This window comes from Pseudoxanthomonas sp. UTMC 1351 (assembly GCF_040948865.1).
Classification (GTDB): Bacteria; Pseudomonadota; Gammaproteobacteria; order Xanthomonadales; family Xanthomonadaceae; genus Pseudoxanthomonas_A.
The window spans coordinates 1-57,671 of record NZ_JAVGJT010000021.1; the positions used below are offsets into that span (position 1 = coordinate 1).

Consider the following 57,671-nt stretch of genomic DNA (forward strand, 5'->3'; position numbering starts at 1 on the left):
GACCCATCCTACCGAGGCTATCAACGCTTACCGCCAAATATGCTGCCCAAAATGCCACGCAAGATCTGACGGCCCAGTTGATTGCCGACGGTGCGTGCGGTTTGCTTGGCCATGGTTTCCACGATGCCCTGGCGGCGCTTGGTGCCGAACACCGCGTCTTTCACGGTCTGGCCGAATCCGCCTGCGTCAGGGTCATCCTGCTCGGTTTTCGCCGCCGGTGCGCCTGCCGCCTGCAAAGCGCTGTCGGCGCGCTTGGCCAACATTTCCGACGCCGATTCCCGATCAACCGCCATGTCGTACTTCACGCCTACCGGGCTGCCGGCGCGCACTTGAGCGCGTTCGGCTTCGGTAATGGCACCCATGCGGCAGCGTGGCGGCGAAACCATGGTCTGCTGCACGGGCGCGGGAATGCCTTTGTCCTGCAACGTCGAGATCAGCGCCTCGCCAGTGCCCAGCTGCGAAATGGCCTTCGCGACGTCAAGCTTGGGATTCGGTACGAAGGTTTCGGCTGCCGTTTTCACTGCTTTCTGATCGCGCGGCGTGAACGCGCGCAGCGCGTGCTGCACTCGATTACCTAACTGGCCCAGGATGTTGGACGGTACGTCATCGGGGAATTGCGAACAGAAGTACACCCCCACGCCCTTGGAACGGATCAGGCGTACCACCTGTTCGATACGCTGCTGCAGCGACGCCGGCGCATCGTCGAACAACAGGTGCGCTTCGTCGAATACGAACACCAGCTTGGGCTTTTCCAGATCGCCCACTTCCGGCAGGGTTTCGAATAGCTCCGACAGCAGCCAGAGCAGGAAGCTGGAATACAGACGCGGCTTGAGGATCAGCTGGTCGGCGGCCAGGATGCCAATGACACCGCGGCCGTCAGGTGTCGTACGCATCAGGTCGGCCAATTCCAGCGCCGGTTCGCCGAAGAAGGCTTCGCCGCCATCCTGCGACAGACGCAACAGCGCGCGCTGAATGGCGCCCACCGACTGCACGCTGACCAGACCGTAGCTGGTGGAAATGTCCTTGCGTTCGGCGGCCACCAGATTAAGCAGCGCCCGCAGATCTTCCAGGTCCAGCAGCAACAGACCTCGGTCGTCGGCCAGCTTGAATACGATATCCAGTACGCCGGACTGAGTGTCGTTCAGTTCCAGGATGCGCGAGATCAGGGTAGGGCCCATCTCGCTGACGGTGGTACGCACCGGGTGGCCCAACTTGCCGTACAAGTCCCAGAACACCACGGGGTTGGCGCCGGGCGCGTAATCACCAATGCCGATGTCCTTCGCGCGCTGCAGCACTTTTTCGCTGCCGTCGCCGGCGGTGGCCAGTCCGGCCACGTCGCCCTTCACGTCGGCCATGAACACCGGCACGCCCATGCGCGAGAAGCCTTCGGCTACCGTCATCAGCGTCACGGTTTTGCCGGTGCCGGTAGCGCCGGCGACCAAGCCGTGGCGATTGCCGAACTTCGGCTGCAGAAACACGGGAATGTCGTCGGTGACGCCTTTGCCGAGCAGAATCGGATCCATGATGCTTCCCTTGAAGTGATCGGGAGATTCTAGCCGCTGAACTTGTCTGGCGGCGCGCGGTCTCTCTTTCACCTCCGACCTTGCCCGCAACGGGACGGTAGGGCTACCCTCCCACCTCACGTTATCGATCTTGAAGTGATGCCTTCCCCATACGCTTTCGTTCGTCTGTGGCCCGCGCTGGCCATTCTTGCATTGCTGCTGATGGCGCCTTCGGCGCTGGCGCAGCGTGTTTCCGCCCGCGATAAAGCCGCCGTCGAAGCGCTCAACGCACGCATGGCCGCCGCAGAAAAGCGCTATCGCGATGGACTGGTGCTGATCGCGAACAACGATCTCAAGGGCGCCGCCGAAAGCGATGCGGCATTGGAGGATATGGAAGACGTCATGGATGCATGCATCCAGCAGCGCGGCTGCCAGGTGCATACGTTGCTGACCGCCTACAAGCGTTTGCTGAAGGAAAATGCCGACGCCGAATCGCCCGCATCCGAAGAAACCACCGATACGGATATCGGAGAGGAGAGCGACCATAGCGTCGCCCCGGCGACCAACATCCCGGAAGCGGCGCGCGCGGCGGGATTGTTGAACGATCAACGCCATGCCTTTGACAAGATGGTCCAGTACAACCCGGCGGTACAGGCCGGCATTCGCCGCTGGTTGACCGATATGCGCGGCGCGCTGATCACCAGCTATGAGAACTATCAGAACATGCGGGCGGAGATGTACCCGAGCTGGGAGAGCCACCGGCTTCCGGAAGCGTTGCTGTTCGGCATCATGGCCAAGGAGTCCAACGGACGCGTGCACGCCACCTCGCGCGCGGGCGCGGCGGGGCCAATGCAGTTCATGCATGCCACCGGCCGCCGGTTTGGCTTGGGTCCGGATGGCAGCGGTTTCGACACGCGTTACGACCCTTATGCTTCTGGTGAGGCAAGCGCGGCCTACATCAACGAGCGGATGCGCGAGTTGAACAACAACATCGAACTGGCGTTGGCGGCTTACAACGGTGGTGAAGGACGCGCCGGGCGCGTGTATCGGCAGAACCCGGGCCTCGGATTCTGGAACGACGTGGTCTACAGCCAGTTCCCAGGCGAAACGCGTGACTACGTGCCGATGGTGATCGCAGCGGCGTGGCTGTTCCTGCACCCCAAGCAGTATGGATTGGAGTTCCCCAAGGTCACGGTGCAGCCGGCGCCACTGAAGCTGGCCAAGGACAGCTCCATCTACGAGTTGACCATCTGCCTGGGCAACGGCGGCACGCGCGAAGGATTCATGCGGGCGCTTCGCAACCTCAACCCCCGTTATGAGGCTGAAACCTGGATTCCCGCCGGCACAACGTTGAAGGCCAATACCAAGATCGTCGGGCTCTACAACCGTTACTGCATAAGCGGGCCGCGCGCCGACCTGGCACGCACGCTGGTCACCGCCGATCCCACTGCCGCAATCATCCGGTCATTGGGCGGCAACGTCGCCGTCGGCGACGTGACGCCGGTGGAAGGGGTTCCGACCACGGTCGCGACCGGCCAACCGAAACCGGCTGTCCCCAAGGCCAAACAGGCGCGTGAATACCGCATTGCCAAGGGCGACACCTTGGGCCGCGTTTCGCAACGCTACCGGTGCGATCTGAAGCGGCTTGCCCGTGCCAACGGCATCAAAAGCCCCCGCTACAACGTGCTGCCAGGCCAGATGATCAGGTTGGAGAGCTGCAAGAAGTGAAGTGGGGTCGTCAACCTGTAGCGTGCGCTGTGCGCACGATCGCTCTGCTAGATGAGTCGCGCCAATGCCTGGCCAAGCTTAACTGGCGATTCCGCGCGCAACTCCGGGGCCAATTCAGCTACGCCAGGTGGCAGCAAAATGATTACCGTCGATCCGTAGTTGAATCTAGCCATCTCATCAAAACGATCCAGCACCACATTCCCGCCCCGGTAGTCCTTCACAGTGATGGCATCGCCATAGCGGGGAATTTCCACGCCGCTCCAGACGGTTTCCACGCCGGACACCAGCAGCGCGCCTACCATCACCGATGCCATGGGGCCGAAGTCGGTGTCGAAGTGGCAGACCAGGCGTTCGTTGCGGGCGAACAGACGCGGCACGCTGGCGACGGCATCGGTACCCACGCTGAAAAGCCGGCCGGGTACGTGCACTGTTTCGCGCAGCGTGCCTTTCCAAGGCATGTGCACGCGGTGGTAGTCGCGCGGTGACAGATACACGGTGGCGAACAGGCCGTTGTGGAATGGCTCGGCGGCTTGTTCGTCGCCCAGCAGCTCGGCTGCGGTGAACGACTGTCCCTTGGCCTGGAAGATGCGTCCGTTTTCGATGGGGCCGCATTGGCTGATCCGGCCATCGGCCGGCATTAGCAACGCGCGCGGATCCGGGTCCGGTGTTCGCGCGCCGGTTTTGAGTGCGCGGGTGAAGAACGCATTGAACGTCGGATAGGCGGTCGGATCGGATTCCGCCGCTTCCGACAGGTCCACGCCGAACTTGCGCACGACCGTATCGATCAGCCACTGCTTTAGACCTGGTGACGGCGAATACGCCAAACGGCGTGCCAGGGAAGACACCCAACGATGCGGCAGCACATAAGTCAGGGAAGTAACCAGACTCATCGCACGGCCGCCTCGGTCAGCATCTGCAGGTCGGTGGCGATCGCCTGCGGTTTGAACGGAGGACGGATCAATCCGGTCAGCCGGCCCTGCGGGTCCAGCACCGCGATAGCCGACGAATGATCCATGCTGTAGTCGTCCGGGTTTTCGGCAAAGCCTTTGCCGGGTACTTTCATGAAGACGAAGCCCAGCGACTTCGCGAACTGCTCCAGCGCCGGTACATCCGCCGTCGCCGCCAGCGTGTCCGGGTGGAAAGCATGCGCGTATTCGCCGATGCGGGTGGGGGTATCGCGTTCCGGGTCCACCGACACGAACAGCACGCGCGGCCGGGTGGAGTCGGGCAGCGACTTCCACTGGTTTTGCGCCTGCGCCAGCTCCGCGAGCGTGGTGGGGCAGACATCCGGACAGAACGTGAAACCCAGGAACACCAGCGTCCAATGGCCATTCAACTCGCCGGAAGCCAGCTGGGTGCCGTCCGATTGGCGCAACGAGAACGGCGGCAGCGTACGCGATTGCGGAAACAGGGTGACGACCTGAGTCTGCGGCCATTGCGACGACACCGAAACTGGGCCGAAGAACTTCTGAGCGGCGAGTAGGCCGAGGCCCGCGGCCAATGCCAACAGCAGGATTAGGCCGATTTTCTTGTTGAACATGGGCAGTGAGTCTCGAAAAGAGCCGTTCCGGCCCGGTCCTCGGGCGGAAGAAGCGGCAACCCCGCCATGATACCGGCCGGGCACGGGAGGCGTGGCGCCGTGTTCGGAGCAGACCGCACCGGCGCGGCGCACTCCGAATGCGGCGACACGCCCTATAATCGGGTGCCCCAACGACGGGCCGCACCCCCGAAGCCTTGCCATGACTGCCGAAGCAGCCGCAGAACTGCACACCATCATCGATCTGATCCGCTACGGCGCCAGCCGTTTCAATGCCGCAGGACTGACCTTCGGGCACAGCTACGACAACGCTCTGGACGAATCCACCCATCTGGTGCTGCATACCCTGCACCTGCCGCCGGATATCGGCCCGGCTTATGGCCAGGCACGGGTGACGTCATCGGAAAAAGCACAGGTGCTGGCGTTGTTTCAGCGCCGCCTGGACGAACGCGTGCCCGTCGCCTACCTGACCGGCGAGGCCTGGTTCGCGGGTTTGAGTTTCAAGAGCGATTCGCGCGCGCTAGTGCCGCGCTCGCCGATCGCCGAATTGATCGAAGCCGGTTTCGAGCCATGGCTGGGCGGGCGTGAGGTGAACCACGCCCTGGATCTGTGCACGGGTTCGGGCTGCATCGCCATCGCCATGGGCCACTACCACCCCGATTGGCAGGTTGACGGTGCGGACATTAGCGACGACGCGTTGGCGCTGGCTGCCGAAAACAAGGCACGCCTGCACGCCGACAATGTCCAACTGATCAAATCCGACCTGTTCTCCGGGTTGACCGGCAAGCACTACGAACTGATCGTCACCAATCCGCCCTATGTCACCAACGCCGAGACCGACGCGCTGCCGAAGGAATACTCCTTCGAGCCCGATCTGGGTCTGCGTGCCGGCGATGATGGGCTGGACTTGGTGCTCAAGATCCTGCGAGACGCACCGCTGCACCTGAGCCAGGAAGGCCTGCTGATCTGCGAAGTGGGCGAATCCGAACGCGCCCTGGTCAAGCTGCTGCCTGACGTCGAGTTCGCGTGGATCGAGTTCAAAGTAGGTCAGATGGGCATTTTCGCGGTGGAATGCGCCGAGCTGATCCACCACAACGCGCGCATCCGCGAACTGGCCGACGCGCGAAAATGAAACGCGCCACCCAACCGGGCTTTTCCCCGGTCTGAATCGCCGAGCTTGCTTGGCGGGTCCTCTCCGGGTTACACCGGAGCAGCGGAGCAAGCTCCGCTCTACGCGAGAAGCGATCTTGAGCAGCAACACCTTCGGAAAACTACTGTCGGTCACTACCTTCGGCGAATCCCACGGGCCGGCCATCGGCTGCGTGGTCGATGGCTGCCCGCCGGGACTGGAGATTGCGCCGGAAGAATTCCGCCACGATCTGGAGCGCCGCGCCACCGGCAAGAGCCGGCACACCTCGGCCCGCCGTGAGGCGGACGAGGTGGAAATCCTAAGCGGCGTCTATGAAGGCCGCACCACCGGTACGCCCATCGCGCTGCTGATCCGCAACACCGATGCGCGCAGCAAGGATTACAGCAATATCGCCCAGCAGTTCCGCCCGGGACATGCCGATTACACCTATTGGCAGAAATACGGCATTCGCGACCCACGCGGCGGCGGGCGCTCTTCCGCGCGCGAAACCACCATGCGAGTGGCCGCCGGGGTAATCGCCAAGAAGTGGCTGGCGCAGCGCTACGGCGTGACCGTGCGCGGATACCTGTCGCAGTTGGGCGAAGTCCTGCCCCAGGGTTTCGATTGGAATGCGGTCGAAGACAACCCGTTCTTCTGGCCTTGCGCAGAACAGGTGCCTGAGCTGGAAAGCTATATGGACTCGCTGCGCAAGTCTGGCGATTCGGTTGGCGCGCGTGTCAATGTCGTAGCAGATGGCGTGCCGGCGGGCTGGGGCGAGCCGATCTACGGCAAGCTGGACGGCGACCTGGCCGCTGCGCTGATGAGCATCAATGCAGTCAAGGGTGTGGAGATCGGCGATGGCTTCGCCGCTGTCGCGCAGAAGGGCACCGAACACCGCGATGAAATAACGCCGCAAGGATTCTTGTCCAATCACGCCGGCGGCATCCTGGGCGGCATCGCGACGGGGCAACAGGTCACCGCTTCCATTGCGTTGAAGCCGACTTCCAGCTTGCGCCTGCCGGGCCGCACGGTGGATGTCGCGGGCGAAGCCGTGGAGGTGATCACCACCGGCCGCCACGACCCTTGCGTCGGCATCCGCGCCACGCCCATCGCGGAAGCGATGATGGCATTGGTGCTGATGGACCAAGCGCTGCGTCATCGCGCGCAATGCGGCGATGTCGGTGAGGTTCCTCCGATGATTCCCGCCGACGCCCAGCCCGGATCCTTCGGTGGCTGAACCGCGCCGCCGCGTCTGGGTGTCGCAGCCACTGTTCGACGACATCGTCGGACGGCTGGCGGTGCATTTCGATGTGGCCGCTCCCGCCCGGGTGATGGAGTACACGCCGGTACAGATCGCCGACGCTTTGCGCCAAGCGGACGGCGTGCTGGCAACCTTGAACGAGCGCATCGGCGTCGAAGAAATTGCTGGCGCTGCACGGCTCCGCGCCATCGCCAACGTCGGCGTCGGCTACAACAACCTCGATGTCGCCGCACTGACGCAGGCCGGCATCCTGGCGACGAATACGCCGGACGTGCTGACCGAAACCACTGCCGACTTCGGCTTCGCGCTGCTGATGGCCACCGCCCGCCGAATTACGGAATCGGAACGCTGGTTGCGCGAGGGCCGCTGGACGCAATGGTCGTTCGATTCCATGCTGGGCGCGGATCTGCACGGCAGTACGTTGGGCATCCTGGGCATGGGCAGGATCGGGCAGGGCATCGCACGCCGTGCCGTGGGTTTCGACATGCGCGTGCTGTATCACAATCGCAGCCGCCTGCCCGTGGACACCGAGCAAGCCTGCCGCGCTGAGTACGTCGATCTGGATCGCCTGCTCGCGCAGTCCGATCATCTGTTGCTGGTGCTGCCGTATTCGCCGCAAAGCCACCACATCATCGACGCGGCGGCGCTGGCGAAGATGAAGCCGACAGCCACCCTGGTGAACATCGCCCGCGGCGGTTTGATCGACGAGCTGGCCTTGGCACAGGCCTTGGCGGGCGGACGCTTGGCTGCCGCCGGCCTGGACGTGTTCGAAGGCGAGCCCGCCGTGCGGCCGGAATTGTTGGCCCTGCGCAACGTGGTGCTGACGCCCCATATCGCCAGCGGCAGTCTGGCGACCCGCCGTGCGATGGTGTCGCTGGCGGTAGACAATCTGATCGCGGCTTTGGGCGAAGGCCCCGCTGCGGGAAATCCACCCAACCTCATCAACGGCGATGCGCTGCGTGCGGCCGGCCTGACCGGCAACACCGGTGGCGGCGCCCGTAAAACTGCGATTAAACGTTAGGGAACCCCGGCCATGCCGGTCGGTTCCCCGAACACAGCCCCGCATTCCGTCCGCTATTCCCTTACCTCTAATTCGCGAAAACAACCCAAATGAGTAATCAGAACCGTCGTTTCAAGGTCGCTGTCGTCGGAGCCACCGGCGCAGTCGGCGAAACCATGCTGAACATCCTGGCCGAGCGCCAGTTCCCCGTCTCCGAACTGGTCGCCCTGGCGTCCGAGCGTTCGGCTGGCAGCACCGTCGATTTCGGCGGGCAGAAGATTGATGTGCAGGACTTGGCCACGTTCGACCCGACCGGCGTCGACATCGCACTGTTCTCCGCTGGCGGCAGCGTATCCAAGGAATATGGCCCCAAGTTCGCCGCAGCAGGCGCGGTGGTCATCGATAACTCCTCGGCGTTCCGCTATGACGACGACGTGCCGCTGGTGGTCAGCGAAGTGAATCCGGAACAGGTACAGAACCGTCCGCGCGGCATTATCGCCAACCCCAACTGCTCCACCATGCAGATGCTGGTGGCGTTGGCGCCGATCCACCGCAAGGTCGGCATCGAACGCATCAACGTGGCAACCTACCAGTCGGTTTCCGGTGCGGGCCGTTCCGCGCTGGAAGAGCTCGGACGGCAGACGGGCGCCCTGTTGAACTTCCAGGATCCGGATCCGCAGCGTTTCCCGGTGCAGATCGCCTTCAATCTGATCCCGCACATCGACGACTTCATGGACAACGGCTACACCAAGGAAGAAATGAAGCTGGTGTGGGAAACCCGCAAGATCCTGGGCGACGACAGCATCCAGGTGAACCCCACCGCGGTGCGCGTGCCGGTGTTCTACGGGCATTCGGAAGCAGTCAACATCGAGACCAAGGTCAAGATCACGCCGGAAGAAGCGCGCCAACTGCTGGAATCGGCGCCGGGCGTGGAAGTGGTGGACGACCGCAAAGCCGGTGGCTACCCGACGCCGGTCACCCATGCGTCCGGCACCGATCCGGTGTACGTGGGTCGTATTCGCGATGATCTCTCGCATCCGCGCGGTCTCAATCTGTGGATCGTCTCGGACAACATCCGCAAGGGCGCGGCGCTGAATGCCGTGCAGTTGGCGGAATTGGTGGCGAAAAACGGTTAAGCCGTTATATTCGTGGCCGGGATAGGACGGGGAGAGGCTGTGTCGGGTTCGGCAAGACATCGATCGGCGTATTGGATCGGACTGGCGTTGGCGCTGTGCAGCAGCGCCGCGATGGCCCTGGGCCTGGGCGAGATCCGGGTCAAGTCGCAGCCAGGGCAGCCGCTGCTGGCCGAAATCCCGGTCATCTCCAACGAGCCCGGTGAACTGGAACAGCTCAGTGCGCGTCTGGCCTCGCCCGTTACTTTCGAGCGGGTGGGGCTGCCGCGTCCGCAGGGACTCGTCAACGAACTGGATTTCGCGGTCGCCCTGGATGATGCCGGGCGACCGATCATCCGGGTCACCAGCCGGGTGCCGGTCGACGTGGCGGCGGTCAATTTCCTGATCGAAGTCGACTGGGGACAAGGACGGCTGGTACGCGAATACTCGGCGCTGGTCAGTACTCCCGGCACATTGGCCGCCGCGGGACAGCCGCCCATCGATGCACCGGTGGCGGCGCCCAGCGATTTGATCGTCCGTACGCCGGAATCGCCGGTGACGGAGCTGCCTCCCGAACCTGCTGTGTTAGAGGCACCGCCGCAACCGGTTGCCGTAGCTACCGTTCCACAGGCGCCGGCCGCTCCAGTGGCGCCGACACCGTCATTCGACGCTGACAGCGCGATGGCGCCGGTACGCCGCGGCCAGACGCTGTCGCAGATCGCCGCACCTCTGGCCGCACAGCAAGGCTATACGCTGGATCAGACGATGGTGGCGCTGCTGCGGGCCAATCCCGAAGCCTTCATCAACGGCAATATCAACCTGCTGAAGCAAGGGGCCGTGCTGCGGCTACCGCAGCCGACTGAAGTGGCGCAACTACAGGAGGCCGAAGCGGCGGCGCTGGTACGAAGCCAGATCGCCGAGTGGCGGCAGGCGCGCCGGCCGATTCCGCAACCGGCGGCGGTCGCAGATACAGTACAGCGGCCGACGTCTACATCCTCCGCTCCGCAAGTGGGGGAGGCGCGACTGGAAATCGCGCCGCCCGCGGCGAGTGCGGCGAATACACCAGGAACACAGTCCGGCATCAGTGCCGGCGGCGAGGGCGACATGCTGGCGAACGAGCAACTGCAGCAGACCAGGGAAGATCTGGCCGCGCGCGAATCCGAACTACAGGAACTGCGCGCACAGGTGGCGGAACTGGAAAAGCTGAAGCAGCAGCAGGAGCAGTTGTTGGCGATGAAGGACAGCGATCTGGCCGCGGCGCAACAGCGGCTGGCGCAGTCGCAGGGCGATGCCGGCGTGCCAGTGTGGATGTGGGCCGGTCTGGGTCTGCTGCTGATCGGTGCATTGGCTTGGGGCTGGTCGCAGCGCCGTAAGCGGGTGATGCCGGTCGTCACGTCACGCGCGCCGATTTTCGACAGCGCTGCGCTGGCGGCGGCTATGCCGACCGCCACGGCAGCGGCACCGGTGCAAGAACCCGACGTACAGGAAGATCTTTACGAAGCAACCGAAACTGCGGTGACACCTGCCGTGGAAGAGACGCCCGCATTCGCGCACAAATCGGTGCAATCGACAGCCAAACCCGCCTGGCACTCCGGTGATAGCGCGACAACCGTCGCACCGTTGAATCCGGCCCCGGCAGGGCGTGAGAGGCTGGAGCTGGCGGTGGCCTATCTGGACCTGGGCGATGTCGCGACCGCGCGCGACCTGTTGAACGAAGTGGCCGTGGGTGGCGACGACCGCGCGCGTGATGAAGCTTTGCAGCTGTTGCGCGAGATTGGCTGACAGTAGCGTGAGGTTCTGATGCGCTACGCGCTGGGCGTCGAATACGACGGCGGCGAGTTCCTGGGCTGGCAACGGTTGAGCAAGCCCGGTAAGCCGGATGTGAGCACCGTGCAAGCCGCATTGGAGAGTGCGCTGTCGTTCGTGGCCAGTGAACCGGTCGCCACCGTTTGCGCCGGCCGCACCGACGCTGGCGTGCACGCACAATGCCAGGTCGTGCATTTCGATAGCGACGCAGCGCGTAGCCCCCGCAACTGGGCCTTGGGCGTTACGTCGCAACTGCCGCCTTCGATCAGCGTGCTTTGGTGCCAGCCGATGCCGGAGGATTTCCACGCCCGTTTTTCCGCGCGCGCGCGCCGCTATCGGTACACCATCCTGAATCGCGCCGTGCGTCCTGCGTTGGGGCGGCAGTATCTGAGCTGGCAGCGGTTGCCATTGGGTGCGGAGGCGATGCATCGTGCTGCGCAAGCACTGCTTGGCGAAAACGACTTCAGCGCCTTCCGTACCGTGCATTGCCAGGCACCACATCCCAATCGTGATTTGCAGTCGATCTCGGTGCGCCGCGAAGGTGAACAGGTGATCGTCGAGGTACAAGCCAACGCCTTCCTGCATCACATGGTGCGCAACATCGTCGGCTCGCTGCTGCTGGTAGGGCGAGGCGAACAACCAGAAGGATGGATCGCCGAACTACTGGCCGGCCGCGACCGCACCGTGGCTGGCCCGACGGCGCCGCCGGATGGGCTGGTCTTCGTCAGTCCGCTGTATCCGGCGCACTGGGGATTGCCCGGTGAGGTGACGCTGGACAAGGCGCACCCGCTGTACGATGAGCCGAAGGCACGCCCTTTGCGCGTTGAGGCGAGGAGTGAGTTCGCTTCGGCTTCGGCTGGATCTCCCCCTTTGAAAAAGGGGGACTAAGGGGGATTTGCTGTTGCTCTTGTTTTGAAAAGGCAGAGCAACAGCAAATCCCCCGTAGCCCCCTTTACAACGGGGGCGAAAGCCGCATGCTTTCCCGTTTCCCGTTTCCCGTTTCCCGTTTCCCGTTTCCCGTTTCCCTGGCTCCCATGTCCCAAACCCGCATCAAATTCTGTGGCCTCACCCGTGCCGAAGACGTCCGTCTTGCGGTGGAGTTGGGTGTGGACTACGTGGGCTTGGTGTTCGCGCCGCAGAGCCCGCGACGGTTGCTGCTGGGGCAGGCAAAAATGCTGCGTGACCTGGTGCCGGAAGAGATCGCACTGGTCGCGCTGGTGATGGACAACAAAGCTGCTGAGATCGACACGATCATCAAAGACATTCAGCCGGACATCCTGCAATTCCACGGCGCCGAGGATGATGCGTTCTGTGCTGCTTTCGGTCGGCCATTCTTCAAAGCCATTGCGATGGGCGGAAATTCCGAAGGCGCATTTGCCGCCATCGCGCGATATCCCTCCGCCAGCGGCCTGCTGTTCGATGGGCACGCGGCGGGAGAGCAGGGTGGCAGTGGTCAGCGCTTCGATTGGAAACAGTTGCCTTCGGCGTTGGACAAACCTTATTTGCTGGCCGGTGGGCTGTCCGCCGACAACGTCGCGGTGGCCATACGCACAGCGCACCCGTGGGGCGTGGATGTATCCAGCGGCATCGAATCCTCGCCGGGCGCAAAGGACGCGGAAAAAATGCGCCGCTTCGTTGAGGCCGTCCGGCATGCGGATCATCCGCAATCATCGTAGCGTGCGCTACGACGTAGCTGCCAGCTCCACGCGCAACCACTCAGCCAACTCGGCCACACGTGTGTCGGTACTGCGCTGCGGTGCGCACAGCACCCAGATGCCTGTGGTGCGGGTAAAACCCCACGGCGCGGCCAGGCGGCCGGACGCGATGTCCTCACTCACCAGCGGTTGCGGGGCGATCGCGACCCCCATGCCGGCAACAGCGGCTTCCAGCAAATAGTAGAGATGATCGAAACCGGTGCCGAACCGCAGCGCCGCCGGATCCAGGCCGTTGTGTGTCGCCCAATTGGGCCAGGCCTGCGGACGTGAGGCGGTATGCAGCAGCGTTTCGCCTGGCAGTACCGAAGCCGGTTGGCGTTGCAGCGCCGCGTATCCCGCATAGCGTGGACTGACCACTGGGCCGATGTATTCCGGCGCCAGTTCGTGCACCTGCCATTGCGCCGGCCACGGCCGCTCCCCCAGCAGCAGCGCCGCATCCAATCCGGGCAGGTCTGCGTCGAATTCGCCTTCGTGCGCCGACAGATGCAGTTTCACCGAAGGCAGCTCCCGTCCCATCCGTTCCAGTCGCGGAATCACCCAGCGCGCCAGTATGCTGCCCGGGCAGCCCAGCACCAGCGCGGTGGGGCCGGCGTCGCGGCGCAGTTCACCATAGGTTTCCTGCAGCCGCGCGAAAGCGGCGCCAGCCGCGTCGCGCAAGCGGGCGCCAGTGACCGTCAACACTAAGCCGCGGCCCTGACGGGTGAACAACGGCCGTCCCAGATCGTTCTCCAGCGCCCGGATTTGGCGACTCACCGCACCATGGGTGACATGCAGTTCATCGGCCGCCCGGCTCACGCTTTCCAGGCGGGCGGCGGCCTCAAACGCACGCAGGGCGTTGAGCGAAGGCAGTTGGCGGCTCATCGATATGTGAGTTTTTCTGAGATGACTGGTCCGATTTTATAGCTTTTTGGCGCAGTCTCCGTGCGCTAAAGTGCAATCCCGGGTGCCGATCACCATGCCCCGATAGACACCCGAATAAATCCGGAACCGCCGATGACCGCCGCCAAGATCGAAGATTTTCACGCCTACCCGGACGCCAACGGCCATTTCGGCCGCTACGGCGGACGTTTCGTCGCCGAGACCCTGATCGGTCCGCTGCAGGAACTGTCGGCCGCCTATGACGCGGCCCGGGTCGATCCCACCTTCATCGCGGAGTTCGACCGTGACCTCAAGCACTACGTCGGACGACCCAGCCCCATCTACGAAGCCGAACGGCTATCGCGCGAAGTCGGCGGTGCTCGCATCCTGCTCAAGCGCGAAGATCTGAACCACACCGGCGCGCACAAGATCAACAACACCATAGGCCAGGCGTTGCTGGCCAGTCGCATGGGCAAGCAGCGGATCATCGCCGAAACCGGCGCCGGCCAGCACGGCGTTGCGTCGGCTACGGTGGCCGCGCGCCTGGGGTTGGAATGCGTGGTCTACATGGGCGCCACCGACATCGAGCGGCAGAAGATCAACGTCTATCGGATGAAGCTGCTCGGCGCGACCGTGGTGCCGGTTACCAGCGGTTCGCAAACGTTGAAGGATGCGCTGAACGAAGCCATGCGCGACTGGGTCACGAATGTCCACGACACCTTCTACATCATCGGTACGGTGGCCGGTCCCGATCCGTATCCGCGCATGGTGCGCGACTTCAATGCCATCGTCGGCCGCGAAGCGCGCGCGCAAATGCTGGAAGACTACGGTCGCCTGCCGGATGTCATCACCGCCTGCGTCGGCGGCGGCAGTAATGCCATCGGGCTATTCCATGCCTTCCTCAACGATCCTGGAGTAAAGATCGTCGGCGCCGAAGCCGCGGGCGACGGCATTGGCAGCGGACGCCACGCCGCTTCGATCGCGGCGGGCCGGCCCGGCGTATTGCACGGCAACCGCACCTATGTCCTCTGCGACGACGACGGCCAGATCATCGAAACCCATTCGGTCTCCGCCGGTTTGGACTATCCGGGCGTAGGTCCGGAGCATGCCTTCCTCAGCGACGCCGGCCGTGCACAGTACGTGGGTGTGACCGACGACGAAGCGCTGTCCGCGTTCCACACCTTGGCGCGTACCGAAGGCATCCTGGCGGCGTTGGAATCCAGTCATGCAGTGGCGCAGGCCATCAAGCTGGCGCGCGATCTACCGAAAGATGCGCTGGTGCTATGCAACTTGTCGGGGCGTGGCGATAAGGACGTGCATACCATCGCCGCGCGCGATGGGATCGATCTGTAAGTGGAAGAAGCGGGAACGGGGAACTGCGAACGGGGAATGAAACCGATCCGCGCCCTATCCGATTCTCGTGCTCTTTCATTCCCTGTTCCCCGGTCCCTGTTCCCGCTTTACGGATAAACGCCATGACCCGCCTCAAACAAAAATTCGCCGATCTCAAAGCGGCCGGCCGCAAAGCCCTGATTCCTTTCGTCACCGCGGGCGATCCGTCGTTGGAGTCCACCGTGCCGGTGATGCATGCGCTGGTGGATGCCGGTGCCGACGTGATCGAACTGGGCGTGCCGTTCTCCGATCCCATGGCGGACGGTCCGACCATCCAGCGCAGTTCCGAACGCGCGCTGGCGCGGGGCGCCGGGCTGCGCTATGTGCTGGAGGCGGTGGAGGTATTCAGGCAGCAGGACGACACCACGCCCATCGTGCTGATGGGTTATTTGAACCCGGTGGAAATCCAGGGCAGCGAGCATTTCGCCGCCGAAGCGATAAAGGCAGGCGTGGATGGCGTGCTGCTGGTCGACTTACCGCCAGAGGAAGCGGCCGAAACCCGCGACATCTTCAATCGGCACGGTCTGGACCTGATCGCATTGGCCTCACCGACCACCACCGCCGAGCGCCTGTCGATGCTGTGCGATCAGGCGCAGGGCTACCTCTATTACGTCAGCTTCGCCGGGGTCACGGGCGCATCGGACCGGCTGGACACCGTCGCAGCCAGCGACCGCTTGCGCCAACTGCGTGCGCTTTCGAAAGTTCCGGTGGCCGCTGGCTTCGGTATCAAGGACGCTGCCAGCGCGCGTGCCATGGCGGCTGATGCCGACGGCGTGGTGGTGGGCAGCGCCTTGGTCGCGGCGTTGGCGGAGGCTAAGGGTGCGGAAGACGCGGCGTCCCGCGCTGCAGCATTCCTGGCCCCTCTGAGGGAAGCGCTGGACGCCTGACCTGCCTCAACGGCGACTGAGCTAAACTGATGTGCTCTACGGCCCAACCTGAACGGGACCACCGACACGCATGAGCTGGCTCAGCAAATTAATGCCTTCGGGCATACGCACCGAAGGCGGTAGCGGCAAAGGAAAACGCAGCGTTCCTGAAGGACTCTGGGAAAAATGCGACCGTTGCGGTGCCGTTCTCTACCGACCGGAACTGGAAGAAAACCTGGAGGTCTGCCCCAAATGCAACTTCCATATGGCGATCCGCGCCCGTGCACGGCTGGCGTCGTTGTTCGACCCGGGCACCACCCAGGAAATCGGTGGTGAACTGGGGCCGGTCGACATCCTGAAGTTCAAGGATCAGAAAAAGTACTCCGAGCGCATCAAGGCGGCGCAGAAAGCCACCGGCGAACGCGATGCGCTGATTACCCTGCAAGGCAAGCTGAAGGGCAATGCGCTGGTCGCCAGCGCCTTCGATTTCGCCTACATGGGCGGGTCGATGGGATCGGTCGTGGGCGAGCGCTTTTCCCTGGGCGCGGAAAAAGCGCTCGAGATCGGCTCGCCGTTCGTTAGTTTCTCCGCCAGCGGCGGTGCACGTATGCAGGAGAGCCTGTTCTCGCTGATGCAGATGGCCAAGACGTCTGCCGCGCTGGGCAAGCTGCGTGAGGCGGGCCTGCCGTACATCTCGGTGCTGACGCATCCCACGACCGGTGGCGTATCGGCGTCCTTCGCCATGCTGGGCGACATCAATATCGCCGAGCCCGAGGCGCTGATCGGCTTTGCCGGCCCGCGCGTGATCGAGCAGACCGTGCGCGAAACCTTGCCGGAAGGCTTCCAGCGTTCGGAGTTCCTGCTGGAACACGGCGCCATCGATCAGATCTGCGACCGCCGCGAAATGCGCGACCGTTTGGCTGATCTTTTGGCGTTGATGATGCGACAGCCGAAACCGGAGGAGAGTCTGGAGGTGACCGCATGATTAGGAATACAAAAGCGGGAACAGGGAACGGGGAAAAGGGAATGACAGCAGCTGCACCCTGGAGTATCCCTGGACGTAGCCGTGCAATATTTTTCATTCCCCGTTCCCTGTTCCCCGTTCCCGCTTTTTCCGGACACCAACCATGAGCCGCAAATACTTCGGCACCGACGGCATTCGCGGCCGTGTCGGCCAAGGTCCCATTTCCGCTGACTTCGTGCTGCGGCTGGGCAATGCACTGGGGCGCGTGCTGATCGAGCGCAATGGCGGTCATCGGCCGACCGTAGTGATCGGCAAGGACACCCGCATTTCCGGCTATATGTTCGAAGCGGCCTTGGAAGCCGGACTGGTTGCCGCCGGGACCGACGTGCAGTTGCTGGGGCCGATGCCGACACCGGCGGTGGCATTCCTGACGCGCACCCTGGGCGCCGATGCCGGTATCGTGATCAGCGCTTCGCACAATCCGCATTACGACAACGGAATCAAGTTCTTCTCCGCCGAAGGCGAGAAACTCGACGACGCCACCGAAACCGCCATCGAAACGGCGCTGGATGCCGATTTCACAACGGCGGAATCGGAGAAGCTGGGCAAGGCGATCCGCGCCCGCGACGCCGTCGGTCGCTATATCGAGTTTTGCAAGGCCAGCGTGCCGCGTGGTTTCGACCTGCGCGGGCTGAAGATCGTGCTGGATTGCGCGCATGGCGCCAACTACCACATCGCACCGCTGATGTTCCGGGAGCTGGGGGCTGAGGTGATCGCCATCGGCGCTGAGCCGGACGGCTTGAACATCAACGCAGGTGTTGGTTCGATGCATATCGACAATCTGTCCCGGCAGGTACGCGAAGCTGGCGCCGACCTGGGCATTGCTTTCGACGGCGACGGCGATCGCGTATTGATGGCGGACGATGCGGGCAACCCAGTCGATGGTGACGATCTGATCTATGTCCTGGCCAAGAACTGGCAGGCCAGCGGACGGTTGCGCGGGGCTGTGGTGGGCACGTTGATGACCAACTACGGCTTGGAACGCGCGCTGGCGGAACTCGGCATCGCCTTCGTACGCGCCAAGGTTGGCGACCGCTATGTGCATCAGGCTTTGGTCGAAGGGCAGGGCGTGCTGGGCGGTGAGGCTTCCGGACATTTGCTATGCCTGGACCGCGCTACCACCGGCGACGCCATCGTCAGTGCGCTGCAGGTATTGGAGGCGCTGAAACGCAGCAAGCAATCGCTGAGGCAGGCGCTGGCCGGCCTGGCCAAGGTGCCGCAGAAGACCATCAACGTGCGCCTGACCAATGGTGCCAAACCGGTCGAAGCCCCTGGCGTGCAGGCTGCACTGTCCGACGCGCAAGCGGCCGTGGCCGGCCGTGGCCGCGCGTTCCTGCGTCCGTCCGGCACTGAGCCGGTGGTGCGGGTCACCGTGGAAGCCGACGACGACGCGCTGATGCAGGCGACGCTGGAAAAGCTGGCGGACGCGGTGCGTGCCGCGAGTTGAACGTTTGCAAACGCACGCCAGCTCGCCAGCCTAATCATCATTCTTCTTCTCTCATCCGGCGCTTCGCGCCACCTTCTCCCGACGGGAGAAGGAAACAAAGCTCATAGAGTTCACGCATGACTCCACGCATTCCCACCCTGGACATAACCCGTTTCGACAGCGACCGCGACGCCTTTGTGGCCGAACTGGGCGCGGCTTACCGCGAATGGGGCTTCGCCGGAATTCGCAACCACGGCGTTTCGCAGTCGCGGATCGAGGCGGCCTATCAGGTGTTCAAGCAGTTCTTCGCATTGCCGGAAGAAGTGAAGCGCAAGTATCACGTGCCAGGCGGTGGCGGTGCGCGAGGCTACACCCCGTTCGGGGTGGAGACGGCCAAGGATTCCAAATACTTCGACCTGAAAGAGTTCTGGCATATCGGTCGTGAAATCCCCCGCGATTCCAGATACGCCAACGTGATGCCGCCCAATCTGTGGCCAGAGGAGGTGCCTGGATTCCACGAGCACGGCTACGGCCTGTATCAGGATCTGGACAAGCTGGGTTCTCGCATACTGTCGGCATTGGCATTGCATATCGGCTTGCCGGAAAACTGGTTTGCCGACAAAACCAACTCCGGTAATTCCATCCTGCGCCCTATCCACTATCCGCCGATCACCACGGACGATATTCCCAATGTGCGCGCTGGCGCGCATGAGGACATCAACCTGATCACGTTGCTGGTGGGCGCCAGTGCGGCTGGTCTGGAAGTGTTGTCGCGCAAAGGCGAGTGGGTGCCGTTCACCGCCGAAGCGGACACCATCGTGGTCAACATCGGCGACATGCTGCAGCGCCTGACCAACCACGTGTATCCGTCCACTACGCACCGCGTGACGAACCCACCGGGAGAAGAAGCACGCAAGCCGCGCTACTCGGTGCCGTTCTTCCTGCACCCCAATCCTGATTTCCTCATCGACGTGCTGCCGTCCACCATCACCGCGGACAATCCCAAGCGCTACCCGGAGCCGATCACCGCGCAGGGTTACCTGGAAGAGCGGCTGAGGGAAATCAAGCTCAAGTAGCCGTCCGGAACAGGCGTATCCCGCCGGTTTCGGCGTTCGTAACCGGATATCAACACGGGCGGCGATATGATTTCGGCATGTCGCGGCGTTGGTGGCCAATGCTGCTGTGCGGGATCCTGCTGGCGTTCTTCGATGCCCGAGGCCAGCAAGCTGCGGGCGCTCACGCCGCGTTGATCGAAATCGACGGCGCCATCGGTCCGGCTACCGCCGGCTACTTCGAAAAAGCCAGCCGCCAAGCGGTGGCCAATGGCGCCAGCGTCATCGTGCTGCGCATCGATACGCCCGGCGGCTTGGATGGCGCCACGCGCGACATTATCCGGACCATTCTCAACTCGCCGGTGCCGGTAATCGGGTATGTGGCCCCAGGTGGTGCCCGCGCCGCCAGTGCAGGCACTTACATCTTGTATGCCTGCCACATTGCGGCAATGGCGCCAGCCACGCACCTGGGCGCGGCCACGCCAGTGCCGATCGGCGGCCGTGCATTTCCTCTTGGCGATGAAGAACCCAAGCCAGGCAGCGACGAGAAGAAAGACGGTGAAGACGCAAGGCCGCCGGCCCGTGGCGACGCCATGGAGAACAAGATCCTCGGCGACGCCGTCGCCTACATTCGGGGCTTGGCCGAGCGCCGCGGTCGCAATGCGGATTGGGCGGAGCGAGCGGTTCGGGAAGGGATCAGCGCCTCCTCGCGTGAAGCGCTGGAGCTGAAGGTCGTCGACCTGATCAGCGCCGACACAACCGCATTGCTGCGGCAAGCCAATGGCCGCAGCGTACTGCTCGCCGACGGCGAACGCACCCTGGCGACGACCGGCCTTCCGCTGCGCCCATACGCGCCGGACTGGCGCATGCGCTTCTTGTCGGTGCTGACCAATCCGGCGGTCGCTTATTTCCTGATCCTGGCCGGCATCTACGGACTGCTGCTGGAAGGCTACAACCCCGGTGCGGTGCTGCCGGGCGTGCTGGGCGCGATATGCCTGCTGCTGGGGCTGTTCGCGTTCCAGTTGCTGCCGGTCAACTACGTGGGCTTCGCGCTGCTGCTGTTGGGTGTGGTGCTGATCATCGCCGAATCGCTGGTGCCCAGTTTCGGGGTGCTGGGCTTTGGCGGCATCGCCGCCTTCGTGTTCGGCTCCATCCTGCTGCTCGACATCGATGTGCCGGGATATCGGACTCACCTGGGCATCGTGGCCGGTGTGGCGACAGTGGCCGTGTTGGCGATGGCTGGCACGGCGTATCTGGCGATGCGCTCGCGAAGGGCAGCGGTGGTCACCGGTGAAGCCGCACTTCGGCGCGCTGTGCTGGTGATCGATACCTTCGCGGAGGGCGGTGGCTGGGCCCGATTGGACGGCGAACGCTGGCGCGTCCGCGCCGATGAGCCGCTGGCACCGGGTGATCGCGTGCGGGTAACGCGCATGGATGGGCTGACGTTATGGGTGGAGAAGGACAGCGCCTGACAAGCGGGACGAGGAGCGACAGATATTGGCGAAGGAATGCTTCACTTAGACCGCGGCCGGAATCGCGGCATATGGCGCGGGAGCTGCGCGAAGGAGATAACCATGTTCGGATTCACCGGCGCCATCGTTGTCTTGCTGTTGGCCCTGATCGTCATGACGATCAAGATACTCAAGGAGTATCAGCGCGGGGTCATTCTCACTCTGGGGCGCTACACCGGTACCAAAGGCCCCGGGCTCATCATCGTCATTCCCGGCGTACAGAACATGATCCGCGTCGATCTGCGTACGGTGGTGATGGACGTCCCGACGCAGGACGTCATCTCGCGCGACAACGTATCGGTCAAGGTCAACGCGGTGGTGTACTTCCGTGTGGTCGAACCGGCCAAGGCGGTACTTCAGGTGGAGCACTACTACGAGGCTATCAGCCAGGTCGCCCAGACCACGTTGCGCTCGGTGCTGGGGCAGCACGAGCTGGACGAAATGCTGACCGAGCGAGACAAGCTCAACCAGGACATCCAGAAAATCCTGGATGAGCAAACCGACCCTTGGGGCGTCAAGGTGACGAACGTCGAGATCAAGCATGTTGATCTGGACGAAAGCATGATCCGGGCCATTGCCCAGCAGGCCGAGGCGGAACGGTCGCGGCGCGCCAAGGTGATCCATGCGGTCGGTGAAATGCAGGCCGCTGAAAAACTGAGCGAAGCGGCCGCGATTCTTGCGCAACAGCCGCAGGCGATGCAGTTGCGCTATATGCAAACGCTCATTGAGGTCGCCGGCGATAAGAATTCCACCATCGTGTTTCCGCTGCCGATGGATTTGATCGTGCCGTTGATGAAGAAGCTCGATTTGCCTGGGTAGGTCGGGCCACGCCCTAGAAGCTTTATGCTCCGACCTCAGGCGCGGTGACCCGCCGCGGGTGTCGGCGCGGCGTGGGGCCGACCCATGCGAGGCCACGCGCGCGAAGCTGAACTGTCGTCAGCCGGCGCGAGGGAGGGTATCCTTGCGCGCCCAACTGGATAGGAATTGGTCTTATGCGCCGCAAAATCGTGGCTGGCAACTGGAAGCTTCATGGTGATCGCGCATTTGCTCACGCATTGATGGACGAAATCGTGGCGGGCTTGCCGTTGAGTGCGGTGGACCTGCTGATCCTGCCGCCGCTGCCTTACCTGGGCGATCTGATCGAAGACTATGCGGCCCGCGGCGTCGTGTTTGGCGCCCAGGATGTCAGTTGCAATGAGAAGGGCGCCTACACGGGGGAGGTCTCCGCCAGCATGCTGGGGGACGTTGGTGCTCGTTACGGCCTCGTCGGCCATTCCGAACGCCGCCAGTACCACAACGAAAGCAATGAACTGGTGGCCAGGAAGTTTCAGGCGGCAAAAAATGCAGGCCTGGTTCCGATTCTCTGCGTGGGTGAGACGCTGGAGCAGCGAGAAAACGGTGAAACGGAGTCCCATGTCGGTGGTCAGGTCCGTGCTGTGTTCGACTTGCTGGGGCCGCAAGCCTTCGAAAATGCCGTGATCGCCTATGAACCCATCTGGGCCGTCGGAACCGGCCGCACGGCCACCCCCGCCCAGGCCCAAGCGGTACACGCTTTCATCCGTGGCGAAGTGGCCGGGCGCGATGCTAGAATTGTCGATTCACTGCCGATCCTCTACGGCGGCAGCGTGAAGCCCGACAACGCAGCGGAACTGTTCGCGCAGCCTGATGTCGATGGAGGGCTGGTAGGCGGCGCTTCACTGGTCGCCGCTGATTTCCTGGCCATCGCGCGAGCGGCGGCCGAACGAGGCTAACCCCTCATCGGGTCCGATCGCTTCCGGTCGGGTTCGCCATAGGTTTGAGATGAATTCGAAATGATGCTGACCCTCAATGTTGTCTACGTGCTGGTCGCTATCGCGATCATCGCGCTGGTGCTGATGCAGCGCGGTTCCGGTGCGCAGGCGGGCTCGGGCTTCGGCGCCGGCGCTTCCGGCACGGTGTTCGGCTCGCGCGGCGCTTCCAACTTCCTGTCCAAGAGCACCAAGTGGCTGGCGGTGGCCTTCTTCGGCATCAGCTTGTTCATGGCCTGGTATGCCACCCATAGTGCCCGTCCGCCAGCGCAACAGAATCTCGGCGTGATGTCGCAGCAGCAGGCGCCGGTCTCGCCCGCGCCTGTCGGTGAACTGCCGAAGCCATCAACCGTGCCGAGCGCGCCGATCCAGGCGCCTCCCGCGTCGTCGACGGTGCCGCAGCTTTCGGAGCCGGTAGAAGTCGAATCGGCACCCGATGCCAAGCAGCCGCCGGTAGCCCCTCCGCAGGGCGGCTGACGGCGGCTACAATGGCGCAGCGCTGGCATCGCTTGAAATGCCGCATTGCGTAGATGTCATTGCCCAGGTGGCGGAATTGGTAGACGCACTACCTTGAGGTGGTAGCGATGAAAGTCGTAGGGGTTCGAGTCCCCTCTTGGGCACCAATCCAAATGCGGTTTCTCACGCAGGCCCTCAAGGTCGCGTGCGTATCGCGAAAAACAAGAAAGCCCGCCGCAAGCGGGCTTTCTTGTTTTTGCCGAAGGCGCCTTCCCGCGTAGTAATCGTTTACTAGCGAGTTCACTAACCGTTACAATCTCGCCGATTCGTTGCCAGTGCACGCATCGCCGCAATACGCGCGGTGCCCGCTTGGCGACTGGAATCCCCGGTCATGGACCGAGGTGGCTTCTCCAGGCTTTATGCGCATCCGCGCAAGGTCGCATGCCATGCGGCTTCCATGGAAACGAGAGTCCTTCGCAAGGTGCACGCCCCCAGCGTGTAGACTTCGCGCGGGGCGGGTAAGACAACAAGAGAATCGCGAGTGCTGGCCAATTATCTGCCGACCCTGTTGTTCTTGATCGTCGCCACCGGCATCGGCATCACGCTGATGGTGGTCGGGCGTTTCCTGGGCCCGCGACGCCCGGACGCCAAGAAGCTGTCGCCGTACGAATGTGGCTTCGAAGCGTTCGAAGACGCACGCATGAAGTTCGACGTGCGCTATTACCTGATCGCTATCCAGTTCATCGTCTTCGATCTGGAAATCATCTTCATCGTTCCGTGGACCCTGGTCTTCCAGGAGCTTGGCCCCCGCGCACTGGTCACGATGGGCCTGTTCGTCGGCATGCTGTTCCTCGGCTTCATTTACGTTTGGAAGAAGGGAGCGCTCGAATGGGAGTGATCCAAACCATCGATCGGTTGATGACCAACCCGATCCCGGAAGGGCGGGTGGACGACATTCTTCGTCCCGAAGGCGACAACCCTCTGTTGGAAAAAGGCTACGTGACCACCAGCGTGGATGCGCTGATGAACTGGGCGCGTACCGGTTCGATGTGGCCGATGACGTTCGGCCTAGCCTGTTGCGCCGTAGAGATGATGCATGCCGGCGCGTCGCGCTTGGACCTGGATCGCTACGGCGTGGTGTTCCGTCCTTCGCCGCGCCAGTCGGATGTGATGATCGTCGCCGGCACGCTGGTCAACAAGATGGCCCCGGCGCTGCGCAAGGTCTATGACCAGATGCCGGAACCGAAGTGGGTGATCTCGATGGGCAGCTGCGCCAATGGCGGCGGCTACTACCACTACTCCTACTCAGTGGTGCGCGGCTGCGATCGCATTGTGCCGGTCGATATTTACGTGCCCGGTTGTCCGCCCACTGCGGAGGCGCTGGTGTACGGCATCCTGCAACTGCAGAAAAAGATCTGGCGCACGCAGACCATCGCGCGCTGATCCCGGTCCTGATCCAGCAAGCCCAGTAAGTTTTCCCCGAACATCACACTTCAGAGCACGCCACGCCCCATGGCCGAGCAAGCTGCAAATTTCACTGATCGTCTGCGCACGCGCTTTCCGGAAGCGGCGATTGCCGTTGCCGAACCGCGCGGCGAAGTCACGATGGAAGTCCCTTCCTCGCACTGGCATGCGGCCTGCCTGGCGCTGCGCGATGAACTCGGTTTCGAACAGCTTATCGATGTCACTGGTGTGGACTACCTGGGTTACGGCAGCGACGAGTGGGATACCACTGACGTGTCGTCGGAAGGCTTCAGTCGTGGTGTCGAAGGCCTGGGAGGTCCTGGCCGGTTCGGTTGGGATCAGCGCCCGAAGGGCGAAGGCCCGGAACACCGTTTCGCGGTGGTCGTGCACTTGTTGTCCTATCAGCACAATCAACGCCTGCGTGTGCGCTGCTATGCGCCCAATGATGACGTTCCGGTGGTGGCGTCAGTGACGGGTATCTGGCCGGGTGCCAACTGGTTCGAACGCGAAACCTTCGACATGTTCGGCGTCCTCTTCGAAGGTCATCCGGATTTGCGCCGCATCCTGACCGACTACGGCTTCGTCGGGCATCCGTTCCGCAAGGACTTCCCATTGATCGGTAACGTGGAAGTGCGCTACGACGAAGAGAAGAAGCGCGTGATCTACGAGCCGGTCACCTCGGTGGAGCCGCGTGTATCCGTTCCACGCGTCATCCGCGACGACGCGCGCTACCAGACCGCTGCTGACGAACGCATCGCCTCTGAGTCGGCTGCTCGCGAGGCCAAGCTATGAGCATGCAACCTTCCGTAGCATCCCCCAGCACTCCCGCTGCTGGCCGCTCCGAAATCCGCAACTACACGCTGAACTTCGGTCCGCAGCACCCCGCGGCACATGGTGTGTTGCGCCTGATCCTGGAAATGGACGGCGAAACCGTGATGCGCGCCGACCCGCACGTCGGTCTGCTGCACCGTGGCACTGAGAAGCTGGCCGAATCCAAGCCATTCAACCAATCGATCGGCTACATGGACCGATTGGACTACGTGTCGATGATGTGCAACGAGCACGCTTATGTGCGCGCCATCGAAACCCTGATGGGGATCGAAGCGCCGGAACGCGCGCAGTACATCCGCACCATGTTCGACGAGATCACCCGCATCTTGAATCATCTGATGTGGGTGGGTTCCAACGGATTGGATCTGGGCGCGATGGCGGTGATGCTGTACGCCTTCCGTGAGCGCGAAGAGCTGATGGATTGCTACGAGGCCGTCAGCGGTGCGCGCATGCATGCCACTTATTACCGGCCGGGCGGCGTGTACCGCGACCTGCCGGATCGCATGCCGAAATACCGCGAGTCGCCCTGGCACAAAGGCAAGGCGCTGAAGCGACTCAATGCCGCGCGCGAAGGTTCGCTGCTGGATTTCCTTGATGATTTCACCCGTGAGTTTCCCAACCGCGTCGATGAGTACGAGACGCTGCTGACCGACAACCGTATCTGGAAACAGCGCACCGTCGGTATCGGCGTGATCTCGCCGGACGAAGCCCGCGCCTGGGGCATGACTGGCGCCATGCTGCGCGGCTCGGGCATCGAATGGGACCTGCGCAAGAAACAGCCCTATGCGAAGTACGATGTCGTCGATTTCGATATTCCGGTAGGCACGAATGGCGATTGCTACGACCGCTACCTGGTCCGCATGGCCGAGATGCGCCAGTCCAACCGCATCATCAAGCAGTGCGTGGACTGGCTGCGGGCCAATCCCGGGCCGGTGATGGTGAAGAACTTCAAGGTGTCGCCGCCCTCCCGCGAAGAGATGAAGGACGACATGGAAGCTTTGATCCATCACTTCAAGCTCTTCAGCGAAGGCTACTGCGTGCCCGCTGGCGAGACCTACGCCGCGGTCGAGGCGCCCAAGGGCGAGTTCGGCTGCTATTTGGTTTCCGATGGCGCCAACAAGCCGTTCCGCGTACACCTGCGCGCGCCGGGCTTCGCTCATCTTTCGTCGATGGACCATGTCGTGCGCGGCCACATGCTGCCTGACGTCGTGGCGATGATCGGCACCTATGATCTTGTCTTTGGTGAGGTGGACCGATGAGGGCCACAGGTAATTTCGAGAACGCGCGCAACGTCGATCCGCTGGTCGTTCTGAGCGACAAGACGCGTGCGCACATCGATCATTGGCTATCCAAGTTTCCACCGGATCGTAAGCGTTCGGCGGTACTTCAAGGCTTGCATGCCGCACAGGAACAGAACCAGGGCTGGCTGACCGACGAGCTGATCGCCGGTGTCGCCAAGTACCTGGATCTGCCGCCTGTCTGGGCCTATGAGGTCGCCAGCTTCTATTCGATGTTCGAGACGGAAAAAGTCGGCCGCAATAACGTCGCGTTCTGTACGAACATCAGCTGCTGGTTGAACGGCGCCGAAGACCTGGTGAAGCATGCCGAGAAGAAGCTGGGCTGCAAGCTGGGCGAATCCACCGCCGATGGCCGCGTCTACCTGAAGCGCGAAGAAGAATGCGTCGCCGCTTGCTGCGGTGCGCCGGTGGTCGTGATCAATGGTCACTACCACGAGAAGCTCTCGCCCGAGAAGGTCGACGAGTTGCTGGACGGGCTGGAGTAAGGGAATGAAGCAAATGCATAAAAGCGGGAACAGGAAACAGGGAACAGGGAATGACACCGTACTGCGCGCCGGTATGGTCTCCGCTGTCCTGAACTTTTCATTCCCGGTCCACGCGCCCCGTTCCCCGTTCCCGCCTGTACGGGAGATCCATCAGTGAGCTCATCACACCACTCTTCCACTGGTCCTGTCGGCTCGGCCCCCAAAGAGCACCAAGTCGTCTACACGACATTGCACTTCGACAAGCCGTGGTCGTACGAAAACTACCTAAAGACGGGTGGTTACAGCGCGCTGCGCAAGATCATCGAAGAGAAGATCGCACCGGCTGACGTAGTCGATATGGTGAAGCAGTCCGGTTTGCGTGGCCGCGGCGGCGCGGGCTTTCCTACCGGGCTGAAGTGGAGCTTCATGCCCAAGGGCGACATGCAGAAGTACATCCTCTGCAACTCGGACGAATCCGAACCCGGCACCGCCAAGGACCGCGACATCCTGCGCTTCAACCCGCACGCGGTGATCGAAGGCATGGCGATCGCCTGCTACGCCACTGGTTCCAGCGTGGGCTACAACTACCTGCGCGGCGAGTTTCACCACGAGCCGTTCGAGCATCTGGAAGAAGCCACCGCCGAGGCCTATCAGCATGGCTGGCTGGGTAAGAACATCCTGGGTGCCGGTGTCAACATCGATATCTACAACGCGTTGGGCGCGGGCGCCTACATCTGTGGCGAAGAGACCGCGCTGATGGAATCGCTGGAAGGCAAGAAAGGCCAGCCGCGCTTCAAGCCGCCGTTCCCGGCCAATTTCGGCCTGTACGGCAAGCCCACCACCATCAACAACACCGAGACCTATGCCTCGGTGCCGGCGATCATTCGCAACGGCGCCGAATGGTTTCTCAACCTCGGCAAGCCCAACAACGGTGGGCCCAAGATCTTCTCGGTGTCCGGACACGTCAATCGTCCTGGCAACTACGAGATCCGGCTAGGTACTTCGTTCGCTGAGCTGCTCGAAATGGCCGGCGGAGTGCGTAATGGCAATAAGCTGAAAGCGGTGATCCCGGGTGGCTCGTCGATGCCGGTGCTGCCCGGCGACACCATGATGGGCCTGACCATGGATTACGACAGCATCCAGAAAGCCGGCTCCGGCCTGGGCTCGGGTGCGGTGATCGTGATGGACGAGACCACCTGCATGGTGCGCGCCTGCCAGCGCATTGCGCGTTTCTACTACAAGGAAAGCTGCGGCCAGTGCACGCCGTGCCGCGAAGGCACCGGCTGGATGTACCGCATGATCACCCGCGTGGTGGAAGGCAAGGCGACGCTGGAAGACCTGCATACCCTGAAAGCGGCGGCTGGCCAGATCGAAGGCCACACCATTTGCGCGTTCGGCGAAGCTGCCGCCTGGCCGGTGCAGGGCATGCTGCGCCACTTCTGGCACGAGTTCGAGTACTACATCGCCAATGGACGATCCATTGTGGATGAGAAGTTGGGAGTGGCCGCATGAAGGTGCGCAACAGCGGGAACAGGGAACAGGGAACAGGGAATGACGCTGCCCGATGCGGCGAGCGTTCCGAGCCCCTGAATCTCTCATTCCCCGTTCCCCATTCCCCGTTCCCGCTTCTGGGAGTTTTCCTGTGAGCGCCCAACCCGCAAATCCGAACGTCCCGCCGGATCACGTGACCATCGAAATCGATGGCCAGTCGATGGTCGTGCCCAAGAACTCGATGATCATCACGGCCGCCGACAAGGCCGGTATTCCGATTCCCCGTTTCTGCTACCACGACAAGCTGGCCATCGCCGCCAATTGCCGCATGTGTCTGGTGGAAGTGGAAAAGATGCCCAAGGCGGCGCCGGCCTGCGCCACGCCGGTAATGGACGGCATGAAGGTCCAGACGCGCAGCGAAAAAGCGTTGAAGTCGCAGCGCAACGTCATGGAATTCCTGCTGATCAACCATCCGCTGGACTGCCCCATCTGCGACCAGGGGGGCGAGTGCGAACTGCAGGATCTGTCGCTGGGTTATGGGCGTTCGGTCAGCCGTTTCCAGGAGCGCAAGCGCGTAGTCCCCGACGAGGACATCGGTCCGCTGGTCGCCACCGAGATGACCCGCTGCATTCAGTGCACGCGCTGCGTCCGTTTCACCGCGGAGATCGCCGGTACGTATGAGCTGGGCGGCATGTACCGCGGCGAGAACCTGCAGATCGGTACTTACGACGGCAAGCCGTTGACCACCGAGCTGTCCGGCAACGTTGCCGACGTCTGTCCGGTCGGTGCGCTGACCAACAAGGTGTTCCGTTTTCGCGCCCGTCCGTGGGAGTTGATCGCGCGCGAATCGATCGGCTACCACGATGCAATGGGATCGAATCTGTTCCTGCATGTGCGCCGCGGCCAGGTGCTGCGCGTAGTGCCGCGCGACAACGAAGCCGTTAACGAATGCTGGTTGTCGGATCGCGACCGCTACTCGCATCAGGGCCTGTACAGCGACGACCGCGCGCTCAAGCCGATGCGCAAGGTCGATGGGCAATGGCGAGAAGTCTCCTGGGCGGAAGGTATAAGCGCTGCGGCTGAAATCCTGCGCGCCAACTCCGGCGACAGTCTGGGCGTACTGGCGCATCCGGCCACATCAAACGAGGAAGGCGGCCTGCTGGCCAAGCTCGCGGCCGGTTTGGGCACGAGCAATCTGGATCACCGGATCTTCAACCGCGACTTTTCCGATGGCGCGACCGCGCAGCCGTTCGCGCTGCCGCTGGCGGACATCGAACGCGCGGATGTGATCGTGCTGGTCGGTACCAACATCCGCCACGAACTGCCGCTGTTGCACCAGCGCATCCGCAAGGCCAATGGCAAGGGCGCCAAGGTGCACGTGGTCAACCCTGTTGAGTTCGACTTCGCCTTCAACCAGGTCAGCAAGCGGATCGTACCGCCATCGCAGATCGCCACGGCGTTGAGCGAAGCCGCGTTGCGCGATGCTGCCAAGAGTGCCAATCACGCGGTGGTAATCGTCGGTGCGATAGCCGAGAACCATCCTGCAGCCGCGCAGATCCGTGCAGCCGCCACAGACTTCGCTGCAGCAACCGGTGCCTCGCTCTGCCGTATTCCACAAGGCGCCAATGCCGTGGGCCTGTCCCGCAGTGGTGTGCTGCCTGCTGGGCGCGATGTGGCGGGGATGTTGGCCGAGCCGCGCAGCGCCTACGTCATCTACGGCATCGAACCGGGCCTGGATTTCGCCGATACCGCCGCCGCGCAGAAAGCATTGAATGCGGCGAAGGTCGTCGCTTTCAGCCATTTCGCCTGCGAGTCGACGCGCGCGGTGGCCGACGTGATCCTGCCGATTGGCGCTTTGCCAGAGATCGATGCCACGCTGACCAATCTGGATGGCACCGAACAACGCACGCAAGCGGGTGGCAAGCCGCCGGGCGACGCGCGCGAAGGCTGGCGCGTACTACGTGCTTTGGGTGGTGAGCTGCAGTTGCCTGGCTTCGAATTCAGCGATCTCGCTGATCTGCGCGCAGCGCTGACCGATCAGCGGTCTACCGGATTGAATCTGCAATCGGCCAGCAAGCCGTCCGCAGGCACGACCGAAGGACTGGAACTGACGGTCACGGCAGCGATCTACCGCACCGATGGTGTCGTGCGCCGTGCCGAAGCCTTGCAGGCGCACCCATTGAATGTTGGCGCACGCATCGTGCTTCACCCCAATGATGCGGAAGCCAACGGTCTGTCCGATGGCCAGGTCGCCAAAGTCGGTGTGGCCGGTGGCACGGCAGCATTGCCCGTGGTCGTGGATGCACGCGTGGCCCCTGGCAGCGCCTGGATCGAAAGCGGCTATGGCGCCACGGCGCCGTTGGGTGCGGACCGTGTGACGGTGGTGAGCGCATGAACGAACTGTTGATCAATGCGATAGGCCCGCTGCGCGACTGGTTCTTCGGCTTGGGCGACATCGGCATGGTGCTGTGGATCGTGCTGAAGATCCTGACGATTGCCGTGCCGGTGATCGTGGCGGTCGCATTCTATGTGGTCTGGGAGCGCAAGCTGATCGGCTGGATGCACGTGCGGCACGGACCGATGTACGTAGGCATGGGCATCTTCCAGGCCTTCGCCGACGTGTTCAAGCTGCTGTTCAAGGAAATCATCCAGCCCAGCAGTGCGCAGAAGACGATGTACATCCTCGCGCCGCTGATCACACTGGCGCCGGCTTTCGCCGCCTGGGCGGTGGTGCCGTTCGACGCCAAGCTGGTGCTGTCCAACGCCAACGCCGGCCTGCTGTACTTGTTGGCGATGACCTCGATGGGCGTGTACGGCATCATCATCGCCGGCTGGGCATCGAACTCGAAGTACGCATTCCTGGGTGCCATGCGCTCCGCTGCACAGGTAGTCAGCTACGAAATCGCGATGGGCTTTGCGTTGGTGGGCGTGCTGATCGCCGCTGGCAGCTTGAACCTGAGCGAGATTGTGATGGCGCAGGCGGGCAATGCCGGCTTCCTGGAATGGTTCTGGGTCCCGCTGTTCCCGTTGTTCATCGTCTACTGGGTGTCGGGCGTCGCTGAAACCAACCGTGCGCCGTTCGACGTGGTGGAAGGCGAGTCGGAAATCGTTGCGGGCCACATGGTGGAATACTCCGGCGCCGCTTTCGCGCTGTTCTTCCTGGCCGAATACGCCAACATGATCCTGGTCAGTTTCCTGGTCTCGATCTTCTTCCTTGGCGGCTGGCTGAGCCCGATCCAGGGCTGGGTAACCGCTGATGTATCTCCGTGGGTGGACTGGCTGTGGAAGGGCGGTTGGCCGTGGCTGCTGGTGAAGGTGGTGTTCTTTGCCAGCGCCTACATCTGGTTCCGCGCCAGCTTCCCGCGCTACCGCTACGACCAGATCATGCGGTTGGGCTGGAAGGTATTCATTCCGCTGACCATCGCGTGGATTGCGGTGACGGCGCTGATGGCGTTCTTCGGCGTGTTCGAGAAGGGTGCATGAATTTGAAGGGCATGCTGCGATGAATAAGGTAGTCCATTACTTCAAGAGCCTGATGCTGCTGGAGCTCACCCAGGGCTTGTGGCTGACGCTGAAGTACGCCTTCAAGCCGAAGTACACGATGATGTACCCGATGGAGAAGTTCCCGCAGTCGCCGCGCTTCCGCGGACTGCACGCGCTGCGCCGTTATCCCAATGGCGAAGAGCGTTGCATTGCCTGCAAGCTGTGCGAAGCGGTCTGCCCGGCGCTGGCCATCACCATCGACTCGGCCCCGCGCGAGGACGGCACCCGCCGCACCACGCGCTACGACATCGACCTGTTCAAGTGCATCTACTGCGGCTTCTGCGAAGAGAGCTGCCCGGTGGACTCGATCGTGGAGACACACCTGTTGGAGTACCACTTCGACAAGCGTGGCCAGAACATCGTTACCAAGCCGCAGTTGCTGGCGATCGGAGACCGGCTGGAAGCCGAGATCGCCGAACGCCGTGCCGCCGACGCCGCCTTCCGCTGAGAACATTCCTAAAGAGAGCATGATGGACTGGGTATTGATCAGCTTTTACGCGTTTGCCGCTGTCGCGGTGGTTGCCGCTGGCGCCGTGATCAGCGTGCGCAATCCGGTGCATGCGGTGTTGTGCTTGATCCTGACGTTCTTCTCAGTGGCCTGCATCTGGCTGCTGGTCGGCGCCGAATTCCTGGGCGTGGCCTTGATCCTGGTCTACGTGGGCGCGGTGATGGTGCTGTTCCTGTTCGTGGTGATGATGTTGGACATCGACATCGTCAAGCTTCGCGAAGGCTGGGTGCGGTTCCTGCCCGTGGGACTGCTGGTAGCGGTAGTGATGTTGGGGCAGATGCTGGTGCTGATCGGCATCAAGGCACGGATGGCAACGCCATTCCCGGCCAACGCCGCTGCTTCGGCTGCAGACACATCGAATACCGCCTGGCTGGCGCGCACGCTGTTCACGGAATTCCTGTTGCCGTTCGAGTTCGCCGCGGTGATCCTGACGGTGGCGGTGATTGCCGCGGTCATGCTGACGCTGCGTAAGCGGCCGGGCACCAAGACCCAGGACCCGAGCGAGCAGCCGCGGGTGAAGGCCGGGGACCGCCTGCGCATGGTGAAAATGCAGTCCGAGAAGCCGGTGCGTCAAACCAGTGCACCTGCTGCTGGCGAAGGGGAGAACACACAAGGGGAGAGCACACCATGATCACTGTGGGCCATCTGCTTGCGCTGGGCGCGGTGCTGTTCTGCATCAGCGTGGCGGGCATATTCCTGAATCGTAAGAATGTCATCGTGCTGCTGATGTCCATCGAGCTGATGTTATTGGCTGTGAACATCAACTTTGTCGCGTTCTCGCGCGAGTTGGGCGACGCCGCGGGACAGATCTTCGTGTTCTTCATTTTGACGGTGGCCGCCGCCGAGGCTGCCATCGGCCTGGCGATCCTGGTCACTCTGTTCCGCACCCGGCGCACGATCAACGTCGCCGAAGTCGATACGCTCAAAGGCTGATGCACTGATGACTGCTATGGAAGTCGCGATTTCCAAAAACGTGCTGCTGGCCATCGTGCTGGCGCCGCTGCTGGGCAGTGTCATCGCCGGCCTGTTCGGTCGCCAGGTGGGCCGGGCCGGTTCGCACATCGTCACCATTCTGGGCGTTGCGGTCAGCTGCGTGCTCTCCGGCTGGGTGCTGTACCAACTGGTGGGCCAGGGTGCTTCGCCGTTCAACCAGAACATCTACACACTCTTCGAAGTCGGCAATTACCACGGCCATGTCGGTTTCATGATCGACAAGCTGACCGCCATGATGATGGTGGTAGTGACCTTCGTATCGCTGCTGGTGCACATCTACACCATCGGCTATATGGCCGAGGATCCCGGTTACCAGCGCTTCTTCAGTTATATCTCGCTGTTCACCTTCAGCATGCTGATGCTGGTGATGAGCAACAACTTCCTGCAGCTGTTCTTCGGCTGGGAAGCGGTGGGCCTGGTGTCTTATCTGCTGATCGGTTTCTGGTTCAAGCGGCCGACCGCGATCTTCGCCAACATGAAGGCGTTCCTGGTCAATCGCGTGGGCGACTTCGGCTTCCTGCTGGGTATCGCGGGGGTGCTGTTGATGTTCGGCACGCTGGACTATGCCACCGTGTTCGCCAACGCCACGTTGTTGGTCGGCAAGGCCATCCCGGTGTGGTCCGGGGCCATCACCGTATTCGGTAACACTTGGCAGGTGCTGGACGGACCGGTTATCTGGTCCATCGCCACCATCATCTGCGTCTGTCTGTTCATTGGCGCGATGGGCAAGTCGGCGCAGGTGCCGCTGCACGTCTGGCTGCCGGATTCCATGGAAGGCCCGACCCCGATCTCCGCGCTGATCCACGCCGCCACCATGGTGACCGCCGGTATCTTCATGGTGGCGCGCATGTCGCCGCTGTTCGAGCTGTCGCAGACTGCTCTGGATTTCGTGCTGTTCATAGGCGCCACCACCGCCTTGTTCACCGGCCTGATCGGCATAGTGCAGAATGACATCAAGCGCGTCGTGGCGTACTCCACGTTGTCGCAATTGGGCTACATGACCGTCGCGCTGGGTGTGTCGGCGTACTCGGCGGCTGTGTTCCATCTGATGACGCATGCGTTCTTCAAGGCGTTGCTGTTCCTGGCTGCTGGCTCGGTAATCATCGGCATGCACCACGAGCAGGACATGCGCAAGATGGGCGGGCTGCGTAAGTACATGCCTATCACCTACATCACCAGCTTGATTGGCACATTGGCGCTGGTGGGTACGCCTTTCTTCTCCGGCTTCTATTCGAAAGACACGATTATCGAAGCGGCCAAGCATCACAAGGAACAGGCTGGCGAATTCGCTGGCAAGCTGGCCGAGCTGGGCACGATGGCGCCGCCGGACGTGCATGGCCCCAGCACCTGGATCGCCAGCTACGGCTACTGGGCGGTGTTGCTCGGCGTTTTTGTCACCAGTTTCTACAGCTTCCGGTTGCTGTACCTGACCTTCCACGGCAAGGAGCGCTTCAACGATCCCGCGCCCGAGCACTACGTCGCGCCGGAAGCGGAGACAGAAGCGCAAGAAGCGGCGCTGGCGCACGAACATGAAGCGCACGGCCATGAGGACCACGGTCATGGTCACCACGGCGACCACGCCCATACGCCGCACGAGTCGCCCTGGGTAGTGACAGTGCCGCTGATTCTGCTGGCTATTCCTTCGATCCTGATCGGCTATTTCACCATCGGCCCGATGCTGTTCGGTACCGATTGGACTGGGCACCACGAGCAGTTGCCGTTCTTCCTGGGCGCCATCGATTTCATCAATACCGATCCGAGTGCGGCGTTTGCTGCAAGCGACACCGTCAGGGCGCTGAAGGAAGAGTTCCACGGACCTGCCGCGTTCGCATGGCATGGCATGAAAGCCTGGCCGTTCTGGCTGGCGCTTGCCGGCTTCCTGCTCGCGACGGTGTTGTACCTGTGGAAGACCGAATGGCCTTCCAAGATGCGCAGCAGCCCGCTCGGTGCGTTCCTAGCCAATATCCTGGACAAGAAGTACTGGGCCGACCACATCTGGATCGGTGGCCTTGCCGGCGGCGGCGTGAAGTTGGGCCAGGCTTCCCGCGCAATCGATACGCATGTCATCGATGGTGCGGCGGTCAACGGCAGCGCTCGCCTGATCGACTTGGCGGCGCATTTGTTGCGCCGTAGCCAGTCGGGATTCCTCTATCACTACGCCTTCGCGATGATCCTCGGCCTGATTGCACTGTTGGCCGTCGTCATCCGGTTTTGGCAGTAATGCCCTGGCAATGACGCCTCTGGCGCTGAACTAACGGATATCACACGTGTCGAACTGGCCCTTGCTAAGTATTGTGATCTGGCTGCCGATCCTCGGCGGCGCGCTGGTGCTCGCCCTGGGCAACTCCCGTGCGGACCTGGCCCGCTGGGTGGCCTTGGCGGTGGCGCTGCTGACCCTGGCTTTCAGTGTGCCGTTGCTGACCGGCTTCAACTTCGCTGATCCGGGCATGCAGTTCGCCGAGAAGCACGAGTGGGTGCCCGCCTTCAACATCTGGTACTCGTTGGGTGCGGACGGCATTTCGGTCGCGCTTATCGTGCTCACCACGCTGACGACCGTGTTGGCGCTGATCGGTGCTTGGACGTCGGTGGACAAGCGCGTCAGCCAGTACGTGGCGGCGTTCCTGTTCCTGGAAGGTTTGATGGTGGGTGTGTTCTGCGCGATGGACGCGATGCTGTTCTACGTGTTCTTCGAGGCCATGCTGATTCCGATGTTCCTGATCATCGGCGTGTGGGGTGGTCCGCGCCGCATCTATGCATCGGTGAAGTTCTTCCTGTACACGTTTCTGGGCTCGGTGTTCATGCTGGTCGGGCTGATCTACCTATACCTGAAGGGCGGTAGTTTTCAGTTAGCGGATCTTTATCAGTTGCCGCTCAATGCCAAGGAGCAGACCTGGCTGTTCTTCGCCTTCCTGATCGCATTCGCAGTCAAGGTGCCGATGTTTCCGGTGCATACCTGGTTGCCGGACGCGCACGTGGAGGCGCCGACCGCCGGCTCGGTGATCCTGGCAGCGATCATGCTGAAGATCGGTGGCTATGGTTTTCTGCGATTCACGCTGCCGATCGTGCCCGACGCGGGTTACGAGTGGGCCACGCTGGTGATCGTGCTATCGCTGATCGGTGTGATCTATGTGGGCTTGGTGGCACTGGTGCAGGACGACATGAAGAAGCTGATCGCCTATTCGTCGGTTTCGCACATGGGCTTCGTCACGCTCGGCATCTTCATCGCCTTCGGCTTGGTTCGTGATTACGGCAACATGGATGGGGCGCGCCTGGGCTTGCAGGGCGCCATGGTGCAGATGATCTCGCACGGCTTCATCTCCGGCGCGATGTTCTCCTGCGTCGGCGTGCTGTACGACCGCATGCACACCCGAATGATTAAGGACTACGGCGGCGTGGTGAACGTGATGCCTTGGTTCGCCGTGTTTTTCGTGCTGTTCGGCATGGCCAATTCGGGCTTGCCGGGCACCAGCGGTTTCGTCGGCGAGTTCATGGTCATCGTGGCCAGCTTCCAGAAGCACCCGGTGATCGCACTGGCAGCAGCGACCACGCTGGTGATCGGTGCCGCTTACACACTGTGGCTGATCAAGCGGGTTATGTACGGCGAAGTGGCCAATGCGCACGTGGCTGAGTTGAAGGACATCAACTCGCGCGAAGCGCTGGTGTTGGGTGTGTTCGCTATAGGCGTGCTGGCGTTGGGCCTGTATCCCAAGCCGCTGACCGACCTGATGGAACCGTCGATCGCACAACTGGCGATGCAGCTCGCCAACAGCAAGCTGTAAGGAAGAAACATGACGACGCCGATGCTACCTTCCACCGCCGACCTGATGCCGCTGTTGCCGGAAGTGGTCCTGATCGCTGGCGCCTTCGCGCTGCTGATGCTGGATCTGTTCCTGGACAACCGGCGCCGGGTGGTCACCCATGGCCTGTCGATCGTGGTGCTTGCTGTGGTGCTGTACATGGTCGCCGCCGGCGTGGGCGGGCAGGGCACCGTGTTCAGCGGCATGTTCGTGCGCGACACCATGGCTGATGTGAGCAAGGTGGTGATCGTGCTGCTCAGCGGTCTGTCGCTGGTCTATGGCTGGCCTTATCTGCGCGAACGCAATCTGTATCCGGGCGAAGTCCCGGTACTGGTGTTGTTGGCTACCTCCGGCATGATGATGATGGTCTCGGCCGGTAGCCTGGTGATGGTCTATCTGGGCCTGGAACTGCTGGCGCTGTGTTCCTACGCGCTGGTCGCTCTGAACCGTGATGATGGGCTGTCGTCTGAGGCGGCGATGAAGTACATCGTGCTGGGTTCGCTGGCTTCCGGCCTGCTGCTGTACGGCATGTCGCTGATCTATGGCGCTACCGGTACGTTGAACCTGCCTGGTATTCATGAAGCGGCCGGCAACGGGGCCGTGGCGACCGGTGACGACCGGTTGCTGCTATTGACGGGCGTGGTGTTCATGGTCGCCGGTGTGGCTTTCAAACTGGGTGCGGCTCCGTTCCACATGTGGCTGCCCGACGTCTACCACGGCGCACCGACTCCGGTAACCTTGTTCATCAGCTCCGCGCCCAAGCTGGCGGCTTTCGGCATGGCGTATCGCTTGTTGGAAGATGGCGTAGGCCCGATGACCGTGCAGTGGCAATGGCTGCTGGCGGGACTGGCGGCCGCTTCGCTGATCATCGGTAACCTGATCGCCATCGTTCAATCCAATCTGAAACGAATGCTGGCGTACTCCACGGTCTCGCACGTCGGGTTCCTGTTGGTGGGGTTCGCCGGCGGCGGACAAAACGGCTATGCGGCAGCCCTGTTCTACGCGATCAGCTACGCGATCATGTCGGCGGCAGCATTCGGCGCGATCATCGTGCTATCACGGCAGGGCTTCGAGGCCGACAAGATCGACGACTTCAAGGGCTTGAACGCGCGTAATCCGTGGCAGGCGGGACTGGTGCTTTGCGTGATGGCCTCGCTGGCGGGAGTGCCGCCGTTCCTCGGCTTCTGGGCCAAGCTGGTGGTGCTGGGCGCCGCGTTGAATGGCGGCTTCCTGTGGCTGGCCTTGCTGGGCGTTGTCTGTGCAGTTATCGGAGCGTTCTATTACCTCCGGATCATCAAGGTGATGTATTTCGACGAGCCGGTCGGCGAAATTCACCCGGCAAGGACGGATCGAGTGGTCCCGATTGTGTTCGGAGTCAACGCGCTCGCGCTGCTGGTGCTGGGTATCGCGTGGAACCCGATCATGGCGTGGTGCCAGCAGGCCTTCGCCGGCTGATACCGGTGCGGGTCACGTGGGGCGGGAGCGCGTCGATTGGGAACGCAATTGATTGGATGCGCGATTGATTGAATCCCCTTAATCAAAGCACGATTGATCGGAGCACGGACGCGCGCTTGTATTGCAGCCGCTCGCTTGTATTACCGCTACTGGCACCCATCTGTTCCACCAGTCTTCTTGTATTTCGTTTTTGATGCGATTCAACACTTGCAATAAACCGCTTGAATCGTCATAATTCCGCTTCTGCTGCGGGGTGGAGCAGTCTGGCAGCTCGTCGGGCTCATAACCCGAAGGTCGCAGGTTCAAATCCTGCCCCCGCTACCAAGCTTTTCGGTGAGAAAAGCCTCGTATTTTGAGGCTCCTCACTGTCAAAGGCTCGGGCACGCGAAAGATGAATGTTCCCATCTTCGCACCGGAATCCAGCGTATCGGACAAGGGGCCCATCGGGCCCCTTGTTGTTTTCGTAATCCAGACATTTGTTGAAAGGTCACCACGTGAGCGACAAGGCTACCCAAATCGCTAACCTGCTGGCCCCAACGGTGCATGCCCTCGGGCTGGAACTGCTGGGCGCCGAATATCTGCCGGCTCCCGGCAGCGCCACGCTTCGCCTATACATCGACGTGCCCGAGTCCGAACAGGCTTCGCGCATGGTCGGCATCGACGACTGCGAAGCAGTCAGCCGGGAAGTCTCCGCCCAGTTGGACGTGGAAGATCCGATCTCCGGCAACTACACCCTGGAAGTCTCTTCCCCCGGCATCGACCGGCCGCTGTTCACGTTGGCGCAATTTGTTCGCCACCAAGGTGAATCGGCCAAAGTCGTGTTGAAATTGCCGCAGGACGGACGCCGGCGCCTGCAGGGTGCCATTACCCGCATCGAAGGCGAAAATGTGGTTTTTACGGTGGATGCCGCCGAGATAACGGTCGCATTCGATAATATCGACAAGGCTCGGCTGGTACCCGATTGGGCGGCCCTGGGCTTTGCGCCGGAAAAACCCAATGCGGGCTCCACTACTGGAAGCCGCAATACTGGAAGCCGCGCGAAGACGGCGGCTCCCAACAAGCCGGGGAAGGGCAAGCCCGCCCCGAAAAAGACAGGTAAGCAACAACCCAACAAGCCGGCGGCCAACAAGCCGAGAGCGGAGTGATAAATGAGTAAGGAACTTTTGCTGGTGGTGGATGCGGTCGCCAATGAAAAAGGCGTGCCGCGAGAAGTGATCTTCGACGCGATCGAAGCTGCGTTGGCGTCCGCCGCCAAGAAGCGTTATCCGGAGCAGGACGTGCAGGTGCGCGTGACCATCGACCACAAGGATGGCACCTACGAAACCTATCGCCGCTGGGAAGTGGTGGCCGATGAGGTAGTGATGGAATCGCCTGACCGGCAGATCCGCCTGATGGACGCGATCGATGAGAGCGACGACGTCGAAGTCGGCGACTACATCGAAGAGCAAATCGAGAACCCCGACTTCGGGCGCATCTCCGCGCAGGCCGCCAAGCAGGTGATCGTGCAGCGAGTGCGCGAAGCCGAACGCGCTCAAGTGGTCGACGCCTGGAAAGACCGTGTGGGCGAGCTGGTAACCGGTGTGGTCAAGCGCGCCGAGCGCGGCAACATCTACGTGGATCTGGGCGGAAATGCCGAAGCCTTCATTCCGAAGGACAAGGGCATTCCACGCGACGTGCTGCGTGCCGGCGACCGCGTTCGCGGTTATCTGTTCGACGTGCGTTCCGAGCCACGCGGCCCGCAGCTGTTCATCAGCCGCGCCGCGCCGGAATTCATGATCGAACTGTTCAAGCTGGAAGTGCCGGAAGTGGGCCAGGGCCTGGTCGAAATCAAGGCCTGCGCACGCGACCCTGGCGACCGCGCCAAGATCGCCGTGCTGGCGCACGACACCCGCACAGACCCCATCGGTGCCTGCATCGGCATGCGCGGTTCACGCGTGCAGGCGGTGTCGAATGAGCTCAATGGCGAGCGCGTCGACATCGTGCTGTGGAACGACAATCCGGCCACCTTCGTCATCAACGCGATGGCGCCGGCCGAAGTGCAGTCGATCATCGTCGATGAAGAAAAGCATTCGATGGACCTGGCCGTGGCGGAAGACCGCCTGGCTCAGGCGATCGGCAAGGGCGGCCAGAACGTACGCTTGGCCAGTCGCCTGACCGGTTGGCAGCTCAACGTCATGACCCAGGACCAGGTGGCTGCCAAGTCGGAGGCCGAACAGGCCGTCGCCCGCCAGCTGTTCATGGACAAGCTGGAAGTGGACGAGGAAATCGCGGCCATCCTGGTCAGCGAAGGCTTCAACACGGTCGAGGAAATCGCCTACGTGCCGGTTGGCGAGCTGCTGGCGGTGGAAGGCTTTGACGAGGACATCGTGGAAGAGCTGCGGGCCCGTGCTCGGGACGCGCTGCTCAACGAAGCCCTGGCCGAGGAAGAAGGTTTGGAAGAGCATCAGCCGGCCGAAGACCTGCTGGCGCTGGAAGGCATGGACGAAGAAACCGCTTACGCGCTGGCCTCGCGCGGTGTCCGCACCAGCGAGGAGCTGTCCGATCTGGCCGCCGATGAGGTGGTGGAATTCGGCATTGAGGGACTGGACGAGGAACGCGCCGCGGCGCTGATCCTGGCCGCCCGCGCCGAGGAGATCGCCCGTCTGGAGCGCGGCGAATGAGCCGTCGATGAACGCCGCCCTGGTAACCGCAGGGCTTAGAATCCGCGTTCCCTCCGCTACCAGCGTGGGGGCGCAAACAAGGTCATAGGATCCGAATGACGCAGCAAACCACCATCCGCAAGCTGGCCGAGCTGGTTAATACCCCGGTCGAAAAACTGCTGGAGCAACTGGCTGAAGCCGGTATGAAATTCAGCGGTCCCGACCAGGTCGTGACCAGCACCGAGAAGATGAAGCTACTCGGCTTCCTTCGCCGTACCCACGGCAAGACCGAGAAGCCCGTCGAGGACGCGGCCGCGCCCAAGAAAATCACCCTGAACCGGCGCAAGGTCCAGGAAGTGACGGTGGCTGCCGGCCGCACCAAGACCACGGTCAATGTGGAGGTCCGCCAGAAGCGTACCTACGTCAAGCCGACCGAACCGGAAATCCAGGCTTCGCAGTTGGAGATGGATCCGGAGCGCGCTGAAATCCTGCGCAAGCTGGAGGCATCCAAGCAGCGCAACCTGGAAGAACAGCAGCGCCTGGCCGAGGAAGATCGCCGCCGCAAGGAAGAGGTCGATCGCCGCCGCCAGGAAGAAGAGGCCGTGCGCGCCGAAGCGGAAGCTGCGCGTCTGCAGGCCGAAGCCGAGGTCGCCGCCGCCGCGGCAGGCGTGCCAGCAAGCGACGAAGGAACCCCCGCGCGTCCGGCCAAGCCGGGCGGGCATCACGTACCCAAACCAGTGGTCCGCAAGGATCCGCCGCGTGTGGATGATCGCGCCACTGCCGGCGCACACAAACACAAAACCCGTGGTTCGCATGCCATGGTCGCCGGCGTCGAGGACGACGACAGCACTCAGCGCTTCGCCGGCCAGTTGCACCTGTCGGCCGCCGATCGCGCGCGCCGCACGACCTCGCGCGTCAAGCCGAAGCAACGCCGCCAAGTCGAGCAGGCGCGTGGCGGTGGCGGCCAGCACGGCTTCGAGCGCCCCACCGCGCCGGTAGTGCGTGACGTGGCGATCGGCGAAACGATCACCGTCGCCGACCTGGCGCAGAAGCTGGCACTGAAGGGTGGTGACGTAGTGAAAGCGCTGTTCAAAATGGGCGTCATGGCGACCATCACCCAGACGATCGATTACGACACCGCTGCGCTGGTCACCGAAGAACTGGGTCACGTGCCCGTGCGCGCCAGCAGTGGCGATGCCGAAGACGCGCTGTTGGCCCATACCGAGGAAGTACAGGGCGAGAAGCTGCCGCGTCCGCCGGTGGTCACCATCATGGGTCACGTCGACCACGGCAAGACCTCGTTGCTGGACTACATCCGCCGCACCAAGATCGCCAGCGGCGAAGCCGGCGGCATTACCCAGCACATCGGCGCCTACCATGTGGAAACCGCGAAGGGCGTGATCAGCTTCCTCGACACTCCTGGCCACGCGGCGTTCTCGCAGATGCGCGCTCGCGGCGCCAAACTCACCGACATCGTGGTGCTGGTAGTCGCGGCCGACGACGGCGTGATGCCGCAGACGGTTGAAGCGGTGAAGCACGCCAAGGCGGCGGGCGTTCCGCTGATCGTGGCGGTCAACAAGATCGACAAGACCGATGCCGACCCGCTGCGCGTGAAGAACGAACTACTGGCGCAGGAAGTCGTGGCCGAGGAATTCGGCGGCGATACCCAATTCGTCGAACTTTCGGCCAAGACCGGCCAGGGCGTCGACGAACTGCTGGATGCCATCTCGCTGCAGGCTGAAGTGCTGGAACTGCGCGCCGCACGCGACGGCCGCGCCACTGGCGTGGTCATCGAATCGTCGCTGGACAAGGGTCGCGGTCCGGTGGCAACGGTGCTGGTGCAGCAGGGCACACTGAAGAAGGGCGATTATCTGGTCTGTGGCATCCAATACGGCCGCGTGCGCGCCCTGTTCGACGAAACCGGCGGTCAACCGGCCGAAGCCGGTCCATCGATTCCGGTGCAGGTGCTGGGTCTGTCCGGCGTGCCGGAAGCGGGTGATGACTTCGTGGTGGTCGAGGACGAGCGCCTGGCCAAGGATGTCGCGCAGCAGCGTGACGCCAAGCGCCGCGAGTCGCGCCTGGTGCAGTCCGCCGGCAGCCGCATGGAAGACATCATGGCCCAGCTGGGCAAGGGCGAGGGCCAGTTGAGCCTCAACCTGATCATCAAGGCCGACGTGCAGGGTTCGGTGGAAGCGCTCCGCCATTCGCTGACCGCACTGTCCAACGAATCCATCCGCATCAACATCATCCACTCCGGCGTGGGCGGCATCACCGAATCCGACGCCAATTCGGCGGTCACCTCCAAGGCGACCATCATCGGCTTCAATGTACGCGCCGATGCTTCGGCTCGCCGCATCATCGAGACCAATGGCGTGGACCTGCGCTACTTCTCGATCATCTACGACGTGATCGATCAGGTGAAGCAGGTGGCCTCCGGTCTGCTGGGCGTGGAGATCCGCGAAGAAATCATCGGTGTCGCCGAAGTCCGCGATGTCTTCCGCAGTTCCAAGTTCGGCGCGGTGGCGGGTTGTATGGTCGTCGAGGGCGTGGTCAAGCGAAACAAGCCGATTCGCGTATTGCGCGAAAGCACGGTGGTATTTGAAGGCGAACTGGAATCGCTGCGCCGCTTCAAGGAGAACGTCGACGAAGTGCGCAATGGCACCGAATGCGGCATCGGCGTGAAGGCCTACAACGACGTCAAGCCCGGCGACCAGATCGAGTGCTTCGAGCGCATCGAAGTACAGCGGACGCTGTGACGGGCGCAGAGGCCGGAGGCCAGAGACCGGAGACCAGGGAAAAGCGACGGCATTGCTGCTTCGGCTTCTCCCCTGGCCTCTGGTCTCCGAGCTCTGGCCTCTGACCAAGGAATTCCCACCATGCCTACTAAATCCTTCTACCGCTCCGACCGCGTTTCCGCCCAGCTCCGCCGCGAATTGGGCACGCTGGTGCATGAAGCCGTGCGCGAACATGGGCTGCCATCGGTCAGTGTTTCCGACGTCGAAGTCACCCGCGATCTGGCCCATGCCAAGGTGTTTGTCACCGCGCTGATGCAGGAGCGGTCGGCCGAAGCGGTCAAGGCGCTGAAAGAGCTGTCGCCGCAGATCCGTTACCAGCTGGGCAAGGCCATGAAGCTGCGCCACGTGCCGGAGTTGCACTTCCACTATGACGACTCAGTGGACCGCGGCGAGCGCATCAACAATCTGCTGCGCGATCTGCCTCCGCCGAGCGAACCCGAAGACGAGTAAGCTCCTCAACCGAAGCTGCGTTGAGGCTTACACCAAACCCGTAGGAGCGGCGTCCCGCCGCGAGCTCTTGATCTTTATCCATGGCGACGGGAAAAGCTCGCGGCGGGACGCCGCTCCTACGGGAACCGGTTTCTCGCGATCATCAAACCAGAGACGCAATGGCCGCACGCCCCCGCTTCCGCCGCCTCGACGGCATCCTGCTGTTGGACAAGCCTGCAGGCTTGAGTTCCAACCAGGCGCTGCAGCGCGCACGGCATTTGTTTCGGGCGGAGAAGGGCGGCCACACCGGCAGCCTGGATCCGTTGGCTACCGGATTGCTGCCGCTGTGCTTCGGTGAAGCCACAAAGATCGCTGGCTTGCTGCTGGGTTCGCGCAAGGCCTACGACACAACCGCCGTGCTGGGCATCACCACCGATACCGACGACGCCGACGGCGCCGTACTGCGTCAGCGTCCGGCGCCACCGATCGACGCTGATCACCTACAGGCCGCTCTGGCGCCATTGCGCGGAGTTATCCGCCAGCGAGCACCGATTTACTCTGCCTTGAAGCAAGGCGGTGAGCCGCTGTATGCCAAGGCACGCCGGGGGGAAACCATCGAAGCCCCGGAACGCGAAGTCGAGGTTCATGACATCCAGGTACTCGAGCATGCCAGCGACCGCGTGAAACTCCGAGTGAAATGCGGCTCCGGTACCTATGTGCGCAGTCTGGTGCGGGACCTGGGCGAAACGCTGGGTTGTGGCGCGCATGTCGCCGAGTTACGGCGCCTGTGGGTAGACCCGTTCATGCAGCCGCGGATGTTCACGCTGGAAGCGCTCCAGGCATTGGCTGAACAGGAAGGCGAAGCCGCCTTGGAAGCTTGTTTGCTGCCGATCGAAGCCGGGCTGACCGGCTTTCCACGCCTTGAGCTGGATGCCGAGTCCGCCCAGCGCCTGGGCAAAGGACAGCGCCTGCGTGGCTATGAAGCATCGGCGGGCACAGTGGCGGTCTACGGACCGGAAGGACGCGTGCTGGGCCTGGCCACGGTGGATGCCGAAGGACTGCTTTCGCCGCAACGATTGTTCACCTGGGCCTGTCCCGAGACGGCGCCAAAGCCGGTACCACTGCAATAAAGCCTTGTTTCAAAAGGCGTCCGCAGCTACAATTTCGCGGCCGATTTCACGGCAACTCCCTTTTGCTTACGGCGAGCCTAGCGGTGCTCCGGTTTACTTCGGTATCTCCCGGCGTTCCTGCAGGCCACGCATCTCAGAGAAAAAAAACTATGTCAGTAGATACCCAGAAAGTCATTGAAGAAAACAAGCGCAGCGTGAGCGATACCGGTTCGCCGGAAGTACAGGTCGCCCTGTTGACCGCCCGCATCGAACAGCTCAGCGGCCACTTCAAGACCCACAAGAAAGATCACCACAGCCGCCGCGGTCTGCTGCAACTGGTTAACCGCCGCCGCAGTCTGCTCGACTACCTCAAAAAGAAAGACAACGAGCGCTACAAGGCCTTGATCGAAAAACTGGGTCTGCGCCGCTAACCCAATACCCCGCCGCGGCGCAGAAATGCGCCGCGGTTTGCATTTCAGGGAATGGAATGCGCCTCACCCGCCAGCCAGCAGACAACGTTTCAGTAGAGCCAACGGCCGGAACATCCGGTCACCCGCGTGCGGCATGGGTCGCGCACGGTCAATCCGTTAAGCAATATCCCTAAGGAATCAACGTGGCAAAAATTACCAAGACCTTCCAGTACGGCAAACACACAGTCACTTTGGAAACCGGCGAAATCGCCCGCCAGGCCGGCGGCGCGGTCATCGTCAAGTTCGATGACACCGTACTGCTGGTCACCGCCGTGGCGGCAAAGTCGGCCCGTGAAGGGCAAGACTTCTTCCCGCTGACGGTTGACTACCAGGAGAAGTTCTACGCCGGTGGCCGCATTCCCGGTGGCTTCTTCAAGCGCGAAGGCCGTGCGACCGAGAAAGAGACGCTGATCTCGCGCCTGATCGATCGCCCGCTGCGCCCGCTGTTCCCGGAAGAATTCCGCAATGAAGTGCAGGTCATCGCCACGGTGATGTCGCTGAACCCGGAAATCGACGGCGATATCCCGGCGCTGATCGGCGCCTCGGCAGCCGTCGCGCTGACCGGTGCACCTTTCAACGGCCCCATCGGTGCCGCCAAGGTCGGTTACATCAACGGCGAATACGTGCTCAACCCGACCGTCAGCGAACTGAAGGATTCCAAGCTGGAGCTGGTCGTCGCCGGTACCAGTAACGCCGTGCTGATGGTGGAATCCGAAGCCGACCAGCTGTCCGAAGAAGTGATGCTGGGCGCAGTGATGTTCGGCCATCGCGAAATGCAGAAGGTCATCAACATCATCAACGAACTGACCGTTGAAGCCGGCACCAAGTCGTGGGACTGGTCCGCACCGGCCAAGAACGAAGCACTGATCTCGTCCTTGAAGGAAGCAGTGGGCACCCAGTTGGCCCAGGCCTTCCAGATCCACAACAAGTTGCAGCGTCGCGACGCCATTGCCGCCATCAAGAAAGACGTGCTGCAGTCGCTGGCCGGCCGTGCCGAAGCCGATGGCTGGAGCGTTGCCGAACTGTCCAAGGAATTCGGCGAACTGGAATACCAGACCATGCGCGGTTCGGTGCTGAGCACCAAAGTCCGCATCGACGGTCGCGCACTGGACACCGTGCGCCCGATCTCCTCGAAGGTCAGCGTGCTTCCGCGTACCCATGGCTCGGCGCTGTTCACCCGCGGCGAAACCCAGGCCATCGTGGTCACCACGCTGGGCACCGCGCGCGACGGCCAGGTGATCGACGCCGTGTCGGGCGAGTACAAGGACAACTTCCTGTTCCATTACAACTTCCCCCCGTACTCGGTGGGCGAAGCCGGCCGCATGATGGGTCCGAAGCGCCGCGAAATCGGCCACGGCCGTCTGGCCAAGCGCGGCGTGCTGGCCGTGATGCCGAGCCTGGAAGAGTTCCCGTACACCATCCGCGTGGTCTCGGAAATCACCGAATCCAACGGTTCCTCCTCGATGGCATCGGTCTGTGGCAGCTCGCTGTCGCTGATGGATGCTGGCGTGCCGATCAAGGCGCCCGTCGCCGGTATCGCCATGGGCCTGGTGAAGGAAGGCAACGACTTCGTGGTCCTGTCGGACATCCTGGGCGATGAAGATCACCTGGGCGACATGGACTTCAAGGTGGCCGGTACTTCCAACGGCGTGTCCGCGTTGCAGATGGACATCAAGATCGAAGGCATCACCGAAGAGATCATGAAGAAGGCGCTGGATCAGGCCAAGGCCGGTCGTCTGCATATCCTGGGCGAAATGGCCCATGCGTTGACCACGCCGCGCCAGGAACTGAGCGAGTTCGCCCCGCGTCTGCTGACCATCAAGATCCATCCGGACAAGATCCGCGAAGTGATCGGCAAGGGCGGTGCCACCATCCAGGGCATCACCAAGGAAACCGGCACCCAGATCGACATCCAGGACGATGGCACCATCATCATCGCCTCGGTCAACGCCGCCGCTGCGCAGGCCGCCAAGGCGCGCATCGAACAGATCACCTCCGACGTCGAGCCCGGCCGCATCTACGAAGGCAAGGTCGCCAAGATCATGGACTTCGGCGCGTTCGTGACCATCCTGCCGGGCAAGGACGGCCTGGTGCACGTCTCGCAGATTTCCAGCGAGCGCGTGGAAAAGGTCAGCGACAAGCTCAAAGAAGGCGATCTGGTGAAGGTCAAAGTGCTGGAAGTCGACAAACAGGGCCGCATCCGCCTGTCGATCAAGGCCGTGGAAGAAGGCGAAGGCGTACCGGCCGAATAAGCCGCCTGCGACATTGCAAGCTTCAAAAAAAGCGGGCTTCGGCCCGCTTTTTCTTTGTTTGCTTATCGCAATGACGGAATGCGTAGGAGCGCATTTGTGGGAGCGACGTGAGTCGCGACCGGAACCTTTCCGGTCGCGACTCACCCGTACCGGCATGCCGGCACGACTCCCACAGTGTAAGAAGAAGCCGCCGCCATGTGGACATCCAAGGTGCGTTACGCTTGGCGCTCACAGGGGAACCTCATGAAGCAATTGCAAGCCTTGCTGCTGGCCACCATCTTCGCTTCATCCACCCATGCGATTGCCCAGACCCCCTTGCCTCTGCACATCGGCGGGCGAGTCGCGACCACCAGCGATGGCAAGCACCCTCTCTATCGCTACCAATGGCCCGCAATCTATTTCGAAGCGGCGTTCGAGGGCTCAGAAGTCTCTGTCCGCGTGGCGGACGACACGAACCGTTTGCGCATTCTCATCGACGGACAGCCAAGCGCGGTACTGGATCGGCCGGGAACCATTGAACACAAGATCGCTAACCTGACCGAAGGTCGCCACACGATTCGTCTGGAAAAACTTAACGAATCGCAGGACGGTACCGGCACCTTCGAAGGGTTCTATATCCCCGCTTCGGGCAAAGCACTGCCCTCGCCATCGCGACCGCGTCAGATCGAATTCGTCGGCGACTCGGATATGGTCGGTTACGGTAATACATCCACCACCCGCGAATGCACGGATGAGGAGCTATTCCTTTCCACCGACACCCAGAAAGCCTATGGCCCGCAAGTGGCGCATCGCTTCAACGCCGACTACCAGATCAACGCGTATTCCGGCATCGGCGTGATACGCAACTACGACGGCATGAAGCCGGACATGAGCATGACATCGCTTTATCCGCGGATATTGTTCGATAATCCTGCCGCATATAGGAACGATGCATGGAAGCCGCAGGTCATCGTCGTTGGGCTGGGCGGCAACGATTTCGTGCCGGCAGTAAAATCTGACGATAGATGGAAAGACCAGCAGGCATTGCGCAAGGATTTCGACAAGGCCTATGTGGAGTTCCTGCGAAAGCTACGGAAGAAGAATCCGGACGCATTCATTCTTCTGTTTGTGCTGGAAACCTACGATGCCGATTACGCCGCGGGCAACCACTTGGTCATGAAAACACTTCAGGAAGATGGCGACAAGCGCATCCATTTGCTCGCCTATCCGAAAGTGGAGATCACCGGTTGCAACTGGCATCCATCGCTTAAGGATCATGCGGCCATGGCGGATACCATCAGCGCTTATGTCGCAGCCCATCCGGAGCTTTGGCAGGGAAAATAAGCAATCGCCGAGCGCCCGTTGACTGTAAAAAAAGCCAGGCTTTCACTTGGCTTTATTTGGTTCGCGTGATGTCTACCGCTCGCGCCGCGTAATCATCCGATTTACCTTGCCGCGCCGTTGCCAATCTGGCACCGCGCGTTCGCGCGGTGAGATTTCGCCATCGAGCCCGCTGTTTGTCGCGGCAGAAGAAGGAATTCCCAAAGGCCGCGCCGAAGCAGCAACCGCCTGCGACTGCGCCGCGATATCGGTGCCTTGCACGATACCCAGCGGAGCATAGCCCGCGTAGCCGGGAAACACCTGGCTGAGGTTGGGATTGGCCATGCGGCGGATCAGGACTTCGGAGAACACCCGGCGGTAGTCGGTGGTGACGGGGACATCGCCAAAGGTAGGCGACAGCGTTTCCGGGTTCAGTCCCGGCCAGCTGCCGAAGAAGCGACGGCCGTTGACCGGTCCGCCCAGCACCAGCAACGGATTGCCGTAGCCGTGGTCGGTACCGCCATTTGCGTTTGCGCGGACGCGGCGGCCGAATTCCGATTGAACGATCACGGTCACGCGCGACATCTGTCCATCGGCATTCAACTCGTTGAAGAACGCGTAAAGCGCCGAGGAGAGTTCGTTGATCTTGTTCTGGTAGTAGTGATAGCCGCTGCCGGCGGTGCCTTGGCCCTCGTGCGTATCCCAGCCGCCCAAGTCCAATGTGGCGTAACGCAGGCCTAGATTGAAACGGATCGACTGAGCGATGGTCCACAGTTGCTGCGCGAATCCCCCCGTCGGCCATGCGGCGGGCAGGCTGGCGAAGGATTGCTGTCCGATGAGGTTCAATGCGCCGTTCGCACGGCGCCCTTCGATCTCCACACCGCTCTGGCCGATCCAAAGATCCGCCAACGTCTCGTTGATGCCTCGGAAGCCCGCAGGCGCGCCGTCACGAATTTTCTGCCAGGCGTAAGCGCCCGAGTTCAATCCGAAATCGGAAGGGCTGCTCATCGTCAACGCATCGGTCGCGCCCATCAGGCCGGCCGGTTGCGTTCCGCTGACGCCCAACGCCGGCAACACGGCGGCGGGCGTGCCGCTGGCGCGGGTCTGCCAGGCGCGTGTCATCCATCCGGTGCCCGAGCCGAACTTGCCGGGCGTGCCCAGGTCGATATACAGCTGCGCATCGAAGTGGCTGCGAGTGACCGCGGTGGACATGCCGCAGGCATGCACGATGGCCAACCTGCTGTCGTTCCACAGATCGCGCAGACCGGTCGCCGAAGGATGCAAGCCGAAGCCGGTAGCCGCGCCGCCGCTCAATGTCAGCGGCAGCGCACCATACGTGCCGGTGGCGGCGATCGACAAGCTTGGCCGGGCTTCCTCATAGAACGTGCGATCCGCACCGCTGATCGGCACCACCAGATTCAAGCCATCCATGCCGCCGCGCAGGAACAAATGCACCACGGTGTCGTAGCTGTTCGCGGCGGCTGCCGCGCCATCGGCGAAGATCAGGCTGCTGCCGGCGGCGCTGACTACTGCCGCGCTGCCGCAGCCTTTGACGAATTCCCGACGGGTCAGTTTGAAGTTGCTCATGTCGGGCCCTCAGCGGCTCAGGAATTCGGGGGACATCAGGATCAGCGAAACCATGCTGCGCAGCCTTTGGTGGTTGTAGTGCCGCTTCAGATCGCCCTGTTGCCAGACGTCGTTGTCCAGGATCACGTAGCTGTTGGGATCGCCGTTCTGCGCCATGAAACTGACCAGCACTTGCTTGCGCGTCGCTTCTGGTTGATAGCCGAGGATGCGCTGGCACCAGAAGGTCACCAGATTGTTGGCCGTCCACGAGGTCACACCGCTGCGGCTGGTCGCCAGGATCGGGCTCAGCGGCACATCGGCGTCACTGGTTTCGGTCAGCCAGTTGAGCAGCTTCCAGGTCATCGCGTATGAGTTGGAACCCGACCATGCAATGCCGGTATCCGGATAGCCATTCGGCGCCGCCCAGTTGTAAGGCATATGCCCGGTGAAGCCGGCCCGCCACATGAGCTCATCGCTTTTGGCGTGGCCTGGTCGCGGTGTCCAGTCATGTCCCAATACGCGCATCGCGGCGACCGTTGCCTCGAACGGACGGCGTTTCTTGCGGCCCCAGCTGTAGAAGAAGTCGTCGGAGTTGAGGATATGGCGCAGCGTCAGCTCTATCTGATTGGCGCTCTGCCAATTGGCGCGGAAGACGGCGGCGGCGCTATCGATCAGCGGTTGCGAAGGTGTGTCGTTGATGAAGCGGCGGATCAGCTTCTTGCAGATGAACTTGGCTACGCGTGGATGGCTGGCCAGTCGGTCCAGCACGTCGCGGCCGTCTTTCATGGCCGGTTGCTCGGGATAGATCAGCATGCCCAGCAGGAACTTCGGCCCCGCATCGTGCCAGGATTGGCGGTAGACGAAAGTGCCATCGTTCTCGGTGGGAAACTGCCAGTTCCCATTCTTGGCCGACCAGCCGGTGAAAGCGGCCGAGGTCTCGTACACGTCGATATCGGTATAGCCGATGGGGTAAGCGGGGTCTTCCGGGCAGGGCGCTACTTGGAACGGGTCGGTGAAGCCCAGATAGTTTTCCGCACCCAGGGTGTGCAGCTCCAACAGTTCCCGGGCGAAGTTTTCGTTGGGACCGGAACGGGAGTTGTTGATGTTGTCCAGGTAGTAGAGCATCGCGGTGCTCTTGGCCACCGCCTCCAGCATTACGCGGAAATTGCCCTTGGAATTCGCGCGGATGACATCGCGGGTGTAGTGCACGTATACCGGGCCGGTGCTGAAGTCGTTCGCCAGCACGTTGAAATGATCGTGCCAGAAATTGACCAACACCTCGCGCAGCTGACGGCGCGAATACGCCGCCCGCACATACGCGGCGCGTTGTACTTCCGTCGCCGGACGCATGCGGACAGCGTTCTCCGGATCGGCGACCACGTGATCGGCCCACAGCTGTGAGAGGCTTTTCCCCAACGTGGTGTATCCGGCCGCGGTCAGCCGGCTTTCCACCGCCGCGTCGCTGATGTTGTCCCAGTCCAGCTGCCAGTCCACATAGTTCGCCAGCCGCTGCCGGTCGGTGCTGCCGAGGGCGTTGAATTCGGCGATGGTGGTTGTCGTGGCGCCGTAGCTCAGATGATTGAGCGCCTGCACGGCGAAGGGTGGCCGCGGCAAGGTGAGCAAACGCGGTGCCGACATGCCTGCGCTGGTTTTCCCTTCGCCAGCGGTCTGCGCTTCCGGAGCGGCTGCGGTCTTCGGGCGGGCCTGCTCGCCGGCCTTGCGTCCATATAGCCGCCGATGCCGTTCGCGAACCTGCTGCAGCAGGCTGGGTTGAGCCGGAGCGGATGTGGCAGGAGCCGGCCTGGTTGCCGGTCCGGCCGCGGTTTCTCTGCGAGTCAAACGATCGAAGCGGCCGCGGAACATAGTCCGCCGCAAGCTGACGAGGCGTCGCGCCATCTGGAATTCCTGATTTTCCCCAATCAGCGCAGAGTATTAGCTAACTCGCGGCCGGTGAATGCGACGGGGTGCACAGGCTATTCATCCGTTGGTCGGGATGGCGTGTCTTTATCTCAAAGTGCTGGCAAGCCGTCCTGGGGGATCCCATGTTTTTGCTTGGGCGGAAAAGCAAAAATCCCCCTCAATCCCCCTTTTTAAAAAGGGGAAGTAAAGCAGCATCCTGACCTCTGACCTCTGACCTCTGACCTGCCGTCAAACCCATCCGGTGGCATAGAACACACCAATGACCACGAACACCGCCGCGGTCTTGATCAGGGTGATGGCGAAGACGTCCTTGTACGACTGGCGGTGCGTCAGACCCGTGACCGCCAGCAAAGTGATGACCGCGCCGTTGTGGGGCAGGGTGTCCATGCCGCCAGAAGCCATGGCGGCCACGCGATGCAGCACGTCCATTGGGATGCCGGTGGCCTGCGCGTTGGCGATGAAGCTGTCGGCCATCGCCGCCAGCGCGATGCTCATGCCGCCGGACGCCGAACCGGTAATGCCGGCCAACGCGGTCACTGAGATGGCTTCGTTGACCAGCGGATTAGGGATGGCCTGCAAGGCATTGGCGACCACCAGGAACCCCGGCAGCGCGGCGATGACCGCACCAAATCCATATTCCGATGCGGTGTTCATCGACGCCAGCAGTGCGCCGCCGATGGCGCTTTTGGTGCCTTCAGCGAAGCTGGCGAAGACCGGTTTCCAGGCGAACAACATCACCGCCAGAATGCCGACCAGCAAGGCGCCTTGTACCGCCCAGATAGCCGCCACTTTCGACACCTCCTGCACGACCGGCGCAGGACTGCCGATCACCGCGGGTACGAAAGATTGGGTTTCGCCGTAGAAGCCGGGAATCCAGCGGGTGAAGACGAAATTCGCTACGCCCACCAGCAGCAGCGGCAGGATCGCGATCAGCGGATGGATCAGCTTGTCGCCGCGAAAGAGCTCCGGTTCGTTACGCAGGTCTTTCTCATCGCCATAGCCCTCGCCAGCGCGCAATGCCACGCGGCGGCGCCATTCCAGGTAGCTCATGCCCAGGATCAGGATGAATATCCCTCCGAGCGAGCCCAGCACCGGCGCGGCCCAGCCCGTCGTGCCGAAGAACGACGTCGGAATGATGTTCTGGATTTGCGGCGTGCCCGGCAGCGCGTCCATGGTGAAGGTAAAGGCGCCAAGCGCAATCGTGCCGGGAACCAGCCGCTTGGGGATGTCGCTCTGGCGGAACAGTTCGGCCGCGAACGGATACACCGCAAATACCACCACGAACAGCGACACGCCGCCATAGGTCAGCACCGCGCATACCAGCACGATGGACAGCATGGCGCGCTGACGACCGACCACTTTGATGGTGGCGGCGACAATCGATTTGGAGAAGCCTGATATTTCGATCAGCTTGCCGAACACCGCGCCGAGCAAAAACACCGGGAAATACAGCTTCAGGAAGCCCACCATCTTGTCCATGAAAAGACCGGTGAACATCGGCGCGACCAGCGAAGGATCGGTCAGCAGCACGGCGCCCAGCGCGGCGACCGGCGCGAACAGGATCACGCTGTAGCCGCGGTAAGCCACGAACATCAAAAAGCACAGCGCGGCCAGCACAATCAGGAAAGACATCAACGGATCCCCGGCTCGCGCCTGGCTCAAGATGCGGCGAGTATCGGCAGCGCAGGCGGTGCAGGCCCACTGTACGAAGGTACAAGTGTCCGCAGTGGCGGCAGTCACTAGCCTTGGCGGCGAATCGGCCAATCTGGCCGCCGCAATGTCGTACCCGGGAGGAGGGGAGACCTTATGAAGCGCAAGCACCTTAGCTTGGCGATCGGTTGTGTACTGCTGGCACCAGCAGCGTGGGCGCAGGACACCGCTGTGGGAACCAGTGATACGCCAGCTAGCAGAGCGACCACGCTGGACGCGGTTACGGTCACCGCGCGCAAGCGCGAGGAGACGCTGCAGGACGTACCGGTCGCGGTGACCGCCTTCACGCCGGAAACCCTGGACAAGTTGAACATCGAAGACTTGGCCGATCTGGATGCGCAGGTGCCCAACCTGACCATCTACGCGGCGCGCGGTTCCACCAGCACCGTGACCGCCTACATCCGCGGCGTCGGCCAGGCCGATCCGCTGTGGGGCGTGGATCCGGGCGTAGGCATCTATTTGGACGACGTCTACATCGCGCGTCCGCAGGGTGCCTTGCTGGACGTGTTCGACGTCGGTCGCATCGAAGTACTGCGCGGCCCGCAGGGAACGCTGTACGGCAAGAACACCATCGGCGGTGCCATCAAGTACATCTCGCGTGGCCTGCCGAAAGAAACGGAAGGCCTCGCTTCGATCACGGTTGGCAACTACAACCAGCTGGATGCCAAGGCCGCATTGGGTGGTCCCATCGGTGGTGCCGATAGCGGTTTGCGCGGGCGCGTATCGGTCGCCAGCATGAGTCGCGATGGCTTCGGCGAAAACACCTTTACCGGTCAGGACGTCAGCGACAAGGAAATCAACGCCGCACGCTTCCAACTGGGTGCCTATGCCGGCGACGATTTCGATGTGCAGTTCGCAGTGGATTGGATGGACGACCAGTCCGGCGTGCGTGGCGCCAAGATGCTGGCGCCAAGTCCGCTGGCGCCGGCGTATCCGCCAACCGACAACCGCTACGACATCCGCAGCGGCATGAAGAACATCAACGACACCGAGATGAAAGGTGCTTCCGCCGCGGTGAACTGGCGCGCGAGCGAGGACTGGGCGTTCAAGTACGTCATCGCCAAGCGCGAATCCGACACCGAGACGAACATCGATTTCGACACCACACCGCTGACGCTGGTGGACGTACGGGCTTTCTATAGCGACAGCCAGGTCAGCCAGGAACTGCAGGCCAACTTCGACGGCGGTGGCCGCGCTCGCGGCGTGATGGGCGTGTTCTGGTTCAATGGCGACGCCGGCGGCCAGGTGCTGAACCACTTTTACAACCCACTGCTGGCCACTGGCCTGACCAACCCGTTGTTCGGCGACACCCAGGGCTACGTCAACACCAAAAGCATCGCCGCCTACGCCGACTGGACCTTCGACCTGACTGACCGCCTCAAGCTGGACGTCGGCGCGCGCTATACCGATGAAGACAAGCACGCCGTCGCACTGAATCGCTTCTACACCGATCTGAGCTATGACACGTCGTGGGGCACGGCGGCCAATTTCGATAAGACGGTCAACTTCAAGAACGTCTCGCCGAAGGTCTCGCTGGATTATCAGGTCACCCCGGACATCATGGTCTATGGGCTGGCTTCGCGAGGCTTCAAATCGGGCGGCTACAACATCCGCGCCAACACCACCGCGGTGCCGCGTTCGGGCGAACCGTTCGATGACGAGAAGGTCGACAGCTACGAGATCGGCAGCAAGATGTCGTTCCTGGATCAGCGGATGTTCTTGAACCTGGCGTACTTCTACAACAAGTACGAAGACATCCAGTTGTCGGTGTTCACCTCGTACACGTTGCCTAATGGTAGCCAGAGCTTCTTCGGCGATTTCACCAACGCCGGCAAGGGCACCGTGCAGGGCCTGGAAGTCGAATACCAGTTCCTGCCCACGCAGAACTGGCTGATCAGCGGCAACCTGGCGTGGCTGGATGCGCAGTACGACGAATTCATGACCGCCGGAGTCAACGTTGCCGACACGCAGGAATTCACCAACGCCCCGGAATTCTCCGGCGCGCTGAACGTGGAATACCGCACCGACCTGGCCAACGGCGGCGATCTGTCGGCGCGCGTCGGCTATTCCTACCAATCGGAAGTCTGGCCCACCACCGACCTCAGCCCGGCGATCAAACAGGATGGCTACGGATTGATCAGTGCGGGCGTGATCTGGCAAGCCAACGACGCCTGGACGTTCTCGCTGCAGGGCACCAACCTGGCCGACGAGGAATACCGCACCACCGGCTACAACATCGCCTCGTACGGCGTGCTGACCGGCTTCTATGGTCCGCCGCGCCAGTACACGCTGACGGCCCGTTACAACTTCTGAGCGGGTTGGGCCGTCGGATAGGAAACGCAGCAGCGGCGGGCGGAAGTCCGCCGCTGCTGCGTTATGCTCGCGCCATGGCGTGGTCGCGAAAAGCAAATCCCCCGTCGCCCGCGTTGCCAACGCAGCGCCTTGGCGCTGCGTGGGGGATTTGCTTTTCGCAGGA

The 57,671-nt window shown here is 62.4% G+C and carries 46 protein-coding genes, 2 tRNA genes and 1 pseudogene; 42 read left to right on the forward strand and 7 right to left on the reverse strand.

Annotated features, from left to right (window positions below):
* Positions 1-20 precede the first annotated feature (20 nt).
* Positions 21-1,523, reverse strand: a complete 1,503-nt coding sequence (locus AB6O04_RS14960) for a helicase HerA-like domain-containing protein (RefSeq protein WP_368564890.1) — start codon at positions 1,521-1,523, stop codon at positions 21-23.
* A gap of 138 nt (positions 1,524-1,661) precedes the next feature.
* Here AB6O04_RS14960 and AB6O04_RS14965 point away from each other — a divergent pair, with 138 nt between their 5' ends.
* A complete protein-coding gene (locus AB6O04_RS14965) occupies positions 1,662-3,230 on the forward strand; it encodes a transglycosylase SLT domain-containing protein (RefSeq protein WP_368564891.1) in 1,569 nt (522 codons plus the stop codon).
* Between the two features lie 47 nt (positions 3,231-3,277).
* On the opposite strand, the gene asd is transcribed toward AB6O04_RS14965, so the two are convergent.
* Together asd and AB6O04_RS14975 are read right to left on the reverse strand one after the other, a co-directional pair.
* Positions 3,278-4,120 carry an archaetidylserine decarboxylase gene (gene asd, locus AB6O04_RS14970; protein ID WP_368564892.1) on the reverse strand — a complete coding sequence of 281 codons (843 nt, stop codon included), beginning with the start codon at positions 4,118-4,120 and terminating at the stop codon, positions 3,278-3,280.
* The gene (locus tag AB6O04_RS14975; protein WP_368564893.1) at positions 4,117-4,770 is read right to left on the reverse strand and encodes an SCO family protein; all 654 of its coding nucleotides are present in this window, start codon (positions 4,768-4,770) and stop codon (positions 4,117-4,119) included. The genes asd and AB6O04_RS14975 overlap by 4 nt, the downstream gene beginning before the upstream one ends.
* A 199-nt stretch (positions 4,771-4,969) precedes the next feature.
* Between AB6O04_RS14975 and prmB the strand changes: the two genes are divergently transcribed.
* The 7 genes and pseudogenes from prmB to AB6O04_RS15010 all read left to right on the forward strand — a co-directional run bounded on the left by prmB (position 4,970) and on the right by AB6O04_RS15010 (position 12,751).
* A complete protein-coding gene (prmB, locus tag AB6O04_RS14980; protein ID WP_368564894.1) occupies positions 4,970-5,899 on the forward strand; it encodes a 50S ribosomal protein L3 N(5)-glutamine methyltransferase in 930 nt (309 codons plus the stop codon).
* 115 nt (positions 5,900-6,014) lie between these two features.
* Entirely contained in the window at positions 6,015-7,133 is a 1,119-nt protein-coding gene (gene aroC, locus AB6O04_RS14985) for a chorismate synthase (RefSeq protein ID WP_368564895.1), read from the forward strand.
* Positions 7,126-8,178, forward strand: a complete 1,053-nt coding sequence (locus AB6O04_RS14990; RefSeq protein ID WP_368564896.1) for a 2-hydroxyacid dehydrogenase — start codon at positions 7,126-7,128, stop codon at positions 8,176-8,178. The genes aroC and AB6O04_RS14990 overlap by 8 nt, the downstream gene beginning before the upstream one ends.
* An 89-nt stretch (positions 8,179-8,267) precedes the next feature.
* A complete protein-coding gene (locus tag AB6O04_RS14995; protein ID WP_368564897.1) occupies positions 8,268-9,293 on the forward strand; it encodes an aspartate-semialdehyde dehydrogenase in 1,026 nt (341 codons plus the stop codon).
* Between the two features lie 39 nt (positions 9,294-9,332).
* Positions 9,333-11,051, forward strand: a complete 1,719-nt coding sequence (locus AB6O04_RS15000) for a FimV/HubP family polar landmark protein (protein WP_368564898.1) — start codon at positions 9,333-9,335, stop codon at positions 11,049-11,051.
* An 18-nt stretch (positions 11,052-11,069) separates the two neighbouring features.
* Positions 11,070-11,846 (forward strand): annotated as a pseudogene (gene truA / locus AB6O04_RS15005) (tRNA pseudouridine(38-40) synthase TruA); the annotation flags it as partial.
* 263 nt (positions 11,847-12,109) lie between these two features.
* The gene (locus AB6O04_RS15010; RefSeq protein ID WP_368564899.1) at positions 12,110-12,751 is read left to right on the forward strand and encodes a phosphoribosylanthranilate isomerase; all 642 of its coding nucleotides are present in this window, start codon (positions 12,110-12,112) and stop codon (positions 12,749-12,751) included.
* A gap of 6 nt (positions 12,752-12,757) precedes the next feature.
* On the opposite strand, the gene AB6O04_RS15015 is transcribed toward AB6O04_RS15010, so the two are convergent.
* Entirely contained in the window at positions 12,758-13,651 is an 894-nt protein-coding gene (locus AB6O04_RS15015; protein ID WP_368564900.1) for a LysR family transcriptional regulator, read from the reverse strand.
* A gap of 132 nt (positions 13,652-13,783) precedes the next feature.
* Here AB6O04_RS15015 and trpB point away from each other — a divergent pair, with 132 nt between their 5' ends.
* From trpB to AB6O04_RS15180, 33 genes are all read left to right on the forward strand, one after another.
* Positions 13,784-15,001, forward strand: a complete 1,218-nt coding sequence (trpB, locus tag AB6O04_RS15020) for a tryptophan synthase subunit beta (protein WP_368564901.1) — start codon at positions 13,784-13,786, stop codon at positions 14,999-15,001.
* A gap of 122 nt (positions 15,002-15,123) precedes the next feature.
* Positions 15,124-15,927 (forward strand): tryptophan synthase subunit alpha, encoded by an 804-nt coding sequence (gene trpA, locus AB6O04_RS15025; RefSeq protein WP_368564902.1) that lies wholly within the window; start codon positions 15,124-15,126, stop codon positions 15,925-15,927.
* Between the two features lie 70 nt (positions 15,928-15,997).
* The gene (accD, locus tag AB6O04_RS15030) at positions 15,998-16,891 is read left to right on the forward strand and encodes an acetyl-CoA carboxylase, carboxyltransferase subunit beta (RefSeq protein ID WP_368564903.1); all 894 of its coding nucleotides are present in this window, start codon (positions 15,998-16,000) and stop codon (positions 16,889-16,891) included.
* Between the two features lie 142 nt (positions 16,892-17,033).
* Positions 17,034-18,377 carry a phosphoglucosamine mutase gene (glmM, locus tag AB6O04_RS15035; protein ID WP_368564904.1) on the forward strand — a complete coding sequence of 448 codons (1,344 nt, stop codon included), beginning with the start codon at positions 17,034-17,036 and terminating at the stop codon, positions 18,375-18,377.
* A 116-nt stretch (positions 18,378-18,493) separates the two neighbouring features.
* Positions 18,494-19,432 carry an isopenicillin N synthase family dioxygenase gene (locus AB6O04_RS15040; protein ID WP_368564905.1) on the forward strand — a complete coding sequence of 313 codons (939 nt, stop codon included), beginning with the start codon at positions 18,494-18,496 and terminating at the stop codon, positions 19,430-19,432.
* A gap of 77 nt (positions 19,433-19,509) precedes the next feature.
* The gene (locus tag AB6O04_RS15045) at positions 19,510-20,880 is read left to right on the forward strand and encodes a nodulation protein NfeD (RefSeq protein WP_368564906.1); all 1,371 of its coding nucleotides are present in this window, start codon (positions 19,510-19,512) and stop codon (positions 20,878-20,880) included.
* A 102-nt stretch (positions 20,881-20,982) separates the two neighbouring features.
* Entirely contained in the window at positions 20,983-21,738 is a 756-nt protein-coding gene (locus tag AB6O04_RS15050; protein ID WP_368564907.1) for a slipin family protein, read from the forward strand.
* A 173-nt stretch (positions 21,739-21,911) separates the two neighbouring features.
* Positions 21,912-22,670, forward strand: coding sequence for a triose-phosphate isomerase (gene tpiA, locus AB6O04_RS15055; protein ID WP_368564908.1), 759 nt, complete (start codon positions 21,912-21,914; stop codon positions 22,668-22,670).
* A 60-nt stretch (positions 22,671-22,730) separates the two neighbouring features.
* Entirely contained in the window at positions 22,731-23,183 is a 453-nt protein-coding gene (secG, locus tag AB6O04_RS15060) for a preprotein translocase subunit SecG (protein ID WP_368564909.1), read from the forward strand.
* Positions 23,184-23,244: 61 nt separating this feature from the next.
* A tRNA-Leu gene (locus tag AB6O04_RS15065) sits at positions 23,245-23,329 on the forward strand.
* Positions 23,330-23,703: 374 nt separating this feature from the next.
* Positions 23,704-24,060 (forward strand): NADH-quinone oxidoreductase subunit A, encoded by a 357-nt coding sequence (locus tag AB6O04_RS15070; RefSeq protein WP_368564910.1) that lies wholly within the window; start codon positions 23,704-23,706, stop codon positions 24,058-24,060.
* On the forward strand, positions 24,051-24,605 hold the full coding sequence (locus AB6O04_RS15075; RefSeq protein WP_337344918.1) for an NADH-quinone oxidoreductase subunit B family protein: 555 nt from the start codon (positions 24,051-24,053) through the stop codon (positions 24,603-24,605). The genes AB6O04_RS15070 and AB6O04_RS15075 overlap by 10 nt, the downstream gene beginning before the upstream one ends.
* A gap of 69 nt (positions 24,606-24,674) precedes the next feature.
* A complete protein-coding gene (locus tag AB6O04_RS15080; RefSeq protein WP_368564911.1) occupies positions 24,675-25,418 on the forward strand; it encodes an NADH-quinone oxidoreductase subunit C in 744 nt (247 codons plus the stop codon).
* Positions 25,415-26,716, forward strand: a complete 1,302-nt coding sequence (locus tag AB6O04_RS15085) for an NADH-quinone oxidoreductase subunit D (RefSeq protein WP_368564913.1) — start codon at positions 25,415-25,417, stop codon at positions 26,714-26,716. The genes AB6O04_RS15080 and AB6O04_RS15085 overlap by 4 nt, the downstream gene beginning before the upstream one ends.
* Positions 26,713-27,240 carry an NADH-quinone oxidoreductase subunit NuoE gene (gene nuoE, locus AB6O04_RS15090; protein WP_337344915.1) on the forward strand — a complete coding sequence of 176 codons (528 nt, stop codon included), beginning with the start codon at positions 26,713-26,715 and terminating at the stop codon, positions 27,238-27,240. The genes AB6O04_RS15085 and nuoE overlap by 4 nt, the downstream gene beginning before the upstream one ends.
* A 153-nt stretch (positions 27,241-27,393) precedes the next feature.
* Complete coding sequence (nuoF, locus tag AB6O04_RS15095) at positions 27,394-28,731, forward strand: NADH-quinone oxidoreductase subunit NuoF (RefSeq protein WP_368564914.1); 1,338 nt, start codon at positions 27,394-27,396, stop codon at positions 28,729-28,731.
* Between the two features lie 130 nt (positions 28,732-28,861).
* Entirely contained in the window at positions 28,862-31,105 is a 2,244-nt protein-coding gene (gene nuoG / locus AB6O04_RS15100; protein WP_368564916.1) for an NADH-quinone oxidoreductase subunit NuoG, read from the forward strand.
* Positions 31,102-32,193, forward strand: coding sequence for an NADH-quinone oxidoreductase subunit NuoH (gene nuoH / locus AB6O04_RS15105; RefSeq protein ID WP_368564917.1), 1,092 nt, complete (start codon positions 31,102-31,104; stop codon positions 32,191-32,193). The genes nuoG and nuoH overlap by 4 nt, the downstream gene beginning before the upstream one ends.
* Before the next feature lie 19 nt (positions 32,194-32,212).
* Positions 32,213-32,701, forward strand: a complete 489-nt coding sequence (gene nuoI, locus AB6O04_RS15110; RefSeq protein ID WP_337344911.1) for an NADH-quinone oxidoreductase subunit NuoI — start codon at positions 32,213-32,215, stop codon at positions 32,699-32,701.
* Positions 32,702-32,720: 19 nt separating this feature from the next.
* Entirely contained in the window at positions 32,721-33,392 is a 672-nt protein-coding gene (locus AB6O04_RS15115; RefSeq protein WP_368564918.1) for an NADH-quinone oxidoreductase subunit J, read from the forward strand.
* Positions 33,389-33,694 carry an NADH-quinone oxidoreductase subunit NuoK gene (gene nuoK, locus AB6O04_RS15120; protein WP_337344909.1) on the forward strand — a complete coding sequence of 102 codons (306 nt, stop codon included), beginning with the start codon at positions 33,389-33,391 and terminating at the stop codon, positions 33,692-33,694. Before AB6O04_RS15115 ends, nuoK begins: the two co-directional genes overlap by 4 nt.
* Before the next feature lie 16 nt (positions 33,695-33,710).
* Positions 33,711-35,975, forward strand: coding sequence for an NADH-quinone oxidoreductase subunit L (gene nuoL / locus AB6O04_RS15125; protein WP_368564952.1), 2,265 nt, complete (start codon positions 33,711-33,713; stop codon positions 35,973-35,975).
* A 46-nt stretch (positions 35,976-36,021) separates the two neighbouring features.
* Entirely contained in the window at positions 36,022-37,533 is a 1,512-nt protein-coding gene (locus tag AB6O04_RS15130; protein ID WP_368564919.1) for an NADH-quinone oxidoreductase subunit M, read from the forward strand.
* A gap of 9 nt (positions 37,534-37,542) precedes the next feature.
* Complete coding sequence (nuoN, locus tag AB6O04_RS15135) at positions 37,543-39,006, forward strand: NADH-quinone oxidoreductase subunit NuoN (protein ID WP_368564920.1); 1,464 nt, start codon at positions 37,543-37,545, stop codon at positions 39,004-39,006.
* A gap of 247 nt (positions 39,007-39,253) precedes the next feature.
* A tRNA-Met gene (locus tag AB6O04_RS15140) sits at positions 39,254-39,330 on the forward strand.
* Positions 39,331-39,500: 170 nt separating this feature from the next.
* Positions 39,501-40,151, forward strand: a complete 651-nt coding sequence (rimP, locus tag AB6O04_RS15145) for a ribosome maturation factor RimP (RefSeq protein ID WP_368564921.1) — start codon at positions 39,501-39,503, stop codon at positions 40,149-40,151.
* Positions 40,152-40,154: 3 nt separating this feature from the next.
* Positions 40,155-41,666 (forward strand): transcription termination factor NusA, encoded by a 1,512-nt coding sequence (gene nusA, locus AB6O04_RS15150; RefSeq protein ID WP_368564922.1) that lies wholly within the window; start codon positions 40,155-40,157, stop codon positions 41,664-41,666.
* Positions 41,667-41,761: 95 nt separating this feature from the next.
* Complete coding sequence (gene infB / locus AB6O04_RS15155) at positions 41,762-44,401, forward strand: translation initiation factor IF-2 (protein ID WP_368564923.1); 2,640 nt, start codon at positions 41,762-41,764, stop codon at positions 44,399-44,401.
* Positions 44,402-44,521: 120 nt separating this feature from the next.
* Complete coding sequence (gene rbfA / locus AB6O04_RS15160; protein WP_337344902.1) at positions 44,522-44,890, forward strand: 30S ribosome-binding factor RbfA; 369 nt, start codon at positions 44,522-44,524, stop codon at positions 44,888-44,890.
* 158 nt (positions 44,891-45,048) lie between these two features.
* Positions 45,049-45,999, forward strand: coding sequence for a tRNA pseudouridine(55) synthase TruB (truB, locus tag AB6O04_RS15165; protein ID WP_368564924.1), 951 nt, complete (start codon positions 45,049-45,051; stop codon positions 45,997-45,999).
* 149 nt (positions 46,000-46,148) lie between these two features.
* Entirely contained in the window at positions 46,149-46,409 is a 261-nt protein-coding gene (gene rpsO, locus AB6O04_RS15170; RefSeq protein WP_368564925.1) for a 30S ribosomal protein S15, read from the forward strand.
* A gap of 182 nt (positions 46,410-46,591) precedes the next feature.
* Positions 46,592-48,700, forward strand: a complete 2,109-nt coding sequence (gene pnp / locus AB6O04_RS15175; RefSeq protein ID WP_368564926.1) for a polyribonucleotide nucleotidyltransferase — start codon at positions 46,592-46,594, stop codon at positions 48,698-48,700.
* Between the two features lie 243 nt (positions 48,701-48,943).
* Complete coding sequence (locus tag AB6O04_RS15180) at positions 48,944-50,023, forward strand: SGNH/GDSL hydrolase family protein (RefSeq protein WP_368564927.1); 1,080 nt, start codon at positions 48,944-48,946, stop codon at positions 50,021-50,023.
* 72 nt (positions 50,024-50,095) lie between these two features.
* On the opposite strand, the gene AB6O04_RS15185 is transcribed toward AB6O04_RS15180, so the two are convergent.
* From AB6O04_RS15185 to AB6O04_RS15195, 3 genes are all read right to left on the reverse strand, one after another.
* Complete coding sequence (locus AB6O04_RS15185) at positions 50,096-51,586, reverse strand: DUF1501 domain-containing protein (protein ID WP_368564928.1); 1,491 nt, start codon at positions 51,584-51,586, stop codon at positions 50,096-50,098.
* Between the two features lie 9 nt (positions 51,587-51,595).
* Complete coding sequence (locus tag AB6O04_RS15190) at positions 51,596-53,461, reverse strand: DUF1800 domain-containing protein (RefSeq protein WP_368564929.1); 1,866 nt, start codon at positions 53,459-53,461, stop codon at positions 51,596-51,598.
* A gap of 252 nt (positions 53,462-53,713) precedes the next feature.
* Entirely contained in the window at positions 53,714-55,117 is a 1,404-nt protein-coding gene (locus AB6O04_RS15195; RefSeq protein WP_368564931.1) for a GntP family permease, read from the reverse strand.
* A gap of 174 nt (positions 55,118-55,291) precedes the next feature.
* Between AB6O04_RS15195 and AB6O04_RS15200 the strand changes: the two genes are divergently transcribed.
* Positions 55,292-57,508 (forward strand): TonB-dependent receptor, encoded by a 2,217-nt coding sequence (locus tag AB6O04_RS15200; RefSeq protein WP_368564932.1) that lies wholly within the window; start codon positions 55,292-55,294, stop codon positions 57,506-57,508.
* Positions 57,509-57,671 lie beyond the last annotated feature (163 nt).

What these genes read in the sequence shown, in the direction of transcription:
- AB6O04_RS14960 (WP_368564890.1), bottom strand. Translation starts at nt 1,523, where the DNA reads ATGGATCCGATTCTGCTCGGCAAAGGCGTCACCGACGACATTCCCGTG.
- AB6O04_RS14965 (WP_368564891.1), top strand. Translation starts at nt 1,662, where the DNA reads ATGCCTTCCCCATACGCTTTCGTTCGTCTGTGGCCCGCGCTGGCCATT.
- asd (WP_368564892.1), bottom strand. Translation starts at nt 4,120, where the DNA reads ATGAGTCTGGTTACTTCCCTGACTTATGTGCTGCCGCATCGTTGGGTG.
- AB6O04_RS14975 (WP_368564893.1), bottom strand. Translation starts at nt 4,770, where the DNA reads ATGTTCAACAAGAAAATCGGCCTAATCCTGCTGTTGGCATTGGCCGCG.
- prmB (WP_368564894.1), top strand. Translation starts at nt 4,970, where the DNA reads ATGACTGCCGAAGCAGCCGCAGAACTGCACACCATCATCGATCTGATC.
- AB6O04_RS14995 (WP_368564897.1), top strand. Translation starts at nt 8,268, where the DNA reads ATGAGTAATCAGAACCGTCGTTTCAAGGTCGCTGTCGTCGGAGCCACC.
- AB6O04_RS15010 (WP_368564899.1), top strand. Translation starts at nt 12,110, where the DNA reads ATGTCCCAAACCCGCATCAAATTCTGTGGCCTCACCCGTGCCGAAGAC.
- AB6O04_RS15015 (WP_368564900.1), bottom strand. Translation starts at nt 13,651, where the DNA reads ATGAGCCGCCAACTGCCTTCGCTCAACGCCCTGCGTGCGTTTGAGGCC.
- trpB (WP_368564901.1), top strand. Translation starts at nt 13,784, where the DNA reads ATGACCGCCGCCAAGATCGAAGATTTTCACGCCTACCCGGACGCCAAC.
- trpA (WP_368564902.1), top strand. Translation starts at nt 15,124, where the DNA reads ATGACCCGCCTCAAACAAAAATTCGCCGATCTCAAAGCGGCCGGCCGC.
- accD (WP_368564903.1), top strand. Translation starts at nt 15,998, where the DNA reads ATGAGCTGGCTCAGCAAATTAATGCCTTCGGGCATACGCACCGAAGGC.
- glmM (WP_368564904.1), top strand. Translation starts at nt 17,034, where the DNA reads ATGAGCCGCAAATACTTCGGCACCGACGGCATTCGCGGCCGTGTCGGC.
- AB6O04_RS15040 (WP_368564905.1), top strand. Translation starts at nt 18,494, where the DNA reads ATGACTCCACGCATTCCCACCCTGGACATAACCCGTTTCGACAGCGAC.
- AB6O04_RS15045 (WP_368564906.1), top strand. Translation starts at nt 19,510, where the DNA reads ATGTCGCGGCGTTGGTGGCCAATGCTGCTGTGCGGGATCCTGCTGGCG.
- AB6O04_RS15050 (WP_368564907.1), top strand. Translation starts at nt 20,983, where the DNA reads ATGTTCGGATTCACCGGCGCCATCGTTGTCTTGCTGTTGGCCCTGATC.
- tpiA (WP_368564908.1), top strand. Translation starts at nt 21,912, where the DNA reads ATGCGCCGCAAAATCGTGGCTGGCAACTGGAAGCTTCATGGTGATCGC.
- secG (WP_368564909.1), top strand. Translation starts at nt 22,731, where the DNA reads ATGATGCTGACCCTCAATGTTGTCTACGTGCTGGTCGCTATCGCGATC.
- AB6O04_RS15075 (WP_337344918.1), top strand. Translation starts at nt 24,051, where the DNA reads ATGGGAGTGATCCAAACCATCGATCGGTTGATGACCAACCCGATCCCG.
- AB6O04_RS15080 (WP_368564911.1), top strand. Translation starts at nt 24,675, where the DNA reads ATGGCCGAGCAAGCTGCAAATTTCACTGATCGTCTGCGCACGCGCTTT.
- AB6O04_RS15085 (WP_368564913.1), top strand. Translation starts at nt 25,415, where the DNA reads ATGAGCATGCAACCTTCCGTAGCATCCCCCAGCACTCCCGCTGCTGGC.
- nuoE (WP_337344915.1), top strand. Translation starts at nt 26,713, where the DNA reads ATGAGGGCCACAGGTAATTTCGAGAACGCGCGCAACGTCGATCCGCTG.
- nuoH (WP_368564917.1), top strand. Translation starts at nt 31,102, where the DNA reads ATGAACGAACTGTTGATCAATGCGATAGGCCCGCTGCGCGACTGGTTC.
- nuoI (WP_337344911.1), top strand. Translation starts at nt 32,213, where the DNA reads ATGAATAAGGTAGTCCATTACTTCAAGAGCCTGATGCTGCTGGAGCTC.
- AB6O04_RS15115 (WP_368564918.1), top strand. Translation starts at nt 32,721, where the DNA reads ATGATGGACTGGGTATTGATCAGCTTTTACGCGTTTGCCGCTGTCGCG.
- nuoK (WP_337344909.1), top strand. Translation starts at nt 33,389, where the DNA reads ATGATCACTGTGGGCCATCTGCTTGCGCTGGGCGCGGTGCTGTTCTGC.
- nuoL (WP_368564952.1), top strand. Translation starts at nt 33,711, where the DNA reads ATGGAAGTCGCGATTTCCAAAAACGTGCTGCTGGCCATCGTGCTGGCG.
- nuoN (WP_368564920.1), top strand. Translation starts at nt 37,543, where the DNA reads ATGACGACGCCGATGCTACCTTCCACCGCCGACCTGATGCCGCTGTTG.
- nusA (WP_368564922.1), top strand. Translation starts at nt 40,155, where the DNA reads ATGAGTAAGGAACTTTTGCTGGTGGTGGATGCGGTCGCCAATGAAAAA.
- infB (WP_368564923.1), top strand. Translation starts at nt 41,762, where the DNA reads ATGACGCAGCAAACCACCATCCGCAAGCTGGCCGAGCTGGTTAATACC.
- rbfA (WP_337344902.1), top strand. Translation starts at nt 44,522, where the DNA reads ATGCCTACTAAATCCTTCTACCGCTCCGACCGCGTTTCCGCCCAGCTC.
- truB (WP_368564924.1), top strand. Translation starts at nt 45,049, where the DNA reads ATGGCCGCACGCCCCCGCTTCCGCCGCCTCGACGGCATCCTGCTGTTG.
- rpsO (WP_368564925.1), top strand. Translation starts at nt 46,149, where the DNA reads ATGTCAGTAGATACCCAGAAAGTCATTGAAGAAAACAAGCGCAGCGTG.
- AB6O04_RS15180 (WP_368564927.1), top strand. Translation starts at nt 48,944, where the DNA reads ATGAAGCAATTGCAAGCCTTGCTGCTGGCCACCATCTTCGCTTCATCC.
- AB6O04_RS15185 (WP_368564928.1), bottom strand. Translation starts at nt 51,586, where the DNA reads ATGAGCAACTTCAAACTGACCCGTCGGGAATTCGTCAAAGGCTGCGGC.
- AB6O04_RS15190 (WP_368564929.1), bottom strand. Translation starts at nt 53,461, where the DNA reads ATGGCGCGACGCCTCGTCAGCTTGCGGCGGACTATGTTCCGCGGCCGC.
- AB6O04_RS15195 (WP_368564931.1), bottom strand. Translation starts at nt 55,117, where the DNA reads ATGTCTTTCCTGATTGTGCTGGCCGCGCTGTGCTTTTTGATGTTCGTG.
- AB6O04_RS15200 (WP_368564932.1), top strand. Translation starts at nt 55,292, where the DNA reads ATGAAGCGCAAGCACCTTAGCTTGGCGATCGGTTGTGTACTGCTGGCA.